Origin of the sequence: Thiocapsa sp. (genome assembly GCF_011390875.1) — a bacterium.
Lineage (GTDB): Bacteria > Pseudomonadota > Gammaproteobacteria > Chromatiales > Chromatiaceae > Thiocapsa.
Genome location: NZ_JAABRP010000020.1, coordinates 1 through 46399, shown reverse-complemented (window position 1 = coordinate 46399; position 46399 = coordinate 1). Strand labels below are relative to the sequence as shown.

The following is a 46399-nucleotide window of genomic DNA, read 5'->3' as shown; positions in this document are numbered from 1 at the left end:
ACGCTTGTCGTCACTGGGCAGTGGCGGCTTGACTTGCTGCAGACTCATCTCCCCTCCGATTCAATGGGCCATGGTTGGCGAGCGATCGAGTCGTCGACGCCGATGCGACCGAACCATGCCACAAGTCTATGACAGATGGATAGCCGGACGAGGGCCTTCTTTTCGCGCACTTTCGGTGCGCCCGGTGTCTCCGCGCTTCCTTTCGGTGCCGCCTCGCTCCCGGCTATACTCGCGACCCGACCAGACGGCCGCCAACGAGAACGATCCAATGGACAACGTGCCTGCCACCCGAAAGCGACCACGCGGAATCTATCTTCTGCCCAACCTCTTCACGACGGCCGCGCTCTTTGCGGGATTCTACGCGGTTCTCGCTGCCACGCAGGGTCGTTTCGAGGCTGCTGCGCTGGCCATCTTCGCGGCCCAGGCGCTTGACGGGATCGACGGGCGCGTGGCCCGTATTACTCAAACCCAAAGCGATTTCGGTGCCGAGTACGACAGCCTCTCTGACATGGTGGCCTTCGGGGTCGCACCGGCGTTGGTTGCCTATCACTGGGCCTTGGGCGGGCTCGGCAAGGTTGGATGGCTTGCCGCCTTCGTCTTCACCGCCGCCGCGGCCTTACGCCTCGCGCGTTTCAACACGCAGGTTCGGATTGCCGACAAACGTTACTTCCAGGGCCTCGCCAGTCCGGCGGCCGCGGCGATCATCGCAAGCGGGGTCTGGATCGGCGCCGACACGGGGATCGCCGGGGCGGACGTCGCCTGGATTGCGGCCTTCCTCACCGCAGGTGCGGGTTTGCTGATGGTGAGCAACTTCCGCTACTTCAGCTTCAAACAGCTCAACTTTCAGGGCCGCGTCCCGTTTCTCTTGGCCGTCGCCGTGATGCTTGGCTTTGCCGTCGTCTTCATCAATCCGCCGCTGATGCTCTTTTTGATGGCGACGACCTATGCGGTTTCGGGGCCGGTTTGGACCCTAATGCGACTGCGCAAGAGTCGAGCGCGCCACCGGCGCGAGCGGCGTTGAGCACGGCCTGAGCCGTCTGATCGGGAGCCGTCTGATCGGGAGCCGCCCGGGATCCACCTGATCGGGATCGGTTTGCGCCCGACGATCGTCATCGGGCCGATGTATTTCGGCGCTGTGCTTTGCTGGGGTTCAGAAACTGCTACGATACAAGTCTTGAATTGAGTGACCGACCAACCCCAAACGGACCGATCCGGTTGGCTGCTCGCGCCCTCGAGGACGCTGTGACGGGCAACACCAGATCGACCTCCGGAGGGGCAACATGAACGAGACGTCCAAGAAGAAGCGGGGCCTGCTGCGCCGTCTCGGGTCGGCGTTGGCGAAACGGCTGGTTCCGCGCGTCCCGGACGAGGTCTCGTGCTGCGAGTTCGATTGCCGGCGGGCGGAATGCGTCGGTGGCGATTGGGAACGCTGCCGTTTGCGTCTGGACTACGCCGAACGACTCCGCGAGCGGCGCATACAAGACCAAGAGCAAGGCTGAGCGATGTCTTCGGGTCCGCGCGAGATCGTCACCCCCTTTCGGCCCATCCCGCTGGACGTTCCGGCGGGTCTGACGCCGAACGAGTTCTTCAACAGCGCCGAGAACCTTCGGGATCTGGTTCAGAACAACGGTCTGCTGCGCAACCAAGAGGATCTGCTGCTCTACCGTAAGGCGTTGGGGCACTCCACCGAGCTGGATTGCTCGATTATTTACGACACCTCCAAACGCATCCTCAACCCGCTCGGCCGTCCGGTTCGCCGGACCCAGGTCTCGCCGTCGGTGAAGCGCGTGTGGAACCGAATGAATCGGATCATCATCGAGGAGATGCTCGGGCGCTATCCGGATCCGGGCAAGGCGCTGGTGATGGCCGGCGAGGCGAGTCTGGATGCGACCTGGCCGTTGACCTCGCCGGGCGTGCCCAGCATCCGCATGCTGCACAACCACTTCATCGTCTTTCCGATGGAGCAGTTGCGCGCGGCCCCGCTGGCCGATCCGAGCCACCCCAATTTGACCGACGGGGGTCAGCACAGTCTCTTTCAGGCGCACATGCGCGATGTCTACCGCCGCTTCTTCGACGAGGCGCTGGACCTGCGCATCCTGCGGACGGTGCATACGGATGAGTCGCGTCTCGCCCTTACCGGCTATCCGGAGGGTCTTCCCTGCTGGGAGATACAGGGTGGGGTCGCGGCCCTCGGCGACATCGCCTTTTGGGCGGAGTACGACGAGATCCTCCGTGGTTTTCTCGACTTCTACCGCACCTTCTTCTCGCAGGTGTCGAGCCGCAATGCCGAGATCCTGCGGGACGTCTTCTTCCCGAGTCAGATCGAATCCGTTCTGCTCTTCGACAACGCCTTCATGCAAAGCGCGAAACGGGTCCGCGATCGTTGTCTCGGCGACCCCGCTTACGCGAGCTCGATCCGCTGGGAGCCGGCCTTCAAGCAGCTCATCTTTCGGCACGACTCCGGCCGCCTGATGCTGACCATCAGTCAGAACTCGATCGGCAACGCGATCACCGAGCTGCTCGGCGTCGTGGTGAAGCGCGTTCCGGACCGTGCCGCCTACGAGGCGTGCGAGCCGGCGCTCATCGAGCGTCTGCTCGAGATCAGACGTCTGCTCGCCGCCGCCGACCTCGGTGAGGGAATCGCCACCCCGCATTGGGGCGCGGACTGAGGCACATTCCGGAAACCGTTACGGCAATCTGCGCATCGGAGGGCTCTACGCCGCGAGGGCCGTCGTTTGTGCCGAGCCGTGCGAGGCACTGATTAGCGTCGGCGCAAGTTCGGCTTCCTATCGTCAGCACAATGGGTATGGAGTGATCGGGTTGCTCGGGTCGGCGCTCCCGGGCCGATCGGCATTGCGCCGTCCGCCAAAGATTTCATCGCATCTTCACGGTTCGTCAATATCCCGGCAATCGCGCGCGGAGATGATATCCCGACGTTGATGGCTCGAGGCCGGCGATACGATGACCGACATCAAGCGCATGAATCCACTGAAGTATCGGAGTATTTTCATCTCCGATGTCCATTTGGGCTTTCGAGGGTGCCAAGCCTCTCTCGTGCTCGATTTCCTGCAATCGACCGAGTGCAAGCAGTTGTACTTGGTCGGCGACATCGTCGATATCTGGGCGATGAAAAACGGAGTCTATTGGCCCGAGGCCCACAATCAAGTGGTCCGCGAGGTGCTCGACAAGGCCAAGCGGGGGACGGAAGTCATCTACACACCCGGCAATCACGACGAGCTGTTCCGCACCCATCTCGGTGCCGATTTCGGCAACGTGGCCGTTCGCGAGGAGGTCATTCATACGACTGCCGACGGTCGTCGCTTCCTGGTGATGCACGGGGATGCGTTCGATGCCGTGGTTCAAAACGGCAAGTGGCTCGCGATGATCGGCGCGCGTGCCTACGACGGTCTGCTGATGTTGAATGGGCTCGTCAGCCGGATTCGCCAGGGACTCGGCCTGGATTACTGGTCGTTGGCCGGGTATCTCAAGCATAAGGTCAAGAATGCCGTAAGCTATATCGGCAATTTCGAGACGGCGGTCGCAGGCGAGGCGGAGCGCCGTCAAGTCGACGGCATGATCTGTGGACATATCCACCACGCGGAGATGCGCGAGATCGCCGGTGTCGCCTACTGCAACTGCGGCGACTGGGTGGAGAGCTGCACCGCCCTCGTGGAGCACCACGACGGTCGCCTCGAATTGCTGCGCTGGACCGACGCCTATCCCCAGCCTGCGTCCATCGAGCAGGAGCGTTTCGCGCTGGCGCGTGCCGGCTAGCGGATCGGTTGGCAGGTCATCCGAGCGGCAGGTCCGGAGCAACCGCTCGGCCTTCGCCGCGAATCGAGCTTCGATAGCGATTCCAATCGAACGCCGGCCCGGGGTCCGTCTTGCGACCCGGGGCAATCTCCGCGTGTCCCGCGATCCGGTCCTCGGTGATCGCGGGGTAGCGGCGGAGGATTCGCCGTGTGCACTCGGCAAGGCGCACGTATTGTGCGTCGGTGAACGGGATGTCGTCGGTCCCCTCCAGCTCGATCCCGATCGAAAAATCATTGCAGCGCTCCCGCCCCGCGAACCGCGAGACGCCCGCGTGCCAGGCACGTTGCTCGAAGGCGACATACTGCAGGAGCCGGCCGCTGCGCCGGATCAATAGATGTGCCGAGACGCGTAGACCGGCGATCGCTCGGAAGTAGGGGTGCGCGGCGGGGTCGAGGCAATCCAGAAAGAGATCGTCGATCCAATCGCCCGAAAAGTCGCCCGGCGGCAAACTGATGTTGTGGATCACCAGCAGATCGATGTCGGTGCCGGGCGGGCGGTCGTCCTGGCTCGGCGAGGGCCGCCGCTCCGCGCCCGCGAGCCAGCCCTGGCTGTCGATGCCCGCGTCGACATAGGTTTCGTCGTCGAGGTTCATGCGGGCGCCGGAACGGGTGTACACAAGGGCACCGCCGCCCGGATCGGTCCGCGCGGATAACGCGCTGCCGGTGTTCGGGCGTCGACCGGGGCCAGGGGGCGTCTAGGGCCGCATCGGTCTCGGGATTGCGGGGTGCGTCGGCCGGGCATCCGTCGATGCAAGGTGACACCGACCCCTTCATTGCTTACCATCGCCACAACATATTCCATCGGTTCCTCGAGGTTTGCCGGCCGCCCGTGCCTCGGTCCATGATGGTGACATGACCGGCAATCGGCGTCGAGTTTCACTTGATCAAGTCCCCGCGAATCCACCCAGCGTCCGGTCCCGGCGGCGATGCTTTGATCATGCGCGGGCGCTTCGTAGCCGACAGCGCGCGTCTGCTCGGCGACCGCCTGCCGTCACTTTGGAGCGCATTGTTTGCGAAGCTCGACGACGCGCTGCACGATCTCGCCGACAAGTCCACCAACGATTTGAGCTATCGCGTCTATTTCGATGCTCGCGAGATCCTCGTCAAACAGCGTCAGCGTCTTCAGATCGAGTTTCTGCGGCGCGTCACGCAGGGGGCAGGCGATCTGGTCGGCCGGAATCGCGAGCCCGAGTCCAAGCATGGCAAAGGAGCCGGCGCTGAGTCGCGATTCGGCGATCTGGCCTTGATCGCGCAGTCAGAGCTCGAGGAGATTCTGGCGACGGAAAACCTGGTCTCGAAGGCGGAATCACGTTATCGCATCGAGTTGATGGAGTTTGATCGGCGTTTTGCCGCCTTGATGGGCTGGGGTGAGGTCGGTCTCGAGGAGAATCCGTTCGGTCCGTCCGCCCTATGCCATGCATTTCGCGACACGTTGGCCGCGCTGCCCCCGTTCGAGCCTTCCGTGAAGCTGGTCGTCTACAAGCTGTTCGATCGGCATGTCATGGACCGGTTGGACGAGTTCTACCGCGGTTGTCTGAGGCAGCTTGATCCCGCTGCGTCCGAGATCCTCCCTGCCTCGAGACCGCATTCGACATCCACACCCCTGTCGACGCACGGCATGTCCGGCCCGCGGGATCGACCGGACCCGCCCCCGGAGACCCTTTCGATTCCATTCGATGCATTGCGGACCTTGCTCTCTCGCCAGCGACCGAGCAGTGCCCCGCGTAGCGATAGCGGTCGGGTGAGGATCGCGACGGCCGAGCTACTGTCCTTGTTGGACAATCTCGGTGTTGCTCCCGACCCGGCAGTCGGGTATCCGGCGTCGGAGTCGTTCCTGCGTGCGCAACTGTCCGCCGCCTTCTCGGGCGAGGATCGCCCGAGATATGCCTTGGCGGAGCGAGACGAGGACACGCTCGATCTGGTGTTTCTTTTCTTCGAGCATCTGTTGGCCGGCGGCGCCATTCCCGATCCGATCAAAATTCTAATCGGGAGGATGCAGATCCCGGTCGCGAAAATGGCCTTGTTGGACAAGGAGTTTTTTTCGAATGATACCCATCCCGCGCGGGTATTGATCAACAATATCGGCAGGGCCGCGATCGGTTGGAGCGAATCCGACGGGCGTGGCCCCGACAGCCTCTACGGGATGATCGAGCGTGTGGTCGAGCGGTTGGTGCTGGACTTCGACGGTGATCCCAAGCTGTTTGTCCGAATGGATCGGTATTTCAGAGCCTTTCGTGCGCGAGAGGATGCCCGAGCCTTCGGTGTGGTCGGCGATCCGCAAGCGGGGCCACACGCCGGCATGTCGATCGGTCTTCGCAGCTCGGGCACGCCTGTCCTCGATGCGGATCGGGCCGGCGTGTCCGTCGACCCCGCACAAGAGAGCGTCGTGGCTGCCATCGCCGATCGCGTGGCGCCGTATGCGCAGATCCCGAGTGCAGTCGAGGTCATCCTCCATGAGGGCTGGTCCCTGGTTCTGCTCGCGATCCATCGCACTCGGGGTGTGGATAGCTCGGAGTGGCAAGCCGCGCTGGAGTTGATCGATCGGCTGCTCTGGAGCGTGAGCGCGAAACGCACCGCCGAGGAGCGCCGCCAGTTGCTCCATCGGATTCCGCACCTACTCGAGACCTTGCGCCGGCAGCTCACCCGGGTGGGCTGCGACCCTCGTTTGACGGCGCGTTGGCTCGGGGAGTTGCAGAGCCTGCATCTGGACGTGCTCCAGGGCTCGGCACGCGGCGCCGTGCTGGGAAGCTCCGGCGTCGAGGCCGATCCCCCGGTCTCGGCTTCGACCCCCGTACCCTGCGGATGCGCGATCGGCGATTGGATCGATTGGGCCCGCGAGGACGTCGGACGGATCCGTCTCAAATTGGTTGCGTGGAACCCTGCGCGAGACGAGCTGTTGTTCTTCAACCGACAAGGCCAGAGTCCGACGTGTTTTTCCGCGCGGGGGCTCGCAGAGGAGATCGGGGCCGGACGGGTCTCGGTTCTCGGAAACGGCGAGACACCGCTTGCGGATCAGGCGTTGCGCACGATGTTGACAAGTCTACGGGAGGCATCCTTCGATGGCTGATTCAAAACAGGAGACGGCTGCCTCGCCCCGGGCGGTTCCCCCGTTGCGGCATCCGGACCTGCGCCTCGTCGAGACCCAGGTCCGAGCGGCGCTCGAGGAGGACGTCGGTGCCGGCGATCTCACGGCTGCTTTGTTGCCGCGCGATCAACGTGCCCGGGCGGAGTTGATCACGCGCGAGCCTGCAGTCATCTGCGGCTGCACCTGGTTCGAGGCCGCGTTTCGCTTGCTGGATCCCGAAATTGAAGTCCGATGGGAGGTTGCCGACGGCGATTGCGTCCGACCCGGGCAGCGTCTCGCCCTGATCGAGGGTCCGTCGGCAGGCCTGCTGACCGGCGAGCGCACGGCGATGAATTACCTTCAGACCCTCTCCGGGACGGCGACCCGCGCGGCGGAATTCGCCGCCGCGGTCGCCGGTCTGCCCGTTGAGGTGTTGGATACCCGCAAGACGCTGCCCGGTCTACGCGTGCAACAGAAGTACGCGGTCCTCTGCGGGGGCTGCCACAACCACCGCATGGGTCTGTTCGATGCGATCCTGATCAAGGAGAACCATATCCTCGCGGCGGGCTCGATCCCGGCCGCGCTGAAAGCTGCGGCCGTTGCGGCGGTGACGGCGTGGCGATTCAAATCGAGGTCGAGAGTCTCGACGATCTGCAAACAGCGTTGGACGGCGGGGCGGAATCGATCCTGCTCGATAACTTCGCGCTCGGGGATTTGCGTCTGGCGGTGGCGATGAGCGCGGGGCGCGCCCGCCTCGAAGCATCGGGAGGCATCACGCTCGCAACCATTCGGGCGGTCGCCGAAACCGGTGTCGATCGGATCTCAGTCGGTGCGTTGACGAAGGACGTGACCGCTGTCGACCTTTCGATGCGGTTCATGGGTTAAACCGCGTCCAGAGCGACATGCGTCATGATCACTTTGCGTTTGGCTTTGTCGTTGTCCTCGATCTCGGTTAGACGCGGTTTAACCGAGCTGGCGCGTGCGCCTTTGCCCGAGTTGGTGCTCGAGCGCGCGAAGTCGTTCGCGCAGTTGTTCCAGCTCGTCGAGCAGATCGAGCGCGAGTGCGGTCCCGGCGAGGTTGAGGTCGAGGTCGCGCTGCAGGCGCACGGCCCGGCGTGCTCGACGCACCTCCAAGCCGTCGAATCGCCAATCGTCCGGGTCTCGGCCCTTGGGCCGCAGCAGTCCCTCGGTGACCATCAGCCTCACCACGCGGCCGCTGGAGCCGCACAGCTGGGTCAGCTCGGTGAGTGTGACCATCAGCCCCTCGTCGAGCACGATCCCTTCAATACGTGTCTCGGTCTGCGTCATGGGTCAGACTCCCATCTCGGCCCTTGGATTGAAGTTTAGACGCTCGGCCATCTCGCGATAGGCTGCCTTGGCGGCATCGGTGGTTGCGGGCGGGGTCACGATCTCGAGCATGACCAGCTCGTCCCCGGCCGGCTCGCCGGGCAGTCCACGACCTTTCAAGCGCAGGCGTTGCCCGGACTGAGATCCCGGCGGGACCTTAAGGTTCACTGTTCCGCCGAGTGTCGGGACCGAAACGGACGCGCCAAGCGCGGCCTCCCAGGGCGCGATGGGCAGTCGCAGATGGATGTCCTTGCCGTCCGTGGTGAAGAGGCGGTGCGGATTGATGTCGATCTCCAGATAGAGATCGCCGGCATGGCCGCCGTTGATGCCCGGTCCGCCTTGGCCGGCCAAGCGGATCTGGCGACCCTGTGTGACGCCGGGCGGGATGCGCACGTTCAGGGTACGGGTGCGCGAAGTGACGTGCCCGTCCGGGCCGATCTCGGGGATGTCGAGACGCAGCTGGCGCGTCGCGCCGCGATAGGCATCCTCCAGGTCAATAGCGATTCGAGCGGTCTGATCCTGACCGCGGCGGCGGCGTTGACCCTGGGCTCCCGGATGAAACTCGCGTCCGAAGATGCTGGAGAAAAAATCGCTGAACTCTGCCGCTTCGTCGGCGCCGAAATGGAAGTCGTGATGGACGCCGCCGGGGGGCGGGCGAAAATCCTGGCCGGCGTGCCAGCTGCTGCCGAGCGCGTCGTAGGCGGCACGCTTCTCCGGGTCGTGCAGGACCTCGTTGGCCTCGTTGATCTCTTTGAATCTGGCCTCGGCGTCCGGTTCTTTGCTGACGTCGGGATGGAATTTTCGCGCGAGCTTGCGGTAGGCACGCTTGATCTCGGCTTGGGTGGCGTCTCGTGCCACGTCCAACGTCTTATAGTAGTCCTTGTATTCCATCGCAGCGCCTCGAAGGTTTGGCCGACACGGACTCGTGAACCTCGTGTTGTGAGCGGAGGTATGGGCTGGAGAAGGTCATTGCACGGGTCACGGTCAAGTGAACGGGCTTATTCGGGGTGCTCGGGCGGCTGCCCGTCGGCAGTCTTGCGAGCGGTTTCCATTCCGGCAAATGCGAACGCGGCGGTGTCATCGAGCGCGATGGCGCCGGGGTCGACTTGTTCCTCGGGTGCGTGTGCCTGAACTGTTCGGCCCGATGCCCAGGCGCGCAGCGCTTGAAGCTGGGCGTGCATGACGACGGACAAGGGCTGGGTGCTTGCGATCTCGCGAAGGAGACCGCCGGTGGTCAGGCCATCCCCGGCGGTCTCGTCGGCGTAGAGCGCCGAGACGATGGCCTGCTCGATGCCCGCCCCGGTGAAGCCTTCGCTCGCCTCGGCGAGCCGAGCGAGGTCGAAGCGTTCAGGATCGATCCGCCGCTTGAGTAGATGGATCGCAAAGATCTCGCGCCGCACGGGCGCGCCGGGTAGATCCACGAAGAAGAGCTCGTCGATCCGCCCTTTGCGGATGAGCTCGGGCGGGAGTCGGGAGATGTCGTTCGCTGTCGCCGCGAGGAAGACGCGGGTGTTGCGCTCGGCCATCCAGGTCAGCAGGGTGCCCAGGATGCGCCGACCGACCCCGTCGTCCTCCGTGCCGGTCGCGACGCCTTTTTCGATCTCGTCGATCCACAGGACGCAGGGCGACATGACATCGGCCGTCGTCAGCGCCTTGCGGAGGTTCTTCTCCGTTTCGCCGATATATTTGTCGTAGAGCGCGCCGAAGTCCAGGCGCAGTAGCGGCACGCCGAATTGTCCGGCAACCGCCTTTGCGGCTAGGCTCTTTCCGCCGCCCTGAACGCCCAGGAGCAACACGCCGCGCGGGTGATCCCGGGTGCGGCCGGGATCCAGGAAGGCCTCGCGGCGGCGCTCGATCCATGCCTTGAGATTGCCCAGACCTGCGACCTCGGCGAAGGAGCGGGTGTCGTACTCGAAGCTGATGGCACCCTCGGGGCTGAGCAGATCGTATTTGGCGCGCTTCACCGCTTCCACGTCCTCCCGGGTGATGGCGCCGTCGTGCCGGATTGCGTTGCGGATCAGTCGGCGCGCGTCGGACTCGGTGACGCCGAGCAGATTGCGGGCGAGTTGATCCACCGCGTCGCGACCGGTCCGGAAGCTGCGCCCGCCGGAGGAATCCTGCCAGCGCTTCGCCTCCTCGCGAATCAGACCCATGATGCGCTGGCGGTCAGGCAGGCGCAGACCGAACTGGACACTAAGATGATGCAGCTCGGGCGGGACCTCGAGCGCATGACTGACCAGCACCAAGGTACGCGGAAGGTCCGCGTAGCCTTGTGCGATCTCCTTCAAGAGGCGCACGTGCAGCGGATTGTCGAGATAGGGATGGAAGTCGAGCAGCAGATAGATGCCGCGCTGCTGTGTGGAGCGGATATTGCGTAGTGCCTCGGTCGGGTCGGCCAGGCGACTTTGCGGCTCGGTATCGAGCTCGATGCGCCGCAGCCCCTCGGTGACCGACCAGCGAAAGGCCGGCTCGGCGAGTCGCACGGCAAGCCCGGCAAACAGCTCCACGACGCGCGGTTCCTCGATCGACTCGATGAGCACGATCGGGGTGTCCGAGCGCAGCAGAATTTCCAGGTCGTGCAGGTCCGGCATCATCGCGTGCATGGCCTCCTCGGGGTCCATGGGGCGTCGGTCGTGGGTTGCCGGCCGGGCTCGGGGCTGCAATCTCCGGTCCGGGCTCCGAGCGCCGCCGTCGGCAGCTTATACAGGAACCGATACAGGTCACAAGTTTGCGAAGCGGCCGTACGGATCCGCCGAGGCCGGTCCGATCCGCCCCGAGCTCGATCGCAGAGGCACCGCCCGCGCGCGGATCGCCTACAATAGCCTCCCGAAGACCAGGTCCCTTCCTTCCAGACGACCGTCCGATTCAGAGACCCTCCATGACCTCAAAAGACCACTTGATCATTTTCGACACGACGCTGCGCGACGGCGAGCAGAGTCCGGGCGCCTCCATGACCCGCGACGAGAAGGTGCGTATCGCCAAGGCCCTGGAGCGCATGCGTGTCGATGTGATCGAGGCGGGCTTTCCCATCGCCAGTCCGGGTGATTTCGAGGCGGTCAAGGCGGTTGCCGAGACGATCAAGGAGAGCCGTGTCTGCGGGCTGGCACGGGCGCTCGACAAGGACATCGATCGGGCCGGCGAGGCGTTGGCGGGTGCAACCGCCGGGCGGATCCATACCTTCATCGCCACCTCGCCCATCCACATGCAGCGCAAGCTGAACATGACCCCGGATCAGGTGCTCGCACAAGCGGTACATGCCGTCCAGCGCGCGCGTCGCTATACGGACGATGTGGAGTTCTCGCCCGAGGATGCCGGGCGCTCGGAGATCGATTTCCTCTGTCGCGTGCTCGAGGCGGTCATCGATGCCGGCGCCGGGACCGTCAATATCCCGGATACGGTCGGTTACAACATCCCGGATCAGTTCGGGGGCCTGATCCGGACCTTGCGGGAGCGGATTCCGAACGCCGACAAGGCGATCTTCTCGGTGCATTGTCACAATGACTTGGGACTCGCCGTCGCCAACTCGCTTGCCGCGGTGCGCAACGGCGCCCGCCAGGTGGAATGCACGATCAACGGCCTGGGCGAGCGCGCCGGCAACGCCGCACTCGAGGAGATCGTGATGACCGTGCGCACCCGGCAGGACTTGTTCGATTGTCAAACCCGGCTCGACACTACCCAGATCATGAACTGCTCGCGCCTGGTCTCGGGCATTACGGGTTTTGCGGTTCAGCCGAACAAGGCGGTGGTCGGCGCCAACGCCTTCGCCCACGAATCCGGTATCCATCAGGACGGGGTGCTCAAGCATCGCGAGACCTACGAGATCATGCGCGCCGAGGATGTCGGCTGGAACGCCAATCGGATGGTGATGGGCAAGCACTCGGGTCGCAACGCCTTTCGCACGCGACTGCAGGAGCTCGGCATCGTCATGGGTTCGGAGGAGGAGCTCAATGCGGCTTTCTCGCGCTTTAAGGATCTAGCCGACAAGAAGCACGAGATCTTCGACGAAGACCTGCAGGCTTTGGTGACGGATGCGACCTTGGACGCGGCCAACGAGCGAGTGAAGCTGGTTTCGCTGCGGGTCTGCTCCGAGACCGGCGAGACACCCTGTGCGAACCTGGTGCTGGGGTTCGACGGCGAGGAGCTGGCCGGGACCGCCAGCGGCGGCGGCCCCGTGGATGCAACCTTCAAGGCGATCGAGTCGATCGTCGACAGCGGGACGGTCCTCAAGCTCTACTCGGTCAACGCCATCACCAGCGGCACCGACGCCCAAGGCGAGGTCACGGTCCGGCTCGAGCGCGGCGGGCGCATCGTCAACGGACAGGGCGCGGATACCGACATCGTCATCGCCTCGGCCAAGGCCTACATCAACGCCTGCAATAAGATCCTACAGCCGGCCCAGCGCGCCCATCCTCAGACCGGCGACGTCTGAGCCGCATGAGGATGGATGAGCGCCGACGCTTGGACTACCTTGGCGCGATGGGCGTCGATGTCTGGGTGCCGCGCCATGCCAAAGCGAATGCGGTCGAGAGGCCCGAAGAGACGGCCTTCGGTGCGCCCGCGCCGGGCCAAGCCGCCCCGAGTACAGTGTCCCCGCCCGTTCGTGCCGCGGCTCCCGAGGTCGTGCTGAATCCGGTCGCGCCGCAACCCGTCGAATCCGGACCGGTCGAGCTCGATCTGCCGGACGGTGCGTCGTCGCCCGATCCGGCGAGGATGGATTGGGATGCGCTCGAGACGGCGGTTTCCGGCTGCCGCGCCTGCGGACTCTGCGAGACCCGCGCCAATACCGTTTTCGGCGTCGGCAATCGCAACGCGGATCTGCTGATCATCGGTGAGGCACCCGGCGCGGATGAGGATCGCGCGGGCGAGCCTTTCGTGGGCCGCGCCGGCCGGTTGCTCAACCGCATGCTCGCGGCGATCGGGCTGGCTCGCGAGGAGGTGTACATCGCCAATGTACTCAAGTGCCGCCCGCCGGGGAATCGCGATCCACGCCCCGAGGAGGCCAAGCAGTGCGAGGCTTACCTCATGCGGCAGATCGAGCTGCTCGGCCCGCGCGCGATCCTCTGTGTCGGGCGCGTGGCGGCTCAGCATATCCTGCAGACGGATGCGCCGCTGGGCAGTTTACGGGGGCGTTGGCTTGCGTTTCGGGCTGGGGCGATTCCGCTGCGCGTGACTTATCATCCGGCCTATCTGCTGCGATCGCCCGCTCAGAAGGTGAAAGCCTGGGAGGATTTGGTCGAGGTAGCACGGCGTTTGCGCGAGGGGTGTGGCGAAGCAATCGATCAGGGCAATGATAAAGATCAATCTGATTGATATAACTTATTTCCTATTTAATCATTTTCTAATATAATGCATTCCGTGGGTGGCGATAAGACATCCACGCTTGCTGCCAACAATATGAATCGATTCGGAGAATAGAATGAACAAGCTTGCTACTGCCGCTGCGATCGCTGCCCTCCTCGGTGCTTCCGCTTCCGCGTCCGCTTGGTGGGGCCCGGGCTACGGCGGTTACGGTCCCGGCTACGGCTCCGGGCTCGGCGATGCCTTCAGTGACATGTTCGGCGACGGCTACGGTGATTTCAACTTCGGCATGAGCGGCGGCGGCAGTGGTCGCGGCTACGGTCGCGGTCTGGGTCGCGGCTACGGCTACGGCTACAACAACCCCTACTACGGCTATGGCGCTCCTTACGGCTACGGCGCTCCCTACTACGGCGGCGGTTATCCTTACGCCTACCCCTACGCGGCGCCGGTCGCCCCGGTGGCGCCTGTCGCTCCGGCTCAGCCTGAAGCCAAGTAAGATCGCTCCGATGGTCCGGCGCACTGCTTGTGCGCCGACACGAAAAGGCCGGGCTATCGCCCGGCCTTTTCGTGTTTCCGCGGCCTCGTTTCGTCGCTGATCGGTGCGGGACGGGGTGGAAGGGTCGACATGCGCAGCATATTTCACCAGCGTCGCCGCAGGGTTCGGTGGGCTTCGTTCCTGCTTGTTCGCCCTTCCGGCAGGTCTTGTGAAGACACCGGTTTCGAGGCTCAAGCAACCATCTGAATGCCGGTAAAGGCCAAAGCGAGTCCGATCAAGGTCGCGACCAGGACGTCGCTGGGATAGTGCAGCCCGAGGACAATCCTCGAGCTGGCGACCAGCATGGTGAAGGGCACGAGAATCCAGGCGAGCTCGGGAACATAGTAGATGGCGACGCTCGAGAAGCTCACGGCATGCAGCGTATGGCCGGATGGAAAACTATAGCGGTCGAGCGGAGGGACCAGGGCGATGATCTCCGCGGCATAGTGGCAGGGTCGTTCGCGGCGCGTGTAGACCTTGAGTGACTTGTAGAGTGCGAGCGCGACACCGCCGGTGGCAAGCATGTGGACACTGGCTTTGAGGCCGAGGAGTCCGTGCGTCATCGGCAGGATGGCGATCAAGCTGTACCAGAAGACCCCGTCGCCGAGCCGACTGATGACGGCGAAAGGGCGTTGAATCCAGCGGCGCCGTCCGCCCCGGCTCCAGGTGCGGCAAAGAGAGACTTCGATCTCATTCAGATGTTGTAGCCATAGTCGCACGGCAAGCCTCCGTTCCACGTTGTCGGTGGATGACTTGGAAGAGACGCTCCTCGACGCCCCGGATGACGCGGTCCCAACTAATCTCCTCCGCCGCGCAGCGTGCCTGCTCGCCGAGCTTTCGGACGCGCGGCAGGTCGCGAGCCAGCTCGCATCCGGCAGCGATGAACGCTGCACGATCTCCTATCGGTAATGTAACCCCGTTGCGCCAGGGATCAATGAGAGATCGAGCCGCGGCATAGTCGAAAGCGACGACCGGTAGACCGCTGGCCATGGCCTCGAGCACGACGTTCCCGAAGGTTTCGGTCAGGCTCGGAAAGAGGAACAGATCTCCCGACGCGTAATATCTGGAGAGCTCGACGCCGATTTTGGCCCCCGGACAGATGAAATCGGGGTTTTCGCGCTGGATCTGCTCGCGCCCGGGGCCCTCTCCGACCAGGATGAAGCGCGCCTTCGGTCGAGTGGATTGGATCGCCTGAAAGGCGTCCCGCGCGAGATCGAGATTCTTCTCCGGTGCAATACGACCGACGTAGAGAACCGCCAAAGTCTCCTCGTCGCCGCCCCAGCTGTGTCTCAACGCCTCGTCGCGCCAAGCGGGCGAGAAGAGATCCACGTCCACGCCGCGGCCGAAGACGTGGACATCGTGGAATCCCTCGCCCGAGAGCTCGGCTTTCAGCTCGGCAGTGGGGACTAGGGTAGCATCGGACCGGTTGTGGAAGTGACGCAGCGTCTCGGCGATTTGATGGGTGAAGAGGCCGAGACCGTAATGTTGGCTGTACTGCTGAAACTGGGTGTGAAACCCGGTCACCGTCGGGATCCCGCGACGGTGCGCGGCGGAGAGCGCGGCGTGGCCGAGCGGGCCCTGGGTCGCGATGTAGACGAGATCCGGCGCGGCGCGGCCCCAGAGGCGGCGCAGCCGCCAATAGACCGGAAGTCCGAATCGCAGACCTCGGTAACCGGGGATCGGCAGGCCGGGTACGAGGTGCACGCCGATTCGACCAAGTGTCGGTGCAGCCGGGTCGCGTTGCTCGCCGTGCTGTCGAGGGCGGATCAGCTGAATGGCGTGTCCGCGCTCGGCCAGACCCTCGGCGAGATGCCGCATGGTGTGGGCAACACCGTTGATCTCGGGGGGATAGGTCTCGGTGACGATCGCGATGCGCAGACGCCCGGGAGCCGTATCGGTGTCCCTCGGGACGATGTCAGGCGACATGAGCGATTCCGCCGGTCGGTATTGGTTCGGGTCGATCCCCGGCCGTGTTCGGATTGGCCACCGGGATCCGTGCAGGATTTGCGCGGGTCGGGGGTCGTGGCACGGCGTCCGGGCGCATGCCGAGCGCTTCGACAATCGCGCCGCGGGTCCGCTCGGCGAGCAGGCGCCGGGCGATGTTGTCTTGGTCGAGTGCCATCGGGGGGAGGAAATGGATCTCCGCGGTGAGCCCGGGGTGGCGAATGACCCGCAGCAAATGGGCGAGAAGGGTGTCGTCGCCGACGAAGGGCGCAACGGGATCGGGCATCTCGTCTGCGTCGCAGCGGTAGGCGAGAGCCACCGGTTGGATCATCAGGCCGGTCTCCTGCGCCAGCGCAAAAAGGCGAGGGTGGAATCGCAGCACGCCCGAGCCGTCGCTCGTCGTCCCCTCGGGAAAGAGCATCAAGGTCCGATCTCGTCCGATCTTGCGTAGCTTCCCGGCGAGCTCGTCGATGCGGATTGCGCCGCGCTCGACGAACAGCGTTCCCGCGGTGACGGCAAGCCAGCCGATCAGTGGCCAATCGCGCACCTCGGCCTTGGAGAGGAACGCGATCTCGCCTTGCGCGCCGACCACGGGGATGTCGAGCCATGAGATATGGTTGCCGATCAAGAGGCAGCCGGGCTGCGCGCAACCGAAGACCCGAATCCGGATGCCCAGGATGTCGCAGAGTCCTCGGTACCAGCGCCGGGTCATGTCTGCGATTCGTGCCGGTCGCCGGCCGAGTCGCGAAAGCAAACCGATGTAGAGGGCGAGCGTCGCTCCCTTGCTCAGGTGAGCGAGGATCAATGCAAGCCGCCGATTCGAGCGTACGCGGCTCATCGCGTCACAGACTCGCGGTGCGATCGAAAAAGTGCCGCGAATAGGTCGGATTCAGCGCATCCACATCGAGCAGCATGAGCACATCCGCCACGCCGAAATCGGGGTCGCGGCAGGGCTCTCCGCAGACCTTTGCGCCGAGTCTTACGTAAGTGCGCAGCAAGGCCGGCAGCGGTGCATCAAGGACATCGTCGGGCACCTGTGCGGTGCGCAGCGGCACCCGCGGGACCACGCGCAACTCGGGTGAGACCATGGCGTGTCGCCGCAAGCGGTTCATGATGGCTGCGGCCTGGATGTCGTTCTCGCCGAGCGGCATGCTGGCGCAGCCGAACAGATAATCGAATCCGTGCAGCTGGATGAACCCGGCTAGCCCGGACCAGAGCACGGCGATCGCGGTGCCTTGTCGAAACTCCGCCGAGATGCAGGTCCGACCGACCTCGAGGAGGCGACCCTTAAGCCGGGGGATCGCCCCCAGGTCGAACTCGCTCTCGGAATAAAACCGACCGATGCGCGCGGCGGTGCGGTCGGTCAGGATTCGCGTGCAGCCGACCACCTCGCCGGTGCGCGTATCCCGCACCAAGAGATGCTGGCAGAAGGCATCGAGATCGTCCACGTCCAGTCCGCTCGTGCCCGTCTTCAGCTTTGCGCCCAACTCCTCTCCGAAGACCCGGTACCTGAGGGCTTGTGCCTCGCGGATCTCCGACTCGGACGCGGCGAGCTCGACGAAAAGGCGTTCGCCGCGCTTGGCGGTCAACGCAGACGCAGTCGCAACCATTGCATGCCCTCGGAAAAAGAACCATTGCGTGGAGGGCCATCATAGATTCGGAGTATTGCGGGCGTATGTGGGCTGCGTGACGTCGATGTGAACGCCGCTGCGGAGCGCGGGCGGCGTTGCCCCCCGCGTTCAGGGTCGCAGCGAAATGACGGGCCACCCGCGCGACAGGGCTGTTTCGCGCAGCCGCGGGTCGGGGTCGACCGCGACGGGCCGATCAACGCGTTCCAGGAGGGGGAGATCGTTGTGGGAGTCGCTGTAGAAGCTGCTCCCGCCGAGATTTTCGCGATGCTCGCGCAGCCAGGTGTCGAGCCGCTCGACCTTTCCCTCGCGAAACGCCGGTCGGCCGGCGGGTTCGCCGGTAAAACGTCCGTCCTCCTCGGCCGGTAATGTCGCGATCAGGTGCGCGATTCCGAAGCGCTGCGCGATCGGAGCCGTGACGAAGGCATTGGTTGCCGTGATGATCATGAGCGTGTCCCCGGCCTCGCGGTGCGACTCGACGAGGTCTTTGGCTGCCGGGAGCATGATGGGCGCGATCAGTTCGGCGACAAAACGCTCGCGTAGTGCCTCGAGATGCGCGCGCGGGTGCTCGCGCAGCGGGCGCAGCGAGAACCTCAGGAATTCCCGGATATCCAGGGTCCCGTCCTTGTATTCGCGGTAGAAGCGCTCGTTCTCGCTCTCGTAATAATCCGCATCGACGACGCCCTCGGCGGCGAGGAAGCGACCCCAGAGATAATCGGAGTCGCCTGCCAGGAGGGTGTTGTCCAGATCGAAGATTGCCAGCGCCATGTCCTTGTCCTTCGGTTGATGTCTCGCGGCGCGGTGCGGACGCCCTGCTCGGGCGCCGGTTTCTTGCCGCGCATCGCCGGATGGTCACGAAATCATACCGGGGTTTCAAGCCGGGGCGGATGACTTCGCCCGGTGCACCGCGAGGGGCCTCCGATGGGTTTCCGAGGGTATGCGAAAGCCGTTGAATGGCAATCGCTTATACAGCTGTCTGCTTGCCGGTCATGCGCCGGATGTGGAAGAATGAGGCAACACGGCCTCACGGACTCGGTTCCTTGATCGATCACGACGGTTTCAGACCCAACGTCGGCATTATCCTGAGCAATCAGGACCGACGTCTATTTTGGGGTCGTCGGGTCGGCCAGAATGCCTGGCAGTTTCCGCAGGGCGGGATCCATTCGGACGAAACGCCGGAGCAGGCCATGTATCGCGAGCTCGAGGAGGAGGTCGGACTTCAGTCCCGGCAGGTCACCATCCTCGGCTGTACCCGTGGTTGGCTCAGGTATCACCTTCCCAAACGCTACATCCGACGGCATTGCGGTCCGACCTGCATCGGCCAGAAGCAAGTCTGGTTCATGTTGCGGGTGGATTGCGGTGAAGACGCCTTCTGCTTGGATAAGACCGATAAGCCTGAGTTCGACGCTTGGCGCTGGGTCCGCTACTGGCAGCCGCTGCACGAGGTGGTCTATTTCAAGCGCCGCGTCTACATGCAGGCGCTCGAGGAGCTCGCCCCGAGCCTTTACCCGGAGGGTCCGCCCGCCCGCGAGGACGTGCAGGCTCGGGCGGTCGGCTTGATGCATCAGCGCGGACGATGACGGGCCTCGCGGCGGAGCATCTCGAGCGAGGGTCGGTCGGGCTCGACGGCGGCGGCACGGTTGCCGGATCCGCGGCGACTCCGGGGCAGGCCTCTCCCATGCTCGAATCGCTTCGCCGCATCGTGCAGGAGGTCAACAATGCCCCCGACCTCGAGCGCGCACTCACCATCATCGTCCAGCGCGTAAAGCACGCGGTCGGGGCCGACGTTTGCTCGGTCTACCTCAACGACTTCGACAACCGTCGGCATGTCCTGCATGCGACCGACGGGCTGCGCGCGAGGGCGGTCGGCCGGGTGAGGTTGGAGTTGGGCCGAGGGCTGATCGGGTTGGTCAGCGAGCGCGCCGAAACGATCAACCTGGACGACGCGGTCAATCATCCGCGCTACCAGCGCATCACGGACACCGGAGAGGAGCAATATCACGGTTTCCTCGGTGCGCCGATCATCCAGAATCGCAAGGTACTGGGTGTGCTGGTCCTGCGGCAGCGCGAAAAACGCCACTTCGGCGACGACGAGGTGACCTTCGTCGTCACGCTGGCGTCGCAGCTGGCCGGCGCCATTACCTTTGCGCGCACCAACGGCGAGTTGGCCCGTCTTCAGGACGACGGGATCCCGCAACGCTTCCTTCCGGGGCTGCCGGCATCGCCCGGCATCGGCATCGGGACCGCCGTGGTGGTCTACCCGCCGGCCGATTTGAACGCCGTTCCGGATCGGCGTGCCGAGAACCTCGACAACGAGGCCAAGGATTTTCTCGGTGCGGTGGAGCATGTGGCCGAGGACCTGGACCGCTTCGCGGTGCGGACTCAAGCGCATCTCAGTGCCGAAGACATGGCCTTGTTCGACGCTTGGCGCCTGATGCTCGAAAGCGACACCTTGATCGACGGAACGCTCTCGCGGATTCGAGCAGGCAATTGGGCACCCGGGGCGCTGCGCGAGACCATCGCCGAGCACGCGAAGGTGTTCGACGACATGGACGACGCCTATCTGCGCGAGCGTGCCTCCGACGTGCGCGATCTCGGTCGCTGCATCCTGACCCATCTGCAGAAGCTGACTGCGGCGCCGATCCAGTACGTGCCCAATACCATCCTGGTCGGGGACGAGCTCAGCGCCATGCAGATCGCCGATGTCCCGCGTGAGATGCTGGCGGGGATCGTCTCCACCACCGGCTCGGGCTCTTCGCATGTCGGCATCCTGGCGCGCGGAATGGGCGTGCCGGCGGCGATGGCTGTGGCCGACTTGCCGGTCGGGCGTGTCGAGGGACGCGAGCTGGTGGTGGACGGTTACCGCGGGCGGGTCTATGTCGCACCCGGCCCGACCGTTCGCGCCGAGTATCAGCGTCTCGCCGAGGACGACGCGGCCTTGACGAGCGAGCTCCAGGCATTGCGCCATCTCCCGTCCGAGACCACCGACGGTTACTTGGTGCCGCTCTATCTGAATACGGGCTTGGTCTCGGAGGCACGCCCTCTCGGCATCGAGGAATCGGCCGGCGTGGGACTCTACCGCACCGAGCTGCCCTTCATCGTGCGCGATACCTTTCCGGGCGAGACCGCGCAGATGTCGAACTATCGGCGGGTGCTTGAGCTGTTTGCCCCGCGACCCGTTACCATCCGGACACTGGACATCGGCGGCGACAAGCCGTTGCCCTATTTTCCGATGCACGAGGACAACCCCTTTTTGGGCTGGCGCGGCATCCGGATTACGCTCGATCAGCCCGAGATCTTCCTCACGCAGGTTCGCGCCATCCTGCGCGCGTCCATCGGCCTGGACAATCTACAGATCCTGTTGCCCATGATCAGCACGGTCGGCGAGGTGGACGAGGCGCTGCTGCTCATCCATCGTGCTCACGAGGAGCTGCTCGAGGAAGGCTATCAGGTCCGATTGCCGCCGATCGGCGTGATGATCGAGGTCCCCGCCGCCGTTTATCAGTGCGAGGCGCTGGCACGGCGGGTCGATTTCCTCTCCGTCGGGACCAACGACCTGACCCAGTATCTACTCGCGGTCGATCGCAACAACGCCCATGTCGCAAAGCTCTACGACGAGTTCCATCCCGCGGTCTTGCGTGCACTGCTGCAGATCCTCGCGGGCGCCCGGGTTCACGGCCGCGAGGTGAGCGTCTGCGGGGAGATGGCGGGAGATCCGCTCGCGACTTTTCTCCTGCTCGGGATGGGTGTGCATAGCCTCAGTATGGGTGCGGGAAGTCTGCTGCGTGTGAAGCGCGTCATCCGCAGCATCAGTCGGGCACGGGCACGCGAGGTGCTGAAGGTGGCATTGCAATGCGAGGACGCGGCATCCGTGCGACGGCTGCTCCTGGATGCGCTCGAGGCGGTCGGGCTCGGCGGCCTGGTACGTCCGGGTAAGTAGCCGATACGGAGCCGTCCGGTTGCGGTTCAGCGATGTGTCTCGGTCGGCTCTAAGGTGGTCTCCGGAAAGCCCTTGCCGGGATTGAGTATCCCGGCCGGATCGAATTGGCGCTTGATGTCGCGCATGAGGGCGAGCACGGGCGCCTCGATCTCGCGCTCGACGAAATCGCGCTTGGCGATGCCGACGCCGTGCTCGCCCGAGAGCGTGCCGCCGAGCCGCAGCACGAGCGAAAACATTGCGTCCAGGCACCGATGCGCGCTCTCGACGGCAACCGGGTCGTCCGGGTCGATCAAGAGATTGACATGGATGTTGCCGTTGCCCGCATGACCGAAGTTCACGATCTGCACGCCGCTCTCTTGCGATAGCCGCTCGAGTCCCTCGATGAGCTCGCCCATGCGCGAGACCGGGACGACGACATCCTCGTTGATCTTTTTCGGCGCGATATGACGCAAGGCCGGCGAGAGTGCCTTGCGCGTCGTCCAGAGCGCGGCCACCTCTTCGGCTGACTCGGCCCGGCGAAGCTCGATCAGTCCGGCCTGCTGCGCGGCCGCTGCAACGGCGGCGACGGACTGATCGAGACAGGCAGCAGGCCCGTCGACCTCGATCATCAGCAGCGCCCCCACGCCCTCGGGCAGGTCGAGCCCCGCATAGCGCCGGACGGTCCGGATCGCCGCGGCGTCCATGATCTCCAAGGCGCAGGGGATCACGGGCTGCGACATGATCGCCGACACGGCTGCCGCTGCCGCGTGGATATCCGCATAGGCGGCGCGCAGCGTACGCTTGGCTTCGGGCCGGGGGGTGAGCTTCAGCGTGGCTTCGGTGATCAGGGCGAGGGTGCCCTCCGAGCCAATGATGAGCCGGGTGAGATCGTAGCCGACCACGCCTTTGGTGGTAAACACGCCCGTGCGTAGTCGCTCCCCGCGACCGCTGACGGCAACGAGTCCGAGCGTGTTCTCGCGCGGCGTGCCGTACTTGACCGCCCTCGGTCCGGCCGAGTTGTAGGCGAGATTGCCCCCGACGGTGCAGCTCGCCGCACTGGTGGGATCCGGCGGCCAGAAAAAGCCGAAGGCGCCGACCGCGCGCTGCAACTGCTCGTTGAGTACCCCGGGTTGGACGACGGCGAGGCGATCCTCCGGTGCGATGCGCAGGATGGCGTCCATGCGCTCGAAGGAGAGCACGATACCGCCTTGGTCCGGAACGGTCGCCCCGGTGGTGCCGGTGCCGCGCCCACGCGCGACGACCGGAACGCCGGCGTCGCGGCAGAGCATGACCAGCCCCATGATCTGCGCCTCGTCGGCGGCGAAGACGACCCCTCGGGGCAGTGCATGGAGTCGGCTGTTGTCGTATCCATAGGGCCAGCAATCGGCTGGATCCGTAAGTAAGCGTCCCGCGCCGGCGATCCGTGCAAGACTCTTCAGGAAACCCGAAGACAGCTCAGGTGTAGTCGTCGACATACTCGAAGAGCTTCACCACACGTTTGACGCCCGGGACATAACTGGCCTTTTCCGCCGCGGCATCGGCTTCCGTGGGGTTGACCAGACCCATCAGAAAGACCACGCCGTCGTTGGTGACCACCTTGACCCGCGTCGGGTCGAATCCGGGCAGTTTCACGCCGATCAGGTCTGTCTTGACGCGGCCCGTGATATAGGTGTCCTGGGCTTGTCGGGTCAGGTCGAGGCGCGGCCCGACCCTGATTTCGTCGACGACCCGCTGCACCTTCCCGATTCGGCTCAGCAGCGTCGCGGCCTCTTGCGCCACCTCGGTCGTATCGGCCGTGCCGGTGAGCAATAGAGTGCGGTTGTAGCTGGTGACCGAGATTTGGGAGCGTCCCCTGATCTCGGCATTGCCGATCAGGGCGCTCATCGCCTCCAGCTCGATTTGCTGATCGTCGAGGATGACGTTCGCCGGGCGTCGGTCGTGGACCGTCGCGGCGGTGCCGACGGCCGCTGCGCCGAAGAGCATCGGCGCGCACCCGGACAGGAGCGTCGCGCCGAACAGCAGCAGGGCCGCTGCGGTGCGTCGTCGAGGTCCGATCGAGCGCATGATGAGACTGGAGGGAGGCTTAAGATTCAACGGCAAAGGCATTTTTGATCCACTCGATTCGGTCCCGGCCACTGACCGCGACCACGTCGAATCGACAGGGTAACACGGTCGGGTGGGCTTGAAGGTAATGGCTCGCGGCAGCCGCTAAACGCTGTTGCTTGCGTCGATCGACGGTCTCCGCCGGGGATCCGAAGCGGTCCGAGCGTCGGTATCGAACCTCGACGAAGACCAGCGTCTCGCCGTCGCGCATCACCAGGTCGATCTCCCCGAAGCGGCAGCGGTGATTGCGTGCGATGGGTTGCAGATGCCTGCGTTTCAGATAGTCCTCGGCGAGCCGCTCCTTGGCGTCGCCGACACGGCGAGTTCCGGCTGCATCGTCCTGCGTCCCCGGGGACGGGGGACGCCTGTTGCCGCTCAAGGGGTCTCCGAGGCCGGCGTGCCGGATGGCTCCCCCGCCTCGCGCACGCCCGTCTCGCCGAAGCGTCCGAGCGCGAGCTGGCGCTGGATGCGGCCCAGCGAGTCGATCGAGAGACCGCCGGTCTGTCCCGGATAAAAGGCGCCAGGGCTTTTGGCCAGCGCGGGCAGCCGCGGGGTGATGCGATAGGCGTCGATCCCCATCGCATAGAGACGCGCCAACGGATTGGCGACCTCGAACGAGGATCCGCTCAGGCGTCGCCGCGACAGGGCGCCCTCTCCGCCACTGTCCAGCATCCAGGGGATATCGACGAAATACAGACCTGAAAGGACCCGGTCGCGGTTCGGATCGAAGACGCCGGAGTAGACGTGCGAGGTGGATATCACCGTCACCGACGACGCGGCTAGGCGGATCTGCGGATACAGCTTGTGCGCGAGCTCGTTGGTGGCGACCAGAAAGAGGACATCCGCTTGCGAGTCGCCGAGAAGGGTCGTTACCGTCTTCTCGAAGCTCCGCGCCGTCGGGTTGTAGACGGCTTCAGCCTCCAGCGTTCCGCCCAGTCGGCGCCACTGGGTGCGGAATGCACTGGCCAGACGGGCTCCCCAAGGTCCTTCGGGATACAACACCGCAGCGCGCTTCAGACCCATCGATGCGGCCTTTTTGGCGACCTCCGCGGCCTCGTTCTCGGGGGAGAGCGAGAACTGAAAAAGGTTTGCAGCGGGCTGGCTGTCGCGGGTCGTTTGATTCAGGGCCAGCGTCGGGACCGCGAGTGCAGGGCCGGCCGCGAGGCTGTCCACCGATTCCTTCTCGAGCGGACCGATCACGTAGTCTGCGCCGGCTGCCACGGCCTTTGCGTGAATGGCGCGGGCGCGCGCCGTTTGGGTGCTGTCGATGAAATCGAGCGCCGGGCGGTTGCCGCTGCTGTCGGCTCGGCTGGCGGCTTCGATGCCATCCTTTACCGATGTGGCGGCGCCCGCGAAGCGTCCCCCGCGCGGGAGCATGACCGACACGCTGTCACCCGCGGCGTACCCCCCCGATAAGATTTTGACGTAGGTTTCGGCCAACCGTGGATGGGCGGGATGGCCGAGTCGTTTGGAGTGCTCCTGGCGATAGCGGGTCTGGAACGTCGCAGGATCCGCGCCCGCGTCGCGCGCCAGGAGTGCGATTTCCGCCCAGCCTTTCATAGCTCCGCTTCCGCCGCGCGCGAGTTTGCGCAGTTCTTCGCTGCTCAGTGCGCTCAAGGTCGTGATCAGGGAGACTTGGTTCAGTAGGCGTGCCTCCTCGTTGTCGAGCAGCCGATCGAGCGCAATCAGAGACTCGGCCGAAGCGACGGGATCGTTGGCGAGACGTTGGGCCGCGGCGAGTGTACCGAGCCGTTGAATCTTCAAGTCCTTCGGCAAGGTGTGGACTTGCACGGCCTGGAGTCGCGCGATCGCATCCTTGGGGCGTCCGTCCAGGAGGGCGAGATCCGCTTCGATCAGCAGGAGTTGCTCGCGTTGCCCGATCGTGAGCGCCGGGCGCGACACCTCGCCGATGGTCTGCTGTGCCTGCCGAGTATCGCCCGCCGCGAGGTAGGCGCGGGCCGCCTTCAACTGGAGTTGCGCGCGCGCGGGCGGCGTTGCTCCTTGTGCGATGTCCAGATAGGCCTTGGCTGCCGCCTCCGCTTGTCCTTGGGCGGCGAGCGCATCGGCTTGTCTCAGCGGCTCCCCTGCCACCGGCGCCAGCACGCGCGCCTCGTCTCGAGCTGGATCGATCGCGCATCCGGCCAGCGAAACGGCAAAGACGAGAGCGATGATTGTCATCGGAGTGGACAGGGGACGGTGGTCAACGCGATTCTTGGGCATGATCCGTTCCGGTTCGAGACGTTGGGAGGCAGGGTGCAGCAGTCAGCGGGGGTACTATACGTGGTCGCCACGCCGATCGGCAATCTCGGGGACATGACCGATCGGGCACGTAAGGTGTTGAGCGAGGTCGATTTGATCGCGGCGGAGGATACCCGTCAGACGCTTCGGTTGCTGACTCATTTCGGCATCTCGTCCAAGCTCGTGGCCTACCACGACTACAACGAGGCCAGTGTTGCGCCGCGGCTCCTCGCCGAGATCGAGACCGGCCGGAGCGTCGCACTCGTCTCCGATGCGGGTACGCCGCTGATCAGTGATCCCGGGTTCAGCCTCGTGGCCGCGGCGCGCGAGCGTGGGTTGACCGTTGTGCCTGTGCCGGGCGCCAATGCCGCTATCTGCGCCCTCTCGGCGGCGGGTTTGCCGAGCGACCGCTTCTTGTTCGTCGGATTTCCACCGCGCACCCGATCGCATCGCCTTGTCTGGCTCGGCGAGCTCAAGGAAGAGCGGGGGACGCTGATCCTCTACGAGAGCGGCAAGCGGATCCTCGCCACCTTGCGTGATGTCGGCGAAGCGCTCGGCGAGACGCGGCGCTTGGTGCTGGCGCGCGAGTTGACCAAACACTTCGAGACCTTTCTCGCCGGCACGGCCTCCGAGTTGGCGCAGCGCCTCGAGGGCGACGCCGAGCAGCGTCTCGGCGAGCTCGTCGTCCTCGTCGAGGGGAACGCAGAGGCGGGCGATCCGGATCGGGCGGAGGCGGAGCGGGTTCTGCGCATCCTCGGCGAGACTTTACCCCTGGCTCAGGCCGTGGCGATCGCGGCGCGCCTGACCGGAGAGAAGAAGAACGCGCTTTACCGGCTGGGTCTCGATCTGGATCTAGGTCAGAGCGGCGCCGCGACGGTCGGCAAGGGATAAAGCGTACCGGTGCGGCACGCGTTCGCGATCGACCGAGACTCGAAGCCTCGGTCGACGCTATACTTTGCGGCTGGGAGTCGGCCGGACAGTCGCGCTCGCCCTTCGCGGCGAGGGAGGAAAGTCCGGGCTCCATAGGGCAGGGTGCCAGGTAACGCCTGGGGGGCGAGAGCCCACGGAAAGTGCCACAGAAAAGATACCGCCGATCCCGTCTTCATTACGGGAGGTAAGGGTGAAATGGTGCGGTAAGAGCGCACCGCGCTGGTGGCAACAGCAGCGGCAGGGTAAACCCCACCCGGAGCAAGACCAAATAGGGGGGCATGCAGCTTGGTGCTGCAGCGCGCGGCCCGCGCGTGCCCCCGGGTAGGTCGCTCGAGGCGTACGGTGACGTGCGTCCCAGATGAATGGCTGTCCCCGACAGAACCCGGCTTACAGGCCGGCTCCCAGACCCTCCACCAAACCCTCCCCCAGCGCCTCCCCCAGCCCCTTCCAGGGACCCGACCGACGGCACCCGGGCAGCCGCGCCCCGGTGGTTCGCCTCGCTTCTGTAAACCCTTATCAACTTTACCCGTTAGTTGCATGAAAACAAATGCATTACGCGAAGGTTATGCCGTGCTTGGAGCGCTGCATCTAAGTTGCTGTCTGCCAAGAATTAAAGCTGCGCATCGCCTTGACGATCCTATCGGGCAGCTCTAAGATGATCTCAAGGTGGGGAGAAGTGGGGAATTAGGGGGTAGTCGCCGGGCGCAAGTCACCACGGGGGGGCGGCCGTGTTTCGGGGGGTCTTCATCGTCAATCTCGACGTCAAAGGGCGTCTTGCGGTTCCGGCAAAATACCGCGAGCGGCTGCAGTCGTCGTGCAACTCCCAACTCGTCGTCACCGTCGACCGCGACCGTTGCCTTCTGCTCTACCCGGAACCCGAGTGGGAGCTGATCGAAGCAAAGCTCGCTGCTCTTCCCGCGTTCGACAGCGCGGCCCGTGCCATCCAGCGCCTTTACATCGGCAACGCGCAGGAGGTCGAGATGGATGCTCAAGGCCGAATCCTGCTGCCGCAGTACCTACGTGATTTCGCCTCGCTGGAAAAGCGCGTGGCCTTCGTCGGCCAGGGCTCGAAGTTCGAGCTTTGGGACGAGCCTGCATGGAACGCGCGCAACGAGGCGGCGCTCGGTGATGCGGGGATCGGAGAGTTGGCGACCGCAGCCGGGCTCGGCTCCTTGACGCTTTAAGAGTATTCCTTTGATCGAGCAACAACACCTGCCGGTGCTGCTGGAGGAGAGCGTGCACGCCTTGGTCGTGGATCCGAACGGTATCTATGTCGACGCCACCTTCGGGCGTGGCGGGCATAGTCGTGCCGTTCTGGCGCGACTCGGCGAGACCGGGCGCTTGATCGGCATCGATCGGGATCCCGAGGCGGTCTCCGCGGGGGATGCGCTTGCGCGTACCGATCGGCGATTCACGATGGTGTCCGGGCGCTTCGGCTCGATCAGCGAGCTGCTCGCGCAGATCGGCGTCCAGGGCAACCTCTGCGGCCTGTTGTTGGACTTCGGGGTGTCTTCGCCTCAGCTCGACACGCCGGAACGCGGCTTCAGTTTTTCGACCGAAGGTCCCTTGGATCTGAGAATGGACCCCACCCGCGGCGAGTCGGCGGCGCAATGGCTGGCCCATGCCTCCGATGCCGAGATCGTCGAAGTCTTGTTCGATTTCGGCGAGGAACGTTTCGCCCGACGCATCGCACGCAACATCGTTGCGCAGCGCAGCGAGAGCCCATTGACGACGACGACCCAGCTCGCCGCCTTGGTTGCGCGGTCGGTACCGACGCGCGAGCCCGGCAAGCACCCGGCGACGCGTACCTTCCAAGCGCTGCGCATCCGGATCAACGACGAACTCGAGGAGATCCAGGATTGCCTGCGCCAATCCTGCGAGCTCTTGGCGCACGCCGGACGGCTGGTCGTCATCAGTTTTCACTCCCTGGAGGACCGTATCGTCAAACGTTTCATGCGCTCGGAATCGCGAGGCCCGGTCCTGCCCAAGGGGCTTCCGGTAACCGCCGCCGAATCGCGCGGACGCTTGCGCATCCTGGGCAAGCCGGTGCGCCCTGCGCCCGCAGAGGTCGCATCCAATCCTCGTGCACGCAGCGCCATCATGCGCGTCGCGGAGCGGCTCACATGAGCGCCCGTCCGCTTTGGATTCTGGTCGGTTTGGCCTTGGCCGTCACCGTTTCGGCGATCGCCGTGGTGTACACCAAGTACCAGACGCGGCTCCATTTCAGTCACTTGCAGGAGTTGCGCGCCCAGCGCGACGCCGTCGACGTGGAGTGGAATCGGCTTCGTCTCGAGGAGGCCGCCCTTTCTACGCATGTTCGCGTCGAGCGCAAGGCCAGAGACCAGCTGGGGATGTTCAACCCGAGGTTCGAAGACGTCTTATTGATTGAGGGAGTCGGCCGTGTCTACCCGTAATCGTCGTGTCCGACGTCCCGAGCCGCGACGGGCCAGACCGAATCTCGCGCTGCGTCGCCGCCTGTTGGTCGGTCTCCTGTCGAGCGCCTTTGTCGTGCTTTCGGTGGCGGTTTTCTATCGCCAAGTCGTCGAGACCGACTATCTGCGCAGCGAAGGCGAGCGCCGTTATCTGCGCGTCGGCGAGATCGCCGCGCGCCGAGGCATGATCACCGACCGCAACGGCGAGCCGCTCGCGGTGAGCACGCCGGTGGAAACGGTCTGGGGCGAGCCGCGCAAGCTGGTCGAGCGACGTGACGTGATTCCGCCGTTGGCCCGCGCGCTGGGGCTCGAGCCGAATGCGCTGCAGGAACGGCTCGACGCCACCGCGGAGCGCGGGTTTCTCTATCTCAAGCGGCGTGTCAGCTTCGAGGAAGCGCGCGAGGTGCGGCAGGTCATCGCCGATCACGATCTCGTCGGCGTGGACTTCGAGACCGAGTACCGTCGCTTCTATCCGGGTGTCGAGGTCTTCGGGCACGTCCTGGGATTCACCGACATCGACGACAAGGGACAGGAGGGTATCGAGCTCACGTACGATTCCTGGCTGAAATCCGAGCCCGGACTGCGTCGGGTCATTCGCGACGGTCGGCAGCAGATCGTGCAGGAGATCGAGCAAGTCCGTGCTCCGCGTCAGGGTGCGGACCTCGCGCTCAGCCTCGACCGTCGCCTTCAGTTCCTCGCCTACCGCGAGCTGAAAGCCGCAGTTGCCGAGCACAAGGCCGTCGGCGGGACGCTGGTGGCCTTGGATGTCCAGACCGGCGAGATCCTCGCGATGGTCAACCAGCCGGGCTACAACCCGAACGCCCAACGCGGCGGCAGCAGCGAGCGTCGCCGCAATCGTGCCGTGACCGACGTCATGGAGCCGGGTTCGACGATCAAGCCGTTCGTCGTGGCTGCGGCACTGGAGCGGGGTTTGATCAAGCCGACGACCACGATCGCGACGCGGGGCGGGTCGTTGGCGGTCGGGCGCAACACGGTCAAGGACGTGCGCAATTACGGCAACCTCGACGTGACCGGTGTCATCACCAAATCGAGCAACGTCGGCGTCGTCAAGATCGCCCAGATGATGAGCTACGGTGATCTTTGGGGTCTTTACGATCAGCTCGGCTTCGGTCATGCGACCGCGGTCGGCGTGCCGGGCGAGAGCCGCGGCGTGCTGCGACATCATTCGACCTGGCGCGTCTTCGAGCATGCCACCCAGGCCTTCGGCTACGGCTTGTCGGTGACGGCGCTGCAACTGGCGCAAGCCTACGGGGTGTTGGCCGCGGACGGCATCAAGCGGCCGGTGACCCTAATGAAGCAGGATCCTGCCTCCCGAATGCAGGCGGGCGAGGAGACCCGTATTCTGAGCGCCGAAACGGCTCGCAAGGTGCGGGCGATGATGGAGACGGTGGTTTCCGATCAAGGCACCGCGAAACGTGCCGCCATTACCGGGTATCGAGTCGCCGGCAAGACCGGGACGGCCAAGAAATCGGCAGGACGCGCCGGCTACGGCGGCGGACGCTACCAGGCCGTGTTTGCCGGCTTTGCGCCTGCGGGCTCGCCGCGCTTGGTGATTGCGGTGATGATCGACGAGCCGAAGGGTAAGGCTTACTACGGCGGACTCGTGGCTGCGCCCGTCTTCCAGAAGGTGATGGAGGGCGCTTTACGGCTGTTCAATGTCCCGCCGGACGATCCGCAACCCTCGATGCTGCTGGCCCGACGCGAGGTCGAGCCATGATGGCGGATCGCCTCTTGGGCTCGCCGAACGCGTGTCCGGAGACCTTCTGCATCACCGGGGCGCGGGGAAAGACCAGCGTTGCCCACGCGCTTGCGCAGGTTTTGGCCGTGGAGATGCCGTGCGGCGTCATCGCCACGGTCGGCCACGGGTTTCCCGGCGACCTCAAGACGACCGGCGACCCCGCCGCTCGCAGCCTTCGGGCCATGCTCGAGGGGCTCTGTCTGCGCGGCGCCCGGGCCGTCGCCATCGAGGTCTCCTTCGACGAGCTCGCGCGCTCCCGAGTGGAGGACGTTCGTTTCACGCACGTGCTTTTCACCGGCATCGATGGGGTCGACCCGAGCGATACGGGCGTGTCCTCGGATCGCGCGAAGGCTGTCTTGCGCCTCTTCGGGTCTCCGGATCTGAAGTGGGCCGTCCTGAATCTGAGCGATCCCTTTTCGAAGACCATCGTGAACGCACTGCCCGCGGGGGTCGCCGTGGCGGGTTTCGTGGCGGATGCGAACGCGGCGCCGCCCGATGACGACGTACTCCGCGCATGCGCTATCCGAGTTCGTGCCGGCGAGATCGCAGCGATGCCGAGGGGGTTGCGGATGCGTGTCGCCTGCGAGACGCGCGATGCCTGTACCAAGGCGAATCTCGCCGTCGGTCTGATCGGCGCCTTCAATGCGACCAATCTTTTGGCCGTTTTGGCCGTGCTGCTCGCGCGCGGCCTTCCGCTGGAGCGCGCAGCGCGTGAGACGAGCCGCATTCAGGGTGTGCCAGGCCGCATGGAGTGTTTCGGCGGCGCGCAGACGCCGCTAGTCGTCGTCGACGAGGCCCGGACACCGGCCGCGCTCGAAACGGCTCTCGTGAATCTTCGCCGACACGGTCCGCGACGCATCTTCACGGTCTTCGGCTGCAACGGCGAGCGTGATCCCGCCATACGCCCCGTCATGGGTGCCATTGCCGAGCGTCTGAGCGACGAGGTGATCCTCGCCGACGACAATCCGCGCGGTGAGTGCGGCGAGACGATCGTCGCGGATATCCTCGCCGGCGTCGTCGATCCGAGCCGTGTGCGGGTGCGACGCCGACGCGCCCTCGCGATCCGCACCGCGATCACCCTCGCAGGCATCGGCGATGCCGTGCTCGTGGCCGGTAAAGGTCACGAGACAATCCAGGAGATGGGCGAGCTCAAGGTGCGCTTCAGCGATCGCGCCCAGGTCGTCGAGGCCCTGCGGGAATGGCAGGAGGGTCGTCGGTGATGTGGTCTCTCTCCGAAGCCGTTGCTCGCGCCGGTGGCCGTCTCGAGGGAGAGGATCGCCGCTTCGACTCGGTCGGCACCGACAGCCGTGCCGATTGCAGCGGCCAGCTCTTTGTCGCCCTGCGCGGCGAGCGCTTCGACGGGCATGACCATGTCGCCGCCGCGCACGCCGCCGGTGCCGTCGCGGCGATGGTCGATCATCCGCTTCCGGTGGATCTGCCGCAGTGGATCGTCGAGGACACTCGCGCCGGGCTCGGGGCCCTCGCCGCGGCTTGGCGCGATGTCTTCCCCGGGCGGGTCGTCGCCATCACGGGGAGCAACGGCAAGACCACGGTCAAGGAGATGGTTGCCGCCATTCTCGATCAGGTCGGCAGCGTCCGCGCGACCCGCGGCAATCTGAACAACGATATCGGGATGCCCTTGACCCTGTTGAGCGCCCGGGACGAAGACTTTCTCGTCCTGGAAATGGGTGCCAACCACCATGGCGAGATCGGCTACATGACCGACATCGCCGGTCCGGATGTCGCCCTCATCACCAATGCCGGCCGCGCTCACCTGGAGGGCTTCGGCAGCGTCGACGGCGTTGCCCATGCCAAAGGCGAGATCGCCCGCGGTCTGCCGAGCGAGGGGGTTTTCGTGTTCGCCGGCGATTCCCCGTACGCGGGTCTCTGGCGCGATCTGGCCGCGGGTCGTCGTACCCTGACGTTCGGACTGGGTGGCGACACAGACCTTCGGGCGGATCGCTCGGCGATCCGAGTCGAGTGGACCGAGGCGGGTTTTGCTACGCACGTCGTCGCGCATCACGAGGGCAAAGCGATCCCGATCACGCTGCGTTTGGCCGGCGAGCACAACGCCCGCAACGCTTTGGCCGCCGCGGCCACGGCGCTGGCGCTCGGGATCGAGCCTGGCGCGATCCAGGCGGGTCTCGCGACGCTGATGCCCGTGAAGGGTCGTCTCTGCCCCCTGCGGTGTGGCGAGGTCGGCGTCATCGACGACACCTACAACGCCAACCCGGACTCGATCGCCGCAGCGATTCAAGTCCTTGCCGGCCTGGCGGGCCGGCGCTGGCTGGTCTTGGGTGACCTCGCCGAACTGGGCCCGGAGGCCGACGCCTTGCACCGCGAGGTCGGCGAGAACGCGCGCGAGGCCGGCATCGATCGTCTTTTCAGCGTGGGTGTCCTGAGCGCGGCGGCGACGTCCGCCTTCGGTGACGGCGCACGCCACTTTTCCGACCAGGTGGATCTCGTGCGTGCGCTTCGAACCGAGATGTCCGCAGGTGACCGTATCCTGGTCAAGGGCTCCCGCTCCGCGCGGATGGAGCAGGTCGTCGAGGCGCTGTGCGCCGAAGGAGAGAGTTAGGTGTTGCTTTACCTTGCCGAATGGCTGTCGCAGTTTCAGACCGGATTCAATGTCTTCCGGTATCTGACCCTGCGCGCCATCATGGGCGTGCTCACGGCGCTCGCGATCGCTCTGCTCGTCGGCCGGCCGATGATCACCCGTTTGCGCGCCTACAAGGTCGGTCAGATGGTGCGCGACGACGGCCCGCAGAGTCATCTTTCCAAAGCCGGCACGCCCACCATGGGGGGTGCGCTCATCCTCGTCGCGGTCGCGGTGAGCACGCTGTTGTGGGCCGATCTGGACAACCGGTATGTCTGGATCGTGCTCCTGACCACGCTCGCGTTCGGCCTTGTCGGTCTGGTGGACGACTACAAGAAACTGGTGCTTCGCAACCCGCGCGGCTTGGCGGCGCGCTGGAAATATCTGTGGCAGACCGTCGCGGGCTTTTCCGCGGCGATCGCGCTCTATGTGACGGCAGGCTCGCCGGCGGAGACCGAGCTGCTGATTCCCTATCTGAAGGATGTCTCGATCCAGCTCGGGCCCTGGTTCATTCTGCTGACCTATTTCGTGATCGTCGGGGCCAGCAATGCAGTGAACCTGACCGATGGTCTGGACGGGCTCGCCGTCATGCCGACGGTCTTGGTTGCCGGCGCATTGGCGGTCTTCGTCTACGCCGCGAGTCATGGACCGATCTCCAGCTATCTCTTGATCCCGCACATCCCGGAGGTCGGCGAGCTGGTCGTCTTCTGCGGCGCTTTGGTCGGCGCGGGTTTGGGTTTTCTCTGGTTCAATGCCTATCCGGCGCAGGTTTTCATGGGCGACGTCGGCGCGCTGGCTCTGGGCGCCGCGCTCGGGGTCGTCGCGGTGGCGGCGCGTCAGGAGTTGGTGCTCTTCGTGATGGGCGGCGTCTTTGTCGTCGAAACCATCTCGGTGATGATGCAGGTGATGTCCTTCAAGCTCACGGGCAAACGCATCTTCCGCATGGCGCCGATCCATCATCATTTCGAGCTCAAAGGCTGGCCCGAGCCGCGCGTCATCGTCCGCTTCTGGATCGTGACGGTGGTTCTGGTGCTGGTCGGCTTGGCGAGTTTGAAGATCCGGTAAGCGCCGCGACAGCTTTGGGTTCGTCTAGGCTTTGATTCGACGGGGGGGGAATGAAAGCGATCGAAACGGACAAGTGCGGCAAGGGTCCGCGCATGTCTTCCGAGCAGGTACGATGAGTCTGGTGTCCGATACCGCGAAGACCCTGGTGGTCGGTCTCGGCAAGACAGGGATCTCCTGCGCCCGTTATTTGCGTTCGCAAGGCATCGCGACGGCCGTGACCGACTCGCGCGAGAATCCGCCGGGCTTGCAGCAGTTGCGCGAGGAGATGCCGGAGGTCGCGGTCTTCGTCGGCGGCTTCGAACAGGGTGTATTTGCGGCCGCCGCGCGATTGGTCGTCAGTCCGGGTGTGCCCGTCTCCGATCCCTCGATTCGGGATGCGACGGCACGCGGTGTCGAGGTCATCGGCGACATCGAGCTCTTCGCGCGTGCAGCTCAGGCGCCGATCTGCGCCATCACCGGATCGAACGGCAAGAGCACGGTGACGACCCTGGTCGGGCAGATGGCCGCGGCCGCCGGGCAGCGCGTCTCCGTCGGCGGAAATCTGGGCGAGCCCGCATTGGATCTGCTCGACCCCTCGATCGAGCGTTATGTCCTGGAGCTTTCGAGCTTCCAATTGGAGACCACCTTTAATCTCCGCGCCGATGTGGCGGTCGTCCTCAATGTTTCCGCCGACCACATGGACCGCTATCCCGACCTGGACGCCTATGCGCGGACCAAGGGGCGCATCTACCGGGGTGCGCGGGTCGCCGTCGTGAATCGCGACGATCCGATCGTCGTCGCCATGCCGAGGGAGGCCGTGCTCGAGATCGGATTTACCCTCGGCGAGCCGGCGGACGACGACTTCGGTCTGCGCGTCCACGACGGGGCACATTGGATCTGCCGAGGGATGCAACCCCTGATGCCGGCCTCCGAGGTCCGCATTGCGGGTCTGCACAACCTGGCGAACGCCCTTGCGGCCTTGGCTCTGGCCTGCGGATGCGGCCTGCCGATGGAGGATGCGTGTGCGGTCCTGCGTCGCTTCTCGGGCTTGCCCCACCGCAGCGAGCTGGTTGCCGAGCGCGACGGCGTGTGCTGGTACGACGATTCCAAGGGGACGAATCCCGGGGCGACCGTGGCTGCACTCGAAGGGTTGATTCCTCCCGGAAGCACCGGCCGTGCAGTCCTGATCGCCGGCGGCGATGGCAAAGGTGCCGACTTCGCGCCCTTGCGCTCGGCGGTGAAGCGTGCCGCGCGCGCTGTTGTTCTGATTGGACGGGACGCCGGGATCATCGCGCAGGCGCTGGACGGCGAGGTTCCTCTGGTGAATGCCTCAAGCATGCAGGATGCGGTCGCGCGGGCGGCGGCGATCGCCCGGCCCGGCGATACGGTTCTGCTCTCGCCGGCCTGCGCCAGTTTCGATATGTTCGAAAGTTACGAGCATCGCGGGCGGGCCTTCGCCGAGGCGGTGCGGGGTCTCGGAACATGACGGTCGCCGCCCGCCAGGTTCGTGGAAATCCAGCGCGCAACGCGCTCCGCAGGCGCGGGCGCTCGGTCGCCGGAGTGGACTACCCCTTACTTTTTTGCGCGCTCGGGTTGGTGGTGTTCGGCGTCGTGATGGTGGCCTCGGCATCGATGTCGATCGCGGCCAACTGCTGCGACGATCCCTTCCATTACGTGATGCGCCACGGCTTGGCGCTGGGGCTTGCCCTGACGCTGGCCGTGCTGGCCTACAGCGTGCCGGTCGATTGGTGGGAGCGCGGCGGGGTTTGGCTTTTCCTCGTCGGCCTTCTCTCGCTGGTGTTGGTCCTGGTGCCGGGTGTGGGGCGCGAGGTCAACGGTGCGACGCGCTGGATCCCGCTTGGTCCGCTGAATCTTCAGCCCTCCGAGTTGGTGAAGCTGTTTTCGATCATCTATGTTTCCGGATACCTGGTCCGCCATGCCGACGACGTCGTCAACCGGATCTCGGGTTTCATCCGGCCTATGATTTTGATCGGAATCGCCGGTGCATTGATTCTCCAGCAGCCGGATTTCGGGACGACCGCGGTCATGCTGGCGACCGTCATGGGCCTGCTTTTTTTGGGCGGTGTGAGCCTCATGCCCTTCGTGGTCTTGTTCCTGGTCGTCGCCGCCGGACTCTTGGTGCTGGTCGTCATCTCGCCCTATCGATTACAGCGCGTGACCTCGTTTCTCGATCCCTTTCAGGACCCTTTCAATACGGGCTATCAGTTGAGCCAGGCCTTGATCGCCTTCGGTCGGGGCGAATGGCTCGGTGTGGGACTGGGCAACGGGATCCAGAAGCAGTTCTTCCTGCCGGAGGCCCATACGGACTTCATTGCATCGGTCGTGGGCGAGGAGCTCGGTCTGGTCGGGATGCTGATGCTGATCGCGGCATTCGCGTTCCTGACCTGGCGGGCCTTCTCGATCGGGGCGCGCGCGGAGGCTCTCGGCGAACGTTTCTCCGCCTATGTCGCCCAGGGGATCGGACTCGGTCTTGGCCTGCAGGCCTTCGTGAATATCGGCGTAAATGTCGGGATGTTGCCGACCAAGGGTTTAACGCTGCCCTTTATGAGCTACGGGAGCAACAGCCTGATCGCCGCCTGTATGGCGATCGCGATCCTGCTGCGGATCGATGCGACGGTGCGTCGCATCGAGGCCGAGAAGGGACCCACACGGGGGCTGCCATGGGTACGAGCGTAGCCGTCATGGCCGGGGGCACCGGCGGGCATGTCTTTCCCGCGCTCGCGGTCGCCGAGCGTCTTCGCGAGCAGGGCGTAGGTGTCTTCTGGATCGGCACGCGTCGCGGGATGGAGTCGCGTCTGGTGCCCGAGCACGGCTTGGAGATGGAGTGGATCCGCATCGAAGGGTTGCGGGGAAAGGGGATCACTCAGATCCTCGGCGCTCCCTTCAAGATCGCGGTTGCACTCTGGCAGGCCGCGCGGATCCTGCGTCGGCGTCGTCCTTCGGTGGTGTTGGGGATGGGTGGATTCGCCTCCGGCCCCGGTGGTCTGGCGGCCCGGGCATTGGGTCTGCCGCTGGTGATCCACGAGCAGAACTTCGTGCCAGGGATGACCAACCAGTGGTTGGCGCGGATCGCCACGCGCGTGTTCGAGGCATTTCCCGGGAGCTTCCCGGATGCGCGTGGTGCGCAAGCCTGCGGAAATCCGGTGCGCCGCGCGATCGTCGATCTGCCGCCGCCGCGCGAGCGTCTGGCGCGGCACCGAACGGAAAGCCCTGCCGAGCGGGCTCGGCTGCTGATTCTGGGGGGCTCGCTCGGGGCTCAAGTTCTCAACGAGATGGTCCCTGCAGCGTTGGCGGGGCTGCCGGAAGCGCTGCGTCCGAGCGTGCGCCATCAGGCCGGCGAGCGCACGCTTGAGACGGCGCGTGCGGGCTATCGTGCGGTCGGTGTCGAGGCGGATATCGTCCCCTTTATCAGCGACATGGCCGCGGCTTACGGTTGGGCCGACCTCGTCGTCTGCCGGGCCGGTGCGCTCACGGTCTCGGAGCTGGCCGCCGCCGGCGTTGCCTCGGTTTTGGTGCCCTATCCGTTTGCGGTCGACGACCATCAAGTCGGCAACGCCCGCTATCTGGCCGATGTCGGCGCAGCGCGACTCGTCATTCAGCGCGATCTCACGGTTGCCGGTTTGACCGCACTGCTCCATGAATTGTTGGGCGATCGCGAGACCCTGTCGGCGATGGCCGATGCGGCCCGCGAGCGCGCGCAGCCGGATGCCGCCGGACGGATCGCGGCTGCTTGCTTAGAGGTTGCCGGTTGATGAACGCACATCTACAACATACCGCCGCCCGGATGGGGCGTGTTCGCCGACTCCACTTCGTCGGGGTCGGCGGCTCCGGCATGAGCGGCATCGCCGAGCTGATGGCCAATCTGGGCTACGAGGTTGCGGGTTCGGATCTGCGCGCGAGCGATGCGACGCGTCGCCTCGAGGGGTTGGGTGTCGAGATCTTCATCGGACACCGGGCCGAACAGGTCGCGGATGCCGACGCCGTCGTGGTGTCGAGCGCGATCGACGAGACCAATCCCGAGATTCAGCGTGCGCGCGCCGGACGTATCCCGATCGTGCGTCGTGCCGAGATGCTCGCCGAGCTGATGCGCTTCTACTACGGCGTCGCGGTGGCCGGCACTCACGGCAAGACGACGACGACCAGTCTGGTCGCAAGCATCCTGGCCGAGGGCGGGCTGGACCCGACCTTCGTGATCGGCGGTCGACTCAACAGCGCGGGCGCCAATGCCAAGCTGGGGACCACCAAATATCTGGTCGCCGAGGCCGACGAGAGCGACGCCTCGTTCCTCTATCTGCAGCCCATGATCTCGATCGTCACCAATATCGATGCCGATCACATGCGCACTTACGGCAACGACTTCAATCGGTTGCGCAGCACCTTCATGGAGTTTCTGCATCACCTGCCCTTCTACGGGCTCGCGGTGCTTTGCATCGACGACGACGAGATTCGCGCCTTGGTCGAGACCGTGCCGCGCCCCGTGCGCACCTACGGCACCCGTCCGGAGGCCGACGTGCGTGCGGTCGATATCCGGCAGGACGGCATGCGCACCCGCTTTCTCGTCGAGGCTCGGGACCTCGAGTCACCGTTGGAGATCGATCTCAACCTGCCCGGCCGGCACAACGTGCTGAACGCCTTGGCCGCGATCAGCGTCGCGCTCGAGCTGGGTGTCGAGGAGGAGGCGATCGCGCGCGCCCTGTCCCGCTTCGAAGGGGTTGGACGTCGCTTCATGATCAGCGAGCTGACCGACACACGCGGTCGCCGACTGCTCTTGGTCGATGACTACGGGCACCACCCGCGCGAGATTGCGGCCACGCTGGCGGCCGCGCGCGCCGGTTGGCCCGGACGCCGACTGGTCTTGGTCTTCCAACCCCATCGGTATACGCGGACCCAAGAGCAGTTCGAGGATTTCGTTGCGGTTCTGTCGAGCCCGGACGCGCTCGTCTTGTGCGAGGTCTACCCGGCCGGCGAGGCGCCGATCGCCGGTGCCGACGGGCGCGCACTGAGCCGTGCGATCCGTACGCGCGGCGAGCTGGATCCGGTGTTCGCACAGGCGATCGACGAGGTGCCGGGTCTTTTGGACAACCTGGCGCTCGACGGCGATATGGTGTTGGTGATGGGTGCCGGCGACATCGGCGGCCTGGCGGCACGTCTGCCGAGCCTGATGGTCCGGTCGGAGGCATGATGGGCGAGCTGCGCGAGGGCGAGCCGCTCTCCCGCCATACCAGTTGGCGGGTCGGCGGGCCTGCGCGCCGCTTCTATCGGCCGTCGGACGCGGCGGATCTGGCCACCTTCCTGGCGCGGCTCGACCCGCAGGAGCCGCTCTTGTGGCTTGGGCTCGGGAGCAATCTGCTGGTGGACGACGCTGGGTTTCCCGGCACCGTGATCCAGACCCAGGCATGTCTGACGCGTTTGGAGCGAAGGGGCGCGACCGGGATTCATGCCGAATCCGGTGTCTCCTGCGCCAAGGTGGCGCGTTTCGCCTCGCGGCACGATTTGGTCGGGTGCGAGTTTCTCGCCGGCATCCCCGGCACCATGGGTGGCGCGCTGGCCATGAATGCGGGCGCCTGGGGCGGCGAGACCTGGGTGCATGTGATTTCGGTGCGGACCATCGATCGCGTCGGTCGGATTCGCGAGCGGGTGCCGGGCGATTTCTCGATCGGCTACCGCGAGGTGGTCGGTCCTCCCGGCGAGTGGTTCCTGGACGTCGCGCTCGAGCTTGCCCCCGGCGACGGTCAGGCGGGGATGGCGCGGATTCGCGAGCTGCTCGACCGGCGTGCGCAGACGCAACCCGTGGGGTTACCGAGCTGCGGATCGGTGTTCCGCAATCCGCCCGGCGATCATGCCGCGCGTCTGATCGAGGCGGAAGGGCTCAAGGGTTATCGGATCGGCGGTGCTCAGGTGTCCGAGAAGCACGCGAATTTCATCATCAACACAGGCGAGGCCAGTGCCGCGGACATCCGCGAGCTGATCGACCTGGTGCAGCGTCGGGTCGAGGACGCCACCGGCGTCAGACTGGTGCCCGAGGTCAAACACATTTCCGGAGAGCATCCATGACACCAGAGAGAATCCAGGCGCGCGCTCGGTTCGGCAAGGTCGCAGTGCTCCTCGGCGGGCGCGCGGCGGAGCGCGAGATCTCGCTCAAGAGCGGAAGTGCCGTGCTGGCGGCTCTGCTGCGTCAGGGCATCGACGCCCATGCGTTGGATCCGGACGAGCGGGTTCTCGAACATCTGCGCACCGGCGGCTTCGATCGCGCCTTCATCATTCTGCACGGGCGCGGCGGCGAAGACGGTCAGATCCAGGGCGCCTTGGAGACCATCGGGATGCCCTACACGGGCTCCGGTGTGCTGGGCTCGGCGCTCGGCATGGACAAGTATCGCTGCAAGCTGGCCTGGGCCGGGTGCGGCCTGCCGACGGCCGCCTCGGCGCTGCTGCGCACGGACGCCGATCTGGCGGCTGCCGAGGCGCTCGGCTTCCCGCTCATGATCAAGCCGGTCCACGAGGGATCGAGCATCGGGATGGCGCGCGTCGAGGACACGGAGTCACTCGCCGAAGCCTGGCGCACGGCCCGGGGTTACGACGCCCTGGTCCTCGCCGAGCGGTGGATTCACGGCGCCGAGTACACCTGCGCCGTTCTCGGACAGGAGGCGCTCCCCATGATCCGGCTCGAAACGCCGCACGCCTTTTACGACTTCGAGGCCAAGTATCGGGCGGACAGCACGCGCTATCACTGCCCCTGCGGTCTGCCCGAAGCGGAGGAGTCACGTCTGCAGCGACTCGCGCTCGATGCCTTCGAGGCCACCGGCGCGAGTGGTTGGGGCCGGGTCGACCTGATGGTCGACGGGAGCGGGGAGCCGTTCCTACTGGAAATCAACACGGTGCCGGGCATGACCGACCACAGCCTCGTCCCGATGGCCGCGCAGGTGGCTGGGCTGGACTTCGACACCCTGGTTTGGCGAATCCTGGAGACGAGTCTCGACCGTGGCTGATCCGGCACGCATAAGCCCCCCGGTCGTGGAGGCGCGTCCGCGTCGCTCCGGACGTTGGCTCGCTCTGGTCGGGTTCCTCCTGATCTCGGTCATGGCGAGCGGCGTTTGGCTGCTCGGTCATTGGGAGCCGCAGTTGTTGCCCGTGCGCATCATCGCCGTGGAGGGCGAGCTGCATCATCACTCCTCGCGATTATTGCAGGAGACCATCAGCGAGCGGCTGCGCGGCGGCATCCTGACGGCGGATTTGAAGGATCTGAAGCAGGCGGCCGAGGACTTGGCCTGGGTCGGTCGCGCCACCGTGCGACGCGTCTGGCCGGATCGGCTGCAGGTCGAGGTCGAGGAGCATCGCCCGATCGCGCGCTGGAATCGCGACGGTCTGGTGACCGCCGAGGGCATCGTTTTTCGGCCTGGCACGGGCACGGTCCCGGCGGGTCTGCCGCTGCTCGAAGGCGAGGATCGACGTGCGCCGGAGGTGGCGAAGCGCTATGCGCAGTGGCGCGACGATCTGATGTTGATCGGCCATTTGATCCAGACCCTCTCGGTCGACCCGCGTGGGGCCTGGCGGGTCGAGCTGGTCATGGGGGTCGAGTTATATCTCGGCACGGAGGATGTCGATCAACGGCTTGCGCGCTATATCGCCAGCGCGACACAGTTGGAGGCGGCCGGGCAGCCGCTGGTGGTGGACCTGCGCTACAGCAACGGTTTCGCCGTGAAATGGGCAGCGAACGCCGAGCCGCAGGCTCGTGCGACAACGGATCGCCCGAGGCGATCCGGCAAACGAGGATAAGACCGGATGTCGAGACGTAACGACAAGAATCTATTGGTGGGGCTGGATATCGGGACCTCGAAGGTGGCCGCCTTGGTCGGCGAGCTCAAGGACGACAACCAGATCGAGATCATCGGTATCGGCACGCACCCCTCGCGGGGGCTGAAGAAAGGCGTGGTCGTCGACATCGAGTCGACCGTCCAGTCGATTCAGCGCGCGGTCGAAGAGGCCGAGCTGATGGCGGGCTGCGAGATCCACTCGGTGCATGCCGGGATCGCCGGCAGCCACGTGCGCAGCCTCAACTCGCACGGCATCACCGCGATCAAGGAGGTCGAGGTGACGCAGGCCGACGTCGACCGGGTCATCGATGCGGCACGTGCGGTGGCGATCCCGGCCGATCAGAAGATCCTGCACATCCTGCCGCAGGAATTCATCATCGACGACCAGGAGGGCATCCGCGAGCCGATCGGGATGTGCGGGGTGCGGCTGGAAGCCCGCGTGCACATGGTCACGGGTGCGGTGAGTGCCGCACAAAACATCATCAAGTGCATCCGGCGCTGCGGACTCGAGGTCGACGACCTGGTTCTCGCGCAGCTGAGCTCGAGCTATTCGGTGCTCGGCGACGACGAGAAGGAGCTCGGCGTCTGTGTCGTCGACATCGGCGGCGGGACGACGGATCTTGCCGTCTTCACCGACGGGGCGATTCGCCACACCGCGGTGATTCCGATCGCCGGCGATCAGGTGACCAACGACATCGCGGTGGCGCTGCGCACGCCGACGCAGCATGCCGAGCTGATCAAGGTCAAGCATGCCTGCGCCTTGGCGCAGCTGGCGGCCAACAGCGAGTCCATCGAGGTGCCGAGCATCGGCGATCGCCCGCCGCGGCGACTCTCGCGCCAAACCCTGGCCGAGGTGGTGGAGCCGCGCTACGAAGAGCTTCTGACCCTGCTGCACAACGAGCTGCGCCGCAGCGGTTTCGAGGATCTGGTCGCGGGAGGCGTGGTGCTGACCGGCGGCAGCTCGAAGATGGACGGACTGATCGAGCTGGCCGAGGAGGTCTTCCACATGCCGGTTCGGCTCGGGGTCCCGCAGTACGTGATCGGGATGGACGAGGTGGTGAACAATCCGATCTATTCGACCGGCGTCGGCCTGCTGATGTACGCGCGTCAGCACCGCTTTTCGCGGCGGCCCGAGATCGGTGATTCCGCCGGATTGCGAGGCGCGTGGTCGCGGATGCGGAGCTGGTTCCAGGGCAATTTTTAGTTAAACCGCGTACGGTGCGACATGCGGTGTTGGCCTGTCGGGCGAGCCTTGCACAGATCCGGGCGTGTCGCAGTTCACGCGGTTTAAGTGGGCGGTTGATTCTGCTCCGGGGCTCATGCCCCGTCGCAGGTAGGTTGGGATGGGGTGTTCAATCAAACCCTATCGGTCGGGGGCCGCGGCCTGCGGTCCGGGGCTGCGGCACATGTCGTGTCGTGGCGGTGTCGGGGGGGCGTGCGCGCTGAAGCGTGCACGTACGAGGTTTCATAGGTCGTGCAACAAACGAATTCGAGAGGAGACAACAGCATGTTTGAGCTCATGGATACCCACAGTCAGAACGCTGTCATCAAGGTTGTCGGGGTCGGTGGCGGCGGCGGGAACGCGGTCAACCACATGGTCGCGGCCACCATCGAAGGGGTGGACTTCATCTGCGCCAACACGGACGCGCAGGCGCTGAAGAGCTCGCAGGTGAAGACGATCCTTCAGCTCGGCGCCGGTATCACCAAAGGCTTGGGCGCCGGTGCCGACCCCGAGGTGGGGCGCAATTCCGCGATGGAGGATCGCGATCGGATCCAAGAGGCCCTCGACGGCGCGGACATGGTCTTCATCACTGCGGGCATGGGCGGCGGGACCGGCACGGGTGCGGCCCCGGTCGTGGCGCAGGTGGCCAAGGAGCTCGGCATCCTCACGGTTGCCGTCGTCACCAAGCCGTTCCCGTTCGAGGGGACCAAACGTCGCCGCATCGCCGAGGAAGGCATCGCGGAGTTGGCCAAGCACGTCGACTCCTTGATCACGATCCCCAACGAAAAGCTCTTGGCGGTGCTGGGTAAGGACATGAGCCTGCTCGGTGCCTTCAGTGCCGCCAACGACGTGCTGTTGCATGCAACGCAGGGCATCGCCGAGCTGATCACCCGTCCGGGCTTGATCAACGTCGACTTCGCCGACGTCAAGACGGTGATGTCCGAGATGGGTGTTGCCATGATGGGAACGGGCGCTGCGCGCGGCGAGCATCGTGCTCGCGAGGCCGCTGAGGCGGCCATCCGCAGCCCGCTCTTGGAGGACATCGACCTCGCCGGAGCGAAGGGCATCCTGGTCAACATCACCGCCGGATTGAGTCTGACGATCGGCGAGTTCGACGAGGTCGGCAACACGGTGCGTGATTTCGCCGACGACGATGCGACCGTCGTGGTCGGCACCGTGATCGACCCGGCGCTGGACGACGAGCTGCGTGTCACTGTCGTGGCGACCGGCTTGGGCGAGCGTCGTGTCACGCTCAAGCGGCAAGGTGCCCAAGAGGCCGCCGCAATGCACCTGGTCAGCGGTGGCAACAACGAGACTGCACCCAACTACAACGATCTCGGTCGTCCCGCCATCTATCGTCGCGGCGGCGCCGCGGCGGTCGCCGAGGCGGTCGTGGAGAGCGATCTCGACTATCTCGATATTCCGGCGTTTCTGCGCCGGCAGGCGGATTGATCAGGGGTTTCCCTGTATCAAATAGTTCTTCTAAAACAGTCGCCTTCAAAAAGGTTCGTTGTTGATCTTGATAAACGTCGGGGAAAACCCTAAGCTTGTCGGCAGGTGGCTCGCATGCGAGCCGCAAAACAACATGACGAATGGAAAACGATCGTGGTTCCGGCACGGATTCGCTGGGCCACGTTCGGTCGTCGATCAGCCGGCAACGGATGCCGATAGCCGCCACGGCTTGCGATGGGAGACCTCGACCGATGCTCAAGCAGCGTACCTTGAAGAATGTGATCCGGGCGACCGGCGTCGGCCTGCATACCGGCGAGAAGATCCCCCTGACCTTGCGGCCGGCGGCTCCCGATACGGGCATCATTTTCCGTCGGGTCGACTTGGACGTGCCTGTCGAGATCAAGGCGACACCCTTCAACGTGGGCGATACTCGGCTGTCCACCACGCTGGTCAAGGGCGATGTTCGCGTCTCGACGGTCGAGCACCTACTGTCGGCCTTTGCCGGACTCGGGATCGACAATGCATATGTGGATGTCGGCGCGGCAGAGGTGCCGATCATGGACGGCAGTGCCGGGCCCTTCGTGTTCCTGGTGCAGTCGGCCGGGATGGAAGAACAGAATCGCGCCAAGCGCTTTATCCGAATCAAGCGGCCGGTCGAGGTGCGCGACGGCGACAAGTTCGCACGCTTTTCGCCTTACAACGGCTTCAAGGTCGAGTTTTCGATCGACTTCGACCATCCCGCATTCCACGCGCGGTCCAATCGGGCGATCGTGGATTTCTCGACCTCATCGTTCGTGAAGGAGGTGAGTCGGGCGCGAACCTTCGGTTTCCTGCGCGAGATCGAGGCATTGCGTGCACAGAATCTTGCCCTGGGCGGCAGTCTGGACAACGCGGTCGTCGTGGACGAATACCGTGTGCTCAACGACGAAGGTTTGCGCTACGAAGACGAGTTCGTGAAGCACAAGATCCTGGATGCGATCGGCGACCTCTATCTTTTAGGCCATACCCTGATCGGGTCCTTCCAGGCACACAAGTCAGGGCATGCGCTCAACAACAACCTCCTGCGTGCGCTGGTGGCCGACGTCGACGCCTGGGAAGAGGTGGTGTTCGAGGACTCCGCCGAGTCTCCCATCTGCTATGCGCACCCGGTGGCGCTGGCTTAGTCCGCCTTCGGAGCAGGGGTCTCGCCGGCGCCGGGCGATCCAGGCGACTCATCCCCTACGTCCCCGGCCGTCGCCCTGGCG

41 protein-coding genes, 1 other RNA gene and 1 pseudogene are annotated in these 46399 nt (G+C 65.2%); 30 read left to right on the top strand and 13 right to left on the bottom strand.

Going from position 1 to position 46399, the window contains the following annotated elements; translation table 11 throughout:
• Positions 1-268: 268 nt before the first annotated feature.
• The 4 genes from pssA (at position 269) to GPT33_RS02830 (ending at position 3774) form a co-directional block, all read left to right on the top strand.
• Positions 269-1021, top strand: a complete 753-nt coding sequence (gene pssA, locus GPT33_RS02845; RefSeq protein WP_296805742.1) for a CDP-diacylglycerol--serine O-phosphatidyltransferase — start codon at positions 269-271, stop codon at positions 1019-1021.
• A 259-nt stretch (positions 1022-1280) separates the two neighbouring features.
• The gene (locus GPT33_RS02840; RefSeq protein WP_296805740.1) at positions 1281-1499 is read left to right on the top strand and encodes a hypothetical protein; all 219 of its coding nucleotides are present in this window, start codon (positions 1281-1283) and stop codon (positions 1497-1499) included.
• A gap of 3 nt (positions 1500-1502) precedes the next feature.
• Positions 1503-2669 (top strand): hypothetical protein, encoded by a 1167-nt coding sequence (locus tag GPT33_RS02835; protein ID WP_296805738.1) that lies wholly within the window; start codon positions 1503-1505, stop codon positions 2667-2669.
• A gap of 292 nt (positions 2670-2961) precedes the next feature.
• A complete protein-coding gene (locus GPT33_RS02830) occupies positions 2962-3774 on the top strand; it encodes a UDP-2,3-diacylglucosamine diphosphatase (protein WP_296805736.1) in 813 nt (270 codons plus the stop codon).
• Between the two features lie 16 nt (positions 3775-3790).
• Here the strand turns inward: GPT33_RS02830 and ampD are convergent, their stop codons facing one another.
• A complete protein-coding gene (gene ampD / locus GPT33_RS02825) occupies positions 3791-4405 on the bottom strand; it encodes a 1,6-anhydro-N-acetylmuramyl-L-alanine amidase AmpD (protein ID WP_296805734.1) in 615 nt (204 codons plus the stop codon).
• A gap of 344 nt (positions 4406-4749) precedes the next feature.
• On the opposite strand from ampD, the gene GPT33_RS02820 reads away from it, so the two are divergent.
• Positions 4750-6879, top strand: a complete 2130-nt coding sequence (locus GPT33_RS02820) for a DUF1631 family protein (RefSeq protein ID WP_296805732.1) — start codon at positions 4750-4752, stop codon at positions 6877-6879.
• Positions 6872-7761 (top strand): annotated as a pseudogene (nadC, locus tag GPT33_RS02815) (carboxylating nicotinate-nucleotide diphosphorylase). The gene GPT33_RS02820 and the pseudogene nadC overlap by 8 nt, the downstream one beginning before the upstream one ends.
• A 78-nt stretch (positions 7762-7839) precedes the next feature.
• On the opposite strand, the gene GPT33_RS02810 reads toward nadC, so the two are convergent.
• The 3 genes from GPT33_RS02810 to GPT33_RS02800 form a co-directional block, all read right to left on the bottom strand.
• Entirely contained in the window at positions 7840-8184 is a 345-nt protein-coding gene (locus GPT33_RS02810; protein ID WP_296805730.1) for a chaperone modulator CbpM, read from the bottom strand.
• Positions 8185-8187: 3 nt separating this feature from the next.
• Positions 8188-9114 carry a DnaJ C-terminal domain-containing protein gene (locus GPT33_RS02805; RefSeq protein ID WP_296805727.1) on the bottom strand — a complete coding sequence of 309 codons (927 nt, stop codon included), beginning with the start codon at positions 9112-9114 and terminating at the stop codon, positions 8188-8190.
• Between the two features lie 107 nt (positions 9115-9221).
• Positions 9222-10814, bottom strand: a complete 1593-nt coding sequence (locus GPT33_RS02800; RefSeq protein WP_296805746.1) for an AAA family ATPase — start codon at positions 10812-10814, stop codon at positions 9222-9224.
• A 287-nt stretch (positions 10815-11101) separates the two neighbouring features.
• Between GPT33_RS02800 and GPT33_RS02795 the strand changes: the two genes are divergently transcribed.
• The 3 genes from GPT33_RS02795 to GPT33_RS02785 all read left to right on the top strand — a co-directional run bounded on the left by GPT33_RS02795 (position 11102) and on the right by GPT33_RS02785 (position 14017).
• Complete coding sequence (locus tag GPT33_RS02795) at positions 11102-12652, top strand: 2-isopropylmalate synthase (protein ID WP_296805725.1); 1551 nt, start codon at positions 11102-11104, stop codon at positions 12650-12652.
• 11 nt (positions 12653-12663) lie between these two features.
• Complete coding sequence (locus tag GPT33_RS02790) at positions 12664-13533, top strand: uracil-DNA glycosylase family protein (RefSeq protein WP_296805724.1); 870 nt, start codon at positions 12664-12666, stop codon at positions 13531-13533.
• A 106-nt stretch (positions 13534-13639) separates the two neighbouring features.
• Positions 13640-14017: a sulfur globule family protein gene (locus GPT33_RS02785; protein ID WP_296805721.1), complete on the top strand. Its 378-nt coding sequence runs from the start codon at positions 13640-13642 to the stop codon at positions 14015-14017.
• Positions 14018-14247: 230 nt separating this feature from the next.
• Here GPT33_RS02785 and GPT33_RS02780 read toward each other — a convergent pair whose 3' ends face one another.
• The 5 genes from GPT33_RS02780 to GPT33_RS02760 all read right to left on the bottom strand — a co-directional run bounded on the left by GPT33_RS02780 (position 14248) and on the right by GPT33_RS02760 (position 18396).
• Entirely contained in the window at positions 14248-14775 is a 528-nt protein-coding gene (locus tag GPT33_RS02780; RefSeq protein ID WP_296805719.1) for a phosphatase PAP2 family protein, read from the bottom strand.
• Positions 14747-15982 carry a glycosyltransferase family 1 protein gene (locus GPT33_RS02775; RefSeq protein WP_296805717.1) on the bottom strand — a complete coding sequence of 412 codons (1236 nt, stop codon included), beginning with the start codon at positions 15980-15982 and terminating at the stop codon, positions 14747-14749. Before GPT33_RS02775 ends, GPT33_RS02780 begins: the two co-directional genes overlap by 29 nt.
• Positions 15972-16838 (bottom strand): lysophospholipid acyltransferase family protein, encoded by an 867-nt coding sequence (locus tag GPT33_RS02770; RefSeq protein WP_296805715.1) that lies wholly within the window; start codon positions 16836-16838, stop codon positions 15972-15974. Before GPT33_RS02770 ends, GPT33_RS02775 begins: the two co-directional genes overlap by 11 nt.
• A 4-nt stretch (positions 16839-16842) precedes the next feature.
• Entirely contained in the window at positions 16843-17610 is a 768-nt protein-coding gene (locus GPT33_RS02765; RefSeq protein WP_296805713.1) for a GNAT family N-acyltransferase, read from the bottom strand.
• A 129-nt stretch (positions 17611-17739) separates the two neighbouring features.
• The gene (locus GPT33_RS02760; protein WP_296805711.1) at positions 17740-18396 is read right to left on the bottom strand and encodes an HAD family hydrolase; all 657 of its coding nucleotides are present in this window, start codon (positions 18394-18396) and stop codon (positions 17740-17742) included.
• Positions 18397-18668: 272 nt separating this feature from the next.
• On the opposite strand from GPT33_RS02760, the gene GPT33_RS02755 reads away from it, so the two are divergent.
• Positions 18669-19208: an RNA pyrophosphohydrolase gene (locus GPT33_RS02755; protein WP_296805709.1), complete on the top strand. Its 540-nt coding sequence runs from the start codon at positions 18669-18671 to the stop codon at positions 19206-19208.
• Positions 19209-19306: 98 nt separating this feature from the next.
• Positions 19307-21568, top strand: a complete 2262-nt coding sequence (gene ptsP / locus GPT33_RS02750; RefSeq protein WP_296805744.1) for a phosphoenolpyruvate--protein phosphotransferase — start codon at positions 19307-19309, stop codon at positions 21566-21568.
• A gap of 26 nt (positions 21569-21594) precedes the next feature.
• Here the strand turns inward: ptsP and GPT33_RS02745 are convergent, their stop codons facing one another.
• Genes GPT33_RS02745 through GPT33_RS02730 form a run of 4 tightly spaced genes read right to left on the bottom strand, consistent with a single transcriptional unit; the run spans position 21595 to position 25828 of the window.
• On the bottom strand, positions 21595-23022 hold the full coding sequence (locus tag GPT33_RS02745) for an FAD-linked oxidase C-terminal domain-containing protein (RefSeq protein ID WP_296805707.1): 1428 nt from the start codon (positions 23020-23022) through the stop codon (positions 21595-21597).
• Positions 23003-23611 carry a BON domain-containing protein gene (locus GPT33_RS02740; protein WP_296805705.1) on the bottom strand — a complete coding sequence of 203 codons (609 nt, stop codon included), beginning with the start codon at positions 23609-23611 and terminating at the stop codon, positions 23003-23005. Before GPT33_RS02740 ends, GPT33_RS02745 begins: the two co-directional genes overlap by 20 nt.
• A gap of 19 nt (positions 23612-23630) precedes the next feature.
• Positions 23631-24029, bottom strand: coding sequence for a YraN family protein (locus GPT33_RS02735; RefSeq protein WP_296805704.1), 399 nt, complete (start codon positions 24027-24029; stop codon positions 23631-23633).
• A complete protein-coding gene (locus tag GPT33_RS02730; RefSeq protein ID WP_296805702.1) occupies positions 24026-25828 on the bottom strand; it encodes a penicillin-binding protein activator in 1803 nt (600 codons plus the stop codon). The genes GPT33_RS02735 and GPT33_RS02730 overlap by 4 nt, the downstream gene beginning before the upstream one ends.
• A 75-nt stretch (positions 25829-25903) precedes the next feature.
• Between GPT33_RS02730 and rsmI the strand changes: the two genes are divergently transcribed.
• From rsmI to lpxC, 19 genes are all read left to right on the top strand, one after another.
• Positions 25904-26779 carry a 16S rRNA (cytidine(1402)-2'-O)-methyltransferase gene (rsmI, locus tag GPT33_RS02725; RefSeq protein WP_296805700.1) on the top strand — a complete coding sequence of 292 codons (876 nt, stop codon included), beginning with the start codon at positions 25904-25906 and terminating at the stop codon, positions 26777-26779.
• Positions 26780-26852: 73 nt separating this feature from the next.
• Positions 26853-27224: RNase P RNA component class A (gene rnpB, locus GPT33_RS02720), an RNA gene on the top strand.
• A gap of 322 nt (positions 27225-27546) precedes the next feature.
• Positions 27547-28002, top strand: coding sequence for a division/cell wall cluster transcriptional repressor MraZ (gene mraZ / locus GPT33_RS02715; RefSeq protein WP_296805698.1), 456 nt, complete (start codon positions 27547-27549; stop codon positions 28000-28002).
• 10 nt (positions 28003-28012) lie between these two features.
• On the top strand, positions 28013-28945 hold the full coding sequence (gene rsmH / locus GPT33_RS02710; RefSeq protein ID WP_296805696.1) for a 16S rRNA (cytosine(1402)-N(4))-methyltransferase RsmH: 933 nt from the start codon (positions 28013-28015) through the stop codon (positions 28943-28945).
• The gene (gene ftsL, locus GPT33_RS02705; RefSeq protein WP_296805694.1) at positions 28942-29232 is read left to right on the top strand and encodes a cell division protein FtsL; all 291 of its coding nucleotides are present in this window, start codon (positions 28942-28944) and stop codon (positions 29230-29232) included. The genes rsmH and ftsL overlap by 4 nt, the downstream gene beginning before the upstream one ends.
• The gene (locus GPT33_RS02700) at positions 29219-30988 is read left to right on the top strand and encodes a penicillin-binding transpeptidase domain-containing protein (RefSeq protein WP_296805692.1); all 1770 of its coding nucleotides are present in this window, start codon (positions 29219-29221) and stop codon (positions 30986-30988) included. Before ftsL ends, GPT33_RS02700 begins: the two co-directional genes overlap by 14 nt.
• The gene (gene murE / locus GPT33_RS02695) at positions 30985-32229 is read left to right on the top strand and encodes a UDP-N-acetylmuramyl-tripeptide synthetase (RefSeq protein ID WP_296805690.1); all 1245 of its coding nucleotides are present in this window, start codon (positions 30985-30987) and stop codon (positions 32227-32229) included. Before GPT33_RS02700 ends, murE begins: the two co-directional genes overlap by 4 nt.
• Positions 32229-33587, top strand: a complete 1359-nt coding sequence (murF, locus tag GPT33_RS02690; protein ID WP_296805688.1) for a UDP-N-acetylmuramoyl-tripeptide--D-alanyl-D-alanine ligase — start codon at positions 32229-32231, stop codon at positions 33585-33587. Before murE ends, murF begins: the two co-directional genes overlap by 1 nt.
• Positions 33588-34670: a phospho-N-acetylmuramoyl-pentapeptide-transferase gene (gene mraY / locus GPT33_RS02685; RefSeq protein WP_296805685.1), complete on the top strand. Its 1083-nt coding sequence runs from the start codon at positions 33588-33590 to the stop codon at positions 34668-34670.
• Positions 34671-34782: 112 nt separating this feature from the next.
• Positions 34783-36135: a UDP-N-acetylmuramoyl-L-alanine--D-glutamate ligase gene (gene murD, locus GPT33_RS02680; protein WP_296805683.1), complete on the top strand. Its 1353-nt coding sequence runs from the start codon at positions 34783-34785 to the stop codon at positions 36133-36135.
• Positions 36132-37346, top strand: coding sequence for a putative lipid II flippase FtsW (gene ftsW, locus GPT33_RS02675; protein ID WP_296805681.1), 1215 nt, complete (start codon positions 36132-36134; stop codon positions 37344-37346). The genes murD and ftsW overlap by 4 nt, the downstream gene beginning before the upstream one ends.
• On the top strand, positions 37331-38422 hold the full coding sequence (murG, locus tag GPT33_RS02670; protein WP_296805679.1) for an undecaprenyldiphospho-muramoylpentapeptide beta-N-acetylglucosaminyltransferase: 1092 nt from the start codon (positions 37331-37333) through the stop codon (positions 38420-38422). Before ftsW ends, murG begins: the two co-directional genes overlap by 16 nt.
• Positions 38422-39852 (top strand): UDP-N-acetylmuramate--L-alanine ligase, encoded by a 1431-nt coding sequence (gene murC, locus GPT33_RS02665; protein ID WP_296805677.1) that lies wholly within the window; start codon positions 38422-38424, stop codon positions 39850-39852. Before murG ends, murC begins: the two co-directional genes overlap by 1 nt.
• A complete protein-coding gene (gene murB, locus GPT33_RS02660) occupies positions 39849-40724 on the top strand; it encodes a UDP-N-acetylmuramate dehydrogenase (RefSeq protein ID WP_296805675.1) in 876 nt (291 codons plus the stop codon). The genes murC and murB overlap by 4 nt, the downstream gene beginning before the upstream one ends.
• Positions 40721-41656, top strand: a complete 936-nt coding sequence (locus GPT33_RS02655; protein WP_296805673.1) for a D-alanine--D-alanine ligase — start codon at positions 40721-40723, stop codon at positions 41654-41656. The genes murB and GPT33_RS02655 overlap by 4 nt, the downstream gene beginning before the upstream one ends.
• Complete coding sequence (locus tag GPT33_RS02650) at positions 41649-42443, top strand: cell division protein FtsQ/DivIB (RefSeq protein ID WP_296805671.1); 795 nt, start codon at positions 41649-41651, stop codon at positions 42441-42443. The genes GPT33_RS02655 and GPT33_RS02650 overlap by 8 nt, the downstream gene beginning before the upstream one ends.
• A 6-nt stretch (positions 42444-42449) precedes the next feature.
• Entirely contained in the window at positions 42450-43685 is a 1236-nt protein-coding gene (gene ftsA, locus GPT33_RS02645) for a cell division protein FtsA (protein ID WP_120796032.1), read from the top strand.
• A 303-nt stretch (positions 43686-43988) separates the two neighbouring features.
• Positions 43989-45155 (top strand): cell division protein FtsZ, encoded by a 1167-nt coding sequence (gene ftsZ / locus GPT33_RS02640; protein ID WP_296805667.1) that lies wholly within the window; start codon positions 43989-43991, stop codon positions 45153-45155.
• Positions 45156-45406: 251 nt separating this feature from the next.
• Positions 45407-46318, top strand: coding sequence for a UDP-3-O-acyl-N-acetylglucosamine deacetylase (gene lpxC / locus GPT33_RS02635; RefSeq protein WP_296805665.1), 912 nt, complete (start codon positions 45407-45409; stop codon positions 46316-46318).
• The last annotated feature ends 81 nt before the right edge of the window (positions 46319-46399 follow it).

Coding starts and splice junctions, on each gene's coding strand:
- pssA (WP_296805742.1), top strand. CDS start 269: ATGGACAACGTGCCTGCCACCCGAAAGCGACCACGCGGAATCTATCTT.
- GPT33_RS02840 (WP_296805740.1), top strand. CDS start 1,281: ATGAACGAGACGTCCAAGAAGAAGCGGGGCCTGCTGCGCCGTCTCGGG.
- GPT33_RS02835 (WP_296805738.1), top strand. CDS start 1,503: ATGTCTTCGGGTCCGCGCGAGATCGTCACCCCCTTTCGGCCCATCCCG.
- GPT33_RS02830 (WP_296805736.1), top strand. CDS start 2,962: ATGACCGACATCAAGCGCATGAATCCACTGAAGTATCGGAGTATTTTC.
- ampD (WP_296805734.1), bottom strand. CDS start 4,405: ATGAACCTCGACGACGAAACCTATGTCGACGCGGGCATCGACAGCCAG.
- GPT33_RS02820 (WP_296805732.1), top strand. CDS start 4,750: ATGCGCGGGCGCTTCGTAGCCGACAGCGCGCGTCTGCTCGGCGACCGC.
- GPT33_RS02810 (WP_296805730.1), bottom strand. CDS start 8,184: ATGACGCAGACCGAGACACGTATTGAAGGGATCGTGCTCGACGAGGGG.
- GPT33_RS02805 (WP_296805727.1), bottom strand. CDS start 9,114: ATGGAATACAAGGACTACTATAAGACGTTGGACGTGGCACGAGACGCC.
- GPT33_RS02800 (WP_296805746.1), bottom strand. CDS start 10,814: ATGCCGGACCTGCACGACCTGGAAATTCTGCTGCGCTCGGACACCCCG.
- GPT33_RS02795 (WP_296805725.1), top strand. CDS start 11,102: ATGACCTCAAAAGACCACTTGATCATTTTCGACACGACGCTGCGCGAC.
- GPT33_RS02790 (WP_296805724.1), top strand. CDS start 12,664: ATGGATGAGCGCCGACGCTTGGACTACCTTGGCGCGATGGGCGTCGAT.
- GPT33_RS02785 (WP_296805721.1), top strand. CDS start 13,640: ATGAACAAGCTTGCTACTGCCGCTGCGATCGCTGCCCTCCTCGGTGCT.
- GPT33_RS02775 (WP_296805717.1), bottom strand. CDS start 15,982: ATGTCGCCTGACATCGTCCCGAGGGACACCGATACGGCTCCCGGGCGT.
- GPT33_RS02770 (WP_296805715.1), bottom strand. CDS start 16,838: ATGAGCCGCGTACGCTCGAATCGGCGGCTTGCATTGATCCTCGCTCAC.
- GPT33_RS02765 (WP_296805713.1), bottom strand. CDS start 17,610: ATGGTTGCGACTGCGTCTGCGTTGACCGCCAAGCGCGGCGAACGCCTT.
- GPT33_RS02760 (WP_296805711.1), bottom strand. CDS start 18,396: ATGGCGCTGGCAATCTTCGATCTGGACAACACCCTCCTGGCAGGCGAC.
- ptsP (WP_296805744.1), top strand. CDS start 19,307: ATGCTCGAATCGCTTCGCCGCATCGTGCAGGAGGTCAACAATGCCCCC.
- GPT33_RS02745 (WP_296805707.1), bottom strand. CDS start 23,022: ATGTCGACGACTACACCTGAGCTGTCTTCGGGTTTCCTGAAGAGTCTT.
- GPT33_RS02740 (WP_296805705.1), bottom strand. CDS start 23,611: ATGCGCTCGATCGGACCTCGACGACGCACCGCAGCGGCCCTGCTGCTG.
- GPT33_RS02730 (WP_296805702.1), bottom strand. CDS start 25,828: ATGACAATCATCGCTCTCGTCTTTGCCGTTTCGCTGGCCGGATGCGCG.
- ftsL (WP_296805694.1), top strand. CDS start 28,942: ATGAGCGCCCGTCCGCTTTGGATTCTGGTCGGTTTGGCCTTGGCCGTC.
- murE (WP_296805690.1), top strand. CDS start 30,985: ATGATGGCGGATCGCCTCTTGGGCTCGCCGAACGCGTGTCCGGAGACC.
- murF (WP_296805688.1), top strand. CDS start 32,229: ATGTGGTCTCTCTCCGAAGCCGTTGCTCGCGCCGGTGGCCGTCTCGAG.
- murD (WP_296805683.1), top strand. CDS start 34,783: ATGAGTCTGGTGTCCGATACCGCGAAGACCCTGGTGGTCGGTCTCGGC.
- ftsW (WP_296805681.1), top strand. CDS start 36,132: ATGACGGTCGCCGCCCGCCAGGTTCGTGGAAATCCAGCGCGCAACGCG.
- murG (WP_296805679.1), top strand. CDS start 37,331: ATGGGTACGAGCGTAGCCGTCATGGCCGGGGGCACCGGCGGGCATGTC.
- murC (WP_296805677.1), top strand. CDS start 38,422: ATGAACGCACATCTACAACATACCGCCGCCCGGATGGGGCGTGTTCGC.
- murB (WP_296805675.1), top strand. CDS start 39,849: ATGATGGGCGAGCTGCGCGAGGGCGAGCCGCTCTCCCGCCATACCAGT.
- GPT33_RS02655 (WP_296805673.1), top strand. CDS start 40,721: ATGACACCAGAGAGAATCCAGGCGCGCGCTCGGTTCGGCAAGGTCGCA.
- ftsA (WP_120796032.1), top strand. CDS start 42,450: ATGTCGAGACGTAACGACAAGAATCTATTGGTGGGGCTGGATATCGGG.
- ftsZ (WP_296805667.1), top strand. CDS start 43,989: ATGTTTGAGCTCATGGATACCCACAGTCAGAACGCTGTCATCAAGGTT.
- lpxC (WP_296805665.1), top strand. CDS start 45,407: ATGCTCAAGCAGCGTACCTTGAAGAATGTGATCCGGGCGACCGGCGTC.